At 67.6% G+C, this 55,097-nt stretch carries 54 protein-coding genes (1 of these 54 only partly in view); 17 read left to right on the top strand and 37 right to left on the bottom strand.

What is annotated here, in order from left to right; all coding sequences use genetic code 11:
* Window positions 1-394, top strand: the 3' portion of a protein-coding gene (locus tag J2X20_RS22550; protein ID WP_310269818.1) for a polysaccharide deacetylase family protein. It extends 272 nt beyond the left edge of the window; the window shows 394 of its 666 coding nt (coding positions 273-666); its start codon lies off the left edge, out of view; it ends in the stop codon at window positions 392-394.
* 3 nt (window positions 395-397) lie between these two features.
* Here J2X20_RS22550 and J2X20_RS22555 read toward each other — a convergent pair whose 3' ends face one another.
* The 3 genes from J2X20_RS22555 to J2X20_RS22565 are packed head-to-tail and all read right to left on the bottom strand — an operon-like array spanning window position 398 to window position 3,673.
* Window positions 398-1,438 (bottom strand): glycosyltransferase, encoded by a 1,041-nt coding sequence (locus J2X20_RS22555; RefSeq protein ID WP_310269820.1) that lies wholly within the window; start codon window positions 1,436-1,438, stop codon window positions 398-400.
* A 2-nt stretch (window positions 1,439-1,440) separates the two neighbouring features.
* Window positions 1,441-2,361, bottom strand: coding sequence for a glycosyltransferase family 2 protein (locus J2X20_RS22560; RefSeq protein ID WP_310269822.1), 921 nt, complete (start codon window positions 2,359-2,361; stop codon window positions 1,441-1,443).
* Between the two features lie 40 nt (window positions 2,362-2,401).
* Window positions 2,402-3,673 carry a flippase gene (locus J2X20_RS22565; protein WP_310269827.1) on the bottom strand — a complete coding sequence of 424 codons (1,272 nt, stop codon included), beginning with the start codon at window positions 3,671-3,673 and terminating at the stop codon, window positions 2,402-2,404.
* A 178-nt stretch (window positions 3,674-3,851) separates the two neighbouring features.
* Here J2X20_RS22565 and J2X20_RS22570 point away from each other — a divergent pair, with 178 nt between their 5' ends.
* The 3 genes from J2X20_RS22570 to J2X20_RS22580 are packed head-to-tail and all read left to right on the top strand — an operon-like array spanning window position 3,852 to window position 7,065.
* The gene (locus tag J2X20_RS22570) at window positions 3,852-4,070 is read left to right on the top strand and encodes a hypothetical protein (protein WP_310269830.1); all 219 of its coding nucleotides are present in this window, start codon (window positions 3,852-3,854) and stop codon (window positions 4,068-4,070) included.
* Complete coding sequence (locus tag J2X20_RS22575) at window positions 4,067-6,031, top strand: sulfatase family protein (RefSeq protein ID WP_310269833.1); 1,965 nt, start codon at window positions 4,067-4,069, stop codon at window positions 6,029-6,031. Before J2X20_RS22570 ends, J2X20_RS22575 begins: the two co-directional genes overlap by 4 nt.
* Window positions 6,028-7,065, top strand: a complete 1,038-nt coding sequence (locus J2X20_RS22580) for a sulfotransferase family protein (RefSeq protein ID WP_310269836.1) — start codon at window positions 6,028-6,030, stop codon at window positions 7,063-7,065. Before J2X20_RS22575 ends, J2X20_RS22580 begins: the two co-directional genes overlap by 4 nt.
* On the opposite strand, the gene J2X20_RS22585 is transcribed toward J2X20_RS22580, so the two are convergent.
* From J2X20_RS22585 to J2X20_RS22640, 12 genes are all read right to left on the bottom strand, one after another.
* Window positions 7,066-8,265, bottom strand: coding sequence for a type II secretion system F family protein (locus tag J2X20_RS22585; RefSeq protein WP_310269839.1), 1,200 nt, complete (start codon window positions 8,263-8,265; stop codon window positions 7,066-7,068). It lies immediately after the preceding gene.
* Window positions 8,265-9,959: a GspE/PulE family protein gene (locus J2X20_RS22590; RefSeq protein ID WP_310269841.1), complete on the bottom strand. Its 1,695-nt coding sequence runs from the start codon at window positions 9,957-9,959 to the stop codon at window positions 8,265-8,267. The genes J2X20_RS22585 and J2X20_RS22590 overlap by 1 nt, the downstream gene beginning before the upstream one ends.
* Window positions 9,956-12,061: a secretin N-terminal domain-containing protein gene (locus tag J2X20_RS22595; protein WP_310269844.1), complete on the bottom strand. Its 2,106-nt coding sequence runs from the start codon at window positions 12,059-12,061 to the stop codon at window positions 9,956-9,958. The genes J2X20_RS22590 and J2X20_RS22595 overlap by 4 nt, the downstream gene beginning before the upstream one ends.
* Window positions 12,054-12,473, bottom strand: a complete 420-nt coding sequence (locus J2X20_RS22600; RefSeq protein ID WP_310269847.1) for a hypothetical protein — start codon at window positions 12,471-12,473, stop codon at window positions 12,054-12,056. The genes J2X20_RS22595 and J2X20_RS22600 overlap by 8 nt, the downstream gene beginning before the upstream one ends.
* Window positions 12,474-12,493: 20 nt before the next feature.
* Complete coding sequence (locus J2X20_RS22605; protein ID WP_310269848.1) at window positions 12,494-13,099, bottom strand: GspMb/PilO family protein; 606 nt, start codon at window positions 13,097-13,099, stop codon at window positions 12,494-12,496.
* Window positions 13,099-14,448 carry a hypothetical protein gene (locus J2X20_RS22610; protein ID WP_310269851.1) on the bottom strand — a complete coding sequence of 450 codons (1,350 nt, stop codon included), beginning with the start codon at window positions 14,446-14,448 and terminating at the stop codon, window positions 13,099-13,101. The genes J2X20_RS22605 and J2X20_RS22610 overlap by 1 nt, the downstream gene beginning before the upstream one ends.
* The gene (locus J2X20_RS22615; protein WP_310269853.1) at window positions 14,375-15,367 is read right to left on the bottom strand and encodes a type II secretion system minor pseudopilin; all 993 of its coding nucleotides are present in this window, start codon (window positions 15,365-15,367) and stop codon (window positions 14,375-14,377) included. Before J2X20_RS22615 ends, J2X20_RS22610 begins: the two co-directional genes overlap by 74 nt.
* Window positions 15,364-16,059 carry a PulJ/GspJ family protein gene (locus J2X20_RS22620; RefSeq protein WP_310269855.1) on the bottom strand — a complete coding sequence of 232 codons (696 nt, stop codon included), beginning with the start codon at window positions 16,057-16,059 and terminating at the stop codon, window positions 15,364-15,366. The genes J2X20_RS22615 and J2X20_RS22620 overlap by 4 nt, the downstream gene beginning before the upstream one ends.
* A complete protein-coding gene (locus J2X20_RS22625; RefSeq protein ID WP_310269858.1) occupies window positions 16,056-16,643 on the bottom strand; it encodes a type II secretion system protein in 588 nt (195 codons plus the stop codon). Before J2X20_RS22625 ends, J2X20_RS22620 begins: the two co-directional genes overlap by 4 nt.
* Window positions 16,534-16,962 (bottom strand): prepilin-type N-terminal cleavage/methylation domain-containing protein, encoded by a 429-nt coding sequence (locus J2X20_RS22630; protein ID WP_310269860.1) that lies wholly within the window; start codon window positions 16,960-16,962, stop codon window positions 16,534-16,536. Before J2X20_RS22630 ends, J2X20_RS22625 begins: the two co-directional genes overlap by 110 nt.
* 12 nt (window positions 16,963-16,974) lie before the next feature.
* Window positions 16,975-17,475 carry a type II secretion system major pseudopilin GspG gene (gspG, locus tag J2X20_RS22635; RefSeq protein ID WP_310269862.1) on the bottom strand — a complete coding sequence of 167 codons (501 nt, stop codon included), beginning with the start codon at window positions 17,473-17,475 and terminating at the stop codon, window positions 16,975-16,977.
* A gap of 61 nt (window positions 17,476-17,536) precedes the next feature.
* Complete coding sequence (locus J2X20_RS22640; RefSeq protein WP_310269865.1) at window positions 17,537-18,928, bottom strand: hypothetical protein; 1,392 nt, start codon at window positions 18,926-18,928, stop codon at window positions 17,537-17,539.
* Between the two features lie 475 nt (window positions 18,929-19,403).
* Here J2X20_RS22640 and J2X20_RS22645 point away from each other — a divergent pair, with 475 nt between their 5' ends.
* The 11 genes from J2X20_RS22645 to J2X20_RS22695 are packed head-to-tail and all read left to right on the top strand — an operon-like array spanning window position 19,404 to window position 30,375.
* The gene (locus tag J2X20_RS22645) at window positions 19,404-21,269 is read left to right on the top strand and encodes a hypothetical protein (RefSeq protein WP_310269867.1); all 1,866 of its coding nucleotides are present in this window, start codon (window positions 19,404-19,406) and stop codon (window positions 21,267-21,269) included.
* A gap of 5 nt (window positions 21,270-21,274) precedes the next feature.
* Complete coding sequence (locus J2X20_RS22650) at window positions 21,275-22,390, top strand: DegT/DnrJ/EryC1/StrS family aminotransferase (protein ID WP_310269870.1); 1,116 nt, start codon at window positions 21,275-21,277, stop codon at window positions 22,388-22,390.
* 5 nt (window positions 22,391-22,395) lie between these two features.
* Window positions 22,396-23,094 (top strand): WbqC family protein, encoded by a 699-nt coding sequence (locus J2X20_RS22655; protein WP_310269873.1) that lies wholly within the window; start codon window positions 22,396-22,398, stop codon window positions 23,092-23,094.
* Window positions 23,095-23,128: 34 nt separating this feature from the next.
* Window positions 23,129-23,863: a class I SAM-dependent methyltransferase gene (locus J2X20_RS22660; protein WP_310269876.1), complete on the top strand. Its 735-nt coding sequence runs from the start codon at window positions 23,129-23,131 to the stop codon at window positions 23,861-23,863.
* Window positions 23,860-24,708, top strand: a complete 849-nt coding sequence (locus J2X20_RS22665) for an NAD-dependent epimerase/dehydratase family protein (protein ID WP_310269878.1) — start codon at window positions 23,860-23,862, stop codon at window positions 24,706-24,708. The genes J2X20_RS22660 and J2X20_RS22665 overlap by 4 nt, the downstream gene beginning before the upstream one ends.
* Window positions 24,705-25,682, top strand: a complete 978-nt coding sequence (locus J2X20_RS22670; protein WP_310269881.1) for an ATP-grasp domain-containing protein — start codon at window positions 24,705-24,707, stop codon at window positions 25,680-25,682. The genes J2X20_RS22665 and J2X20_RS22670 overlap by 4 nt, the downstream gene beginning before the upstream one ends.
* A complete protein-coding gene (locus J2X20_RS22675; protein ID WP_310269884.1) occupies window positions 25,660-26,331 on the top strand; it encodes a metallophosphoesterase family protein in 672 nt (223 codons plus the stop codon). The genes J2X20_RS22670 and J2X20_RS22675 overlap by 23 nt, the downstream gene beginning before the upstream one ends.
* Before the next feature lie 5 nt (window positions 26,332-26,336).
* Window positions 26,337-27,311, top strand: coding sequence for a glycoside hydrolase family protein (locus J2X20_RS22680; RefSeq protein WP_310269885.1), 975 nt, complete (start codon window positions 26,337-26,339; stop codon window positions 27,309-27,311).
* Window positions 27,308-28,264, top strand: coding sequence for a glycoside hydrolase family protein (locus tag J2X20_RS22685; RefSeq protein WP_310269888.1), 957 nt, complete (start codon window positions 27,308-27,310; stop codon window positions 28,262-28,264). The genes J2X20_RS22680 and J2X20_RS22685 overlap by 4 nt, the downstream gene beginning before the upstream one ends.
* Entirely contained in the window at window positions 28,261-29,007 is a 747-nt protein-coding gene (locus J2X20_RS22690; RefSeq protein ID WP_310269890.1) for a class I SAM-dependent methyltransferase, read from the top strand. The genes J2X20_RS22685 and J2X20_RS22690 overlap by 4 nt, the downstream gene beginning before the upstream one ends.
* A 15-nt stretch (window positions 29,008-29,022) precedes the next feature.
* Window positions 29,023-30,375, top strand: a complete 1,353-nt coding sequence (locus tag J2X20_RS22695; RefSeq protein WP_310269892.1) for an FAD/NAD(P)-binding protein — start codon at window positions 29,023-29,025, stop codon at window positions 30,373-30,375.
* Here the strand turns inward: J2X20_RS22695 and cysC are convergent.
* The 11 genes from cysC to J2X20_RS22750 are packed head-to-tail and all read right to left on the bottom strand — an operon-like array spanning window position 30,365 to window position 42,000.
* Window positions 30,365-30,910 carry an adenylyl-sulfate kinase gene (cysC, locus tag J2X20_RS22700; RefSeq protein WP_310269894.1) on the bottom strand — a complete coding sequence of 182 codons (546 nt, stop codon included), beginning with the start codon at window positions 30,908-30,910 and terminating at the stop codon, window positions 30,365-30,367. The two genes, J2X20_RS22695 and cysC, sit on opposite strands and share 11 nt — an antisense overlap.
* Window positions 30,910-31,656, bottom strand: a complete 747-nt coding sequence (locus tag J2X20_RS22705) for a hypothetical protein (protein ID WP_310269896.1) — start codon at window positions 31,654-31,656, stop codon at window positions 30,910-30,912. Before J2X20_RS22705 ends, cysC begins: the two co-directional genes overlap by 1 nt.
* On the bottom strand, window positions 31,656-33,509 hold the full coding sequence (locus tag J2X20_RS22710) for a polysaccharide biosynthesis protein (protein ID WP_310269901.1): 1,854 nt from the start codon (window positions 33,507-33,509) through the stop codon (window positions 31,656-31,658). Before J2X20_RS22710 ends, J2X20_RS22705 begins: the two co-directional genes overlap by 1 nt.
* 53 nt (window positions 33,510-33,562) lie before the next feature.
* Entirely contained in the window at window positions 33,563-35,503 is a 1,941-nt protein-coding gene (locus tag J2X20_RS22715) for a glycosyltransferase 61 family protein (protein WP_310269904.1), read from the bottom strand.
* Window positions 35,504-35,512: 9 nt separating this feature from the next.
* Window positions 35,513-36,100: a sugar transferase gene (locus tag J2X20_RS22720; protein ID WP_310269906.1), complete on the bottom strand. Its 588-nt coding sequence runs from the start codon at window positions 36,098-36,100 to the stop codon at window positions 35,513-35,515.
* Window positions 36,097-37,257: a DegT/DnrJ/EryC1/StrS family aminotransferase gene (locus J2X20_RS22725; protein ID WP_310269909.1), complete on the bottom strand. Its 1,161-nt coding sequence runs from the start codon at window positions 37,255-37,257 to the stop codon at window positions 36,097-36,099. Before J2X20_RS22725 ends, J2X20_RS22720 begins: the two co-directional genes overlap by 4 nt.
* A gap of 19 nt (window positions 37,258-37,276) precedes the next feature.
* Window positions 37,277-37,945 (bottom strand): class I SAM-dependent methyltransferase, encoded by a 669-nt coding sequence (locus J2X20_RS22730; protein ID WP_310269910.1) that lies wholly within the window; start codon window positions 37,943-37,945, stop codon window positions 37,277-37,279.
* Window positions 37,942-39,168 (bottom strand): glycosyltransferase family 4 protein, encoded by a 1,227-nt coding sequence (locus J2X20_RS22735; RefSeq protein WP_310269912.1) that lies wholly within the window; start codon window positions 39,166-39,168, stop codon window positions 37,942-37,944. Before J2X20_RS22735 ends, J2X20_RS22730 begins: the two co-directional genes overlap by 4 nt.
* Window positions 39,165-40,241 carry a glycosyltransferase gene (locus J2X20_RS22740; protein ID WP_310269915.1) on the bottom strand — a complete coding sequence of 359 codons (1,077 nt, stop codon included), beginning with the start codon at window positions 40,239-40,241 and terminating at the stop codon, window positions 39,165-39,167. Before J2X20_RS22740 ends, J2X20_RS22735 begins: the two co-directional genes overlap by 4 nt.
* Window positions 40,238-40,804 carry an acyltransferase gene (locus J2X20_RS22745; protein WP_409034191.1) on the bottom strand — a complete coding sequence of 189 codons (567 nt, stop codon included), beginning with the start codon at window positions 40,802-40,804 and terminating at the stop codon, window positions 40,238-40,240. The genes J2X20_RS22740 and J2X20_RS22745 overlap by 4 nt, the downstream gene beginning before the upstream one ends.
* Entirely contained in the window at window positions 40,804-42,000 is a 1,197-nt protein-coding gene (locus tag J2X20_RS22750) for a lipopolysaccharide biosynthesis protein (protein WP_310269921.1), read from the bottom strand. Before J2X20_RS22750 ends, J2X20_RS22745 begins: the two co-directional genes overlap by 1 nt.
* Window positions 42,001-42,044: 44 nt before the next feature.
* Here J2X20_RS22750 and lysS point away from each other — a divergent pair, with 44 nt between their 5' ends.
* Window positions 42,045-43,550, top strand: a complete 1,506-nt coding sequence (gene lysS, locus J2X20_RS22755) for a lysine--tRNA ligase (protein ID WP_310269924.1) — start codon at window positions 42,045-42,047, stop codon at window positions 43,548-43,550.
* Between the two features lie 2 nt (window positions 43,551-43,552).
* Here the strand turns inward: lysS and J2X20_RS22760 are convergent, their stop codons facing one another.
* From J2X20_RS22760 to J2X20_RS22805, 10 genes are all read right to left on the bottom strand, one after another.
* A complete protein-coding gene (locus tag J2X20_RS22760) occupies window positions 43,553-44,302 on the bottom strand; it encodes an ATP-binding cassette domain-containing protein (protein WP_310269928.1) in 750 nt (249 codons plus the stop codon).
* Window positions 44,299-45,441: a sugar ABC transporter permease gene (locus tag J2X20_RS22765; RefSeq protein ID WP_310269930.1), complete on the bottom strand. Its 1,143-nt coding sequence runs from the start codon at window positions 45,439-45,441 to the stop codon at window positions 44,299-44,301. The genes J2X20_RS22760 and J2X20_RS22765 overlap by 4 nt, the downstream gene beginning before the upstream one ends.
* Window positions 45,442-45,449: 8 nt before the next feature.
* Window positions 45,450-46,475 (bottom strand): substrate-binding domain-containing protein, encoded by a 1,026-nt coding sequence (locus J2X20_RS22770; protein WP_310269933.1) that lies wholly within the window; start codon window positions 46,473-46,475, stop codon window positions 45,450-45,452.
* Window positions 46,476-46,592: 117 nt separating this feature from the next.
* Window positions 46,593-46,964: a DUF4148 domain-containing protein gene (locus J2X20_RS22775; protein WP_310269936.1), complete on the bottom strand. Its 372-nt coding sequence runs from the start codon at window positions 46,962-46,964 to the stop codon at window positions 46,593-46,595.
* A gap of 183 nt (window positions 46,965-47,147) precedes the next feature.
* Window positions 47,148-47,936: an enoyl-CoA hydratase gene (locus J2X20_RS22780; protein WP_310269939.1), complete on the bottom strand. Its 789-nt coding sequence runs from the start codon at window positions 47,934-47,936 to the stop codon at window positions 47,148-47,150.
* Window positions 47,933-49,024: a DUF3108 domain-containing protein gene (locus J2X20_RS22785; RefSeq protein WP_310269942.1), complete on the bottom strand. Its 1,092-nt coding sequence runs from the start codon at window positions 49,022-49,024 to the stop codon at window positions 47,933-47,935. Before J2X20_RS22785 ends, J2X20_RS22780 begins: the two co-directional genes overlap by 4 nt.
* A 7-nt stretch (window positions 49,025-49,031) precedes the next feature.
* Window positions 49,032-50,744 carry a M61 family metallopeptidase gene (locus J2X20_RS22790; RefSeq protein WP_310269945.1) on the bottom strand — a complete coding sequence of 571 codons (1,713 nt, stop codon included), beginning with the start codon at window positions 50,742-50,744 and terminating at the stop codon, window positions 49,032-49,034.
* Entirely contained in the window at window positions 50,744-51,181 is a 438-nt protein-coding gene (locus J2X20_RS22795; protein ID WP_310269948.1) for a DUF3429 domain-containing protein, read from the bottom strand. Before J2X20_RS22795 ends, J2X20_RS22790 begins: the two co-directional genes overlap by 1 nt.
* A 4-nt stretch (window positions 51,182-51,185) precedes the next feature.
* A complete protein-coding gene (locus tag J2X20_RS22800) occupies window positions 51,186-51,860 on the bottom strand; it encodes a DsbC family protein (RefSeq protein ID WP_310269951.1) in 675 nt (224 codons plus the stop codon).
* A gap of 81 nt (window positions 51,861-51,941) precedes the next feature.
* The gene (locus J2X20_RS22805; RefSeq protein ID WP_310269954.1) at window positions 51,942-53,063 is read right to left on the bottom strand and encodes an FAD-dependent monooxygenase; all 1,122 of its coding nucleotides are present in this window, start codon (window positions 53,061-53,063) and stop codon (window positions 51,942-51,944) included.
* Window positions 53,064-53,187: 124 nt separating this feature from the next.
* Here J2X20_RS22805 and ychF point away from each other — a divergent pair, with 124 nt between their 5' ends.
* Entirely contained in the window at window positions 53,188-54,282 is a 1,095-nt protein-coding gene (ychF, locus tag J2X20_RS22810) for a redox-regulated ATPase YchF (RefSeq protein ID WP_310269957.1), read from the top strand.
* A 57-nt stretch (window positions 54,283-54,339) separates the two neighbouring features.
* Here ychF and J2X20_RS22815 read toward each other — a convergent pair whose 3' ends face one another.
* Window positions 54,340-54,972 (bottom strand): 2'-5' RNA ligase family protein, encoded by a 633-nt coding sequence (locus J2X20_RS22815; protein WP_310269962.1) that lies wholly within the window; start codon window positions 54,970-54,972, stop codon window positions 54,340-54,342.
* Window positions 54,973-55,097 lie beyond the last annotated feature (125 nt).

The following is a 55,097-nucleotide window of genomic DNA, read 5'->3' on the forward strand; positions in this document are numbered from 1 at the left end:
CCAAAACGCCGGCGCCCGGCTGTTGAGCTGGGACCAGATCGGCCGGCTGCACGAAAAAGGCCATGTACTGGGCCTGCACGGCAACGACCATTCCGACTTCAATGCCATGTCGGCCGCCGAAATGGGGGATCAGCATGAGTCGTCCATCCACCTGCTGCACCAGCGCCTGGGCATCAAGACCGACTCCTTCGCCGTGCCGTTCGGCCGGGTGGACAGCGCGACCTCCAACGTCATCCCCGTGGCGAAGCAGTACTACCGCCGCATCTATCTGTCCGACAACCGGCTGGCGCCCACGCGTCACGCCGATCTCTACAACCGCCGGCACTCCGAGTTTGGCAACACCGTCCTTCCCAGCGTCCTGAAGGGCGTGCTGCAGCACCTCTACCGCAGCTGAACCTCAACGAGGCGGACCGCCGTCGATCTCGCGCAGGAACTCGGCGGCATCCAGGGGTCGCAGCACGGGCTCTGGTTGGCCGAGGAAGCGGCGCACTGCGCGAGCGATGGAGATGGGCGACTCCGGATCGAAAGTCTCGACCGGGGTGCAGATGTCCCGCACGAAATCGCGCTCGCCGGCAATCACCGGCAGGCCGGCCGCGGCGGCTTCGACCAGGGGCAGTCCAAACGACTCCCCCAGCGAAGGGAAGACCAGGGCGCGGGCATCGGCGTAGAGCTGCTGAACCTCGGCATGCTTCATGGGCGGCAGGTTCTGGATGTTGAGGCCCTCCGCCCTCGCGGTGGCCAGGAGGGCTTCACGCAGCACTGCGTCGCGCTCCGTCAAGGTCAGCGCGAGGCTGGGCTTGATGCCCTTTGCCGCCAGAAGGCGCCAGGCATCCACCAACCGCCTGTGGTTCTTGTGGGGCTGGCCGTCCGCCACGTAGACGAAATCCCAGCGCTTCAGCGGGGCCGCCGGCGCGGGTTCGGACGGTCGCGCCGTCAACGGCAACATCCGCTGCGGTGCCTGCGGCCACCAGGCGCGCAAGGCCCGCGCCATGGTGGGACTTTGCACGTAGTAGCAGTCCACCCGCGAACGCCACCAGCGGCTGATCCATTGCTCGACCCGGTTGCGCAGCCTCACCTTCCAGCCGTACTCATGCAAAGGCACGCCGCCAAGATAGTTGCGGTTCTGCAGATAGAGCAAGGTTGCCGCCGGCCGCGCCAGCAGGGGCGGCAGCCCGTGGAAGCACAGCACCCTCCGGTGCCGACCCACCGTTGCGGCCAGGCCGACCTCGGCACGCCAGCGCGACGCCAGCGTGGGCTGCACCCACTGCACGTCGGCCCCCGCGGGCAGACGCAACTGCGCGCGCGCGCGGCCGTCCAGCCAGGCTACCAGCGCGGCCTGCGACGGCCAGGCATCCAGCAGTTCCTGCAGCAGCACCAGCCCCCCGCCGGTGTGGACATTGGGGGCATACAGGATGAGCGGGGCCGGGAGCGTGACCATGTTCAGGTGCGACGCAAAGTCGCGCGGCTGCGGTAATACAGGCGCCGCGTGAAACCCACCAGCATCTGCCGCCACAGGCCCGGTTCCAACACCAGGGCGGGCCGCAGTCCCAACGCCCTGAACAGGCCGCGCAACGCATCCAGGGGCCGGCCCGCCTGGGCATGGTTCCTGGCGGCAATGCTGAAAGCCCGGGCCAACGAGCGGCGCGCATCCGGTGCCCCGTCGTGGTCTCGCCAGAAGCCTTCGACGACGGCGACGATTTCGTTCGCCCGCTCGGGCGACATGATCTGGAAGGAGGCAGACCCCTCATGGATACGGTATTCCGCCAGGCGCTGCGGTACGCGGGCAAAGCCATATCGACGCGAAGCTCGCAACCAGAACTCGAAGTCCGGCACCTGCCGGCGCCGCACGTCCCAGCCCCCGGTCGTCTCAAAAACCTCGCGCCGGAAGAAGGTGGCAGGCCCCGGGTGGCAGACCAGGCCCACCTGCATCGCCTGCACGTCAAAGTCCTCGGCCTGATGCGGCCGGACGCGCCGGCCGTTCGGATCGATCAACCAGCAGTCGCAGTAGGCCACGCCCAGTTCGGGGCGTGCCTGCAGCGTCTCCACCATGGTGCGAACCGCGCCGGGGCACAGCAGGTCATCCGAGCTCAGGTAGGCCAGGATCTCACCCCGCGCCATCGCCCAGCCTTTGTTCAGCGTCGCCGCCTGGCCGGCATTGGGCTGGGTCAGCACCGTCACGCGGCCGGGGTGTTCTGCCGCCACGGCCTGGGCCACCGTCAGGCTGTCATCGCTCGATCCATCGTCGATGACGAGGTATTCCAGCGCCGGATAGTCCTGCGCCAGCACGCTCTCCATGGTCGCCCGCAGGAAATTGCCCTGGTTGTAGGCGGGGGTGACGATGGAGACGACGGGCAGGGGCATGAGGGGCGAGAGAAGCGCGCGGATTGTAGGCAGCGCCCCATCAAACGGATGCGCGCCGCGCCTGCCCGCAGAGCCAGAACAAGGCCGCCGCATCCACGACCATGCGGCCCAGCCAGGCCAGCGCGGCGCCCATCAGCCCCCAGTGCACAGTCAGCAGCCACAGCGCCGCCAGGAACAGCGGCAGCTCCGCGCAATGCAGCAAAGCGGGCGCGCGGAACCGCCCGGCGCCATGCAGCCAGGTCAACGGCACATGAGCCAGGCAGTTGATGAGGATGCCCACGGCGAACACCTGCAGGATGGGCGCACTGTGCCGCGCGAAATCGGCGCCGATCCAGAGCGTCAGCAGCGGCGAAGCGAACAGGCCCAACGCCAGCGTGATGGGGAGCAGCAGCACCAGCAGCCAGCGGACGGCCCGGTCGTAGAGGGCCCATGCCGCGGCGTCCCGGCGCGCCACCTGGGCCGCGAAGGTCGGGAACAGCACGGCCGTCAGCGCGCCCGGCACGATCCACAGCTTGGTGACGAGTTCCTGCGGCGTCGCGTAATACGCCACCGCAGCGGCCGACAGCAGCGCACCGATCAGGAAGCGGTCGACATAGCCCATGAAGGGGCTGACGATGCTGCTGACGGTGAGCCAGCCGCCGGACTTCAGCAGCGGCGACAGCCATTGCACCTGCCAAGCCAGCCGACCGCGCAACTGCGGCAGCGCACGCCAGGCCAGCCAGCCATGGACGACGCAGCCGAGCAGACGGCCCAGCGCCAGCGCGATCGTGATGGCGAGCAGGTCGGGGCCGTGCCAGTGCAGCACTCCCCAGGGCGCGGCGAAGGTCCACAACCCCATGGGTAGGCGCACGGCATTCAATGCCTCGAAGGCATGGCAGGCCTCCAGCATGCCGCGCAAGCCCGCCGTGACGACGATAAAGGGCAATGACAGCCCCATCACGACGCAGGCGCCGATGACCTCGGAGCGGTCGGGCACCGCCTTCAGCAGGTCAACGCCCCAGGGCGCCAGCGCGATCATGGCCAGACCGGCGACAGCACCGAACGCTGCCATCAGCAGCAGCGCCGTAGCGCACAGCGGGCCGACACCCGACTCATCGCGCCGGTCCAGCAGCACCGCCAGCTGCTGCGTGAGCGCCCGGCCCAGGCCAAGGTCGAACAGTCCGAAATAGCTGGTCGCCGCCCAGACCAGGGTCAGCAAGCCGAAGCGCTCGGCGCCCAGGCCCTGAATCAGCGCCGGGATTGAGAACAGCGCCAGCAGCAGCGGCGCACCCAGTCCCAGCAGATTGAGGAGGGTGTGCTTGGCGAGCTTCAAGAAGTGCGGGCAGGAGGTCGCCGAAGTGGCGCGGGATTGTAGGTCGGCCCCCGGTGCTGCCACCCGGCGGCAGGGCGGGCCGGCCGCCCTCGGGCGGCATCCTAAAATCCGCTGCTGGCCTTCCCGCAAGCGGGACGGCGATGGCGCCCGGCCGATCCGGGCCCTTGAAGAACCCGACATGAAGCCGTCCCTCCCTCTGCTCTGCACGGCCCTGTGCCTGGCGCTGATCAGCCTGCCCGCGCATGCCTATATCGATCCCAACGCCGGCGGCATGCTGTTCCAGCTGCTGGCCCCGGTCTTCGCGGGCATCGTCGGCGTCTGGCTGTTCCTGCGCCAGTGGATCAGCGCGGTGGCGCGCCGCATCTGGCGCAAGCTGACCGGGCGCGGCGCTGAATGAAGGCCGGCGTCGACGCCGCACGCTCCGCCCCCGAACTGCCTCCAGCACGCTTCGCGGCGTGCTTCTGCACCGCATTCGCGGCCCTGGGTCTGCTGTGGATGCCCTGGGTGCTGCTGCGCCAGGTGGATGCCTTCCTGGGCTTCCAGACACCGGGGGAACTGGGCCGCGACGTGGCCCTGGCGTTGCTGCTGCTGACGCTGCCCGCCGCCTTGCTCACGCTGCTCGCCCTCGGCGTCCAGGCGCTGGTGGCGCGGCTGAGGTCGGCCGCTGCGGCGCGCACGGTTGCCTGGTCCGTCCTGCTGCTGCCGCTGGCCTGGCTGTGCGTCTGGCAGTTCGGTTCCGCCAGCCGGGCCTGGCTGAGCCAGGTGACGGGATCGGCCCTGACCTTGACCGCCACCGGCCGCCTGCTGGCCCTCGTGGCGCTGCTGGCGATTTCGGTGCTGCTGCTGCGTGGGCAGCGCCTGTCCCGGCTGCTGGCGCGCATGGCGGCGCTGCTGCGCGGCCTGCATGGCCCGGCCCTGCTGCTGCTCGGCGCTGCGGCGGTGTGGCTGCTGCTGCACCCGCCGCGCCTGATGACGCTGACGCCGCCGGCCAGCGGCCCCGTCGGCGCCAAGCGGCCCGACGTCTACCTGATCACCATCGACACCCTCGCGGCAGAGGACGCCGCCGTCTGCGGCGATGGCCCGACGACGATGCCGCGGCTGCGCGCGCTGGCGGCCCGCGCCAGCTGCTTCGACCGCCACTACGCCAGCAGCAATTTCACGACGCCCAGCACCGCAACGATGGAGACCGGCGCCCTGCCCTGGACGCATTGGGGCGTGCAGATCGTCGCCAAGATGGCGCTCGGCATGCATGGCCAGACGCTCGCGAGCCAGCTGCGCGCCCAGGGCTACGAGGCCCATTCGATCAGCGCCAACCTGATGGCCAGCCCCCGCCATCACGGCAGCGACGACGAGTACACGACGCAGACCATCTCGCCCTCGCCGTCGCTGGGCCTGAAGCCGCGCGTGGCGTTGAGCGCCTTCCCGGATACCACCCTGCCCTTCTGGCTGTCCGGCCTGATCCCGCTGCTGGACACGCTGGACGTGCACCTCTTTCCCGAGCGCAGCCCCTTCGCGCCGGAACACACCTACCAGGCGGCGCGCGCGCTGCTCGAGCGGGCCGCGCAAGGCCAGCGCCCGCAGTTCATGTGGCTGCACACCCTGCCGCCGCACGACCCCTATCTGCCGCCGCCCAGCACCAAGTACAAGCTGCTGCCGCAGGGCGAACTCGATCGCTGGTCGCAACTGCTGGGCATGACGCGCTACGTGCCCGACCAGCAGGCCCTGATCGACAAGCACCGGCTGCGCTACCGCGAGGCCATCATGGGTGCCGATCAGGCGCTGGGCAGCTTCCTCGATGAACTGGACCGCCGGGGAAAGCTGGACGGCGCCATGGTCATCATCACGGCCGACCATGGCGAGTCCTTCGAGCGCGGCTATCTCGGCCATGCCGGCGAGTGGCTGCACGAGGCTGTCATCCGCGTGCCCCTGGTCATCAAGCTGCCGGGGCAGAAGGCCGGTCGCGTGGTGCACACGCCGGTCAGCCTGGCCGACGTGGTGCCGACTGTCGCCGACGTGCTCGGCCTGCCGCCGCCGCCCGCAGCCGACGGACGCAGCCTCAAGCCGGCGCTGCAGGGCGATGAATTGGCACAGCAGCCCGTCTTCTCCATGGCCATGGAGCAGCAAAGCCGCTTCCGCCCCTTGCGAGCCGGCCACTACGCCGTCATCGACGGCCCGCACAAGCTGGTGCTGGATCTCGGCGCCAACAAGACCGAGCTCTACGACCTGGCCGCCGACCCGCACGAGCGCCGCGATCTAAGCGCCACCGACGCCGCCACGGCGGCGCGGCTGCGCCAGTTGCTGGAGCAGCGTCTCGCTGCAGCCGAGAAGAAGCGCGCCGCGCAGTTCGACAAGCCATGAGCACGAGCCCCCTGCACAGCTTCGATGCCGAGCTGCTGGCCTGGCTGCGTGCGGGCGCCGGCTGGCCGTCGCTGGGTCTGGGCACGCGTGCACAGCTGCGCTGGCGCAGCGCCTGGGCAACGCTGAACCGGCGCCTGAGCGAGGCCCGCGTTGTCCAGGCCCCACCGCTGGCGCCGCCCCTCTTCATCGTCGGCCCCTGGCGTAGCGGCACGACCGTCATGCACGAACTGCTGACGGCCGCCACCGCCTGGCCGACGCCGTTGACCTGGCAATGCATGAATGCCACCGCCTTCCAGCTGCTGCCAGCGCCGCCGCAGAGCATCGGCGTGGCGCGCCCCATGGATGGCCTGGAGATCAGTGCACTGTCACCGCAGGAAGACGAGTTCGCGCTTCTGACCCTGGGTGTGGACTCGGCCTACCGCGGCTTCCTGATGCCGGAGCGCCTGCCCGAGTTGCTGCACACGCTGGACCCGCGCTACTGGAGCGAGCATGAAGCCGAGTGGCTGCCGCGCTTCGAGCGCTTCATGGCCGGTGTGCTCGCCTCCAGCGGCCAAGCCGGCCGGCGGCTGATCCTCAAGTCGCCCAACCACAGCTTCCGACTGCCGGCGCTGCTGAGACGCTTTCCCGAGGCCCAGGTCGTGTGGATGGTGCGGGATGCCGCGACCGTCTTCCATTCCAATCGCAAGATGTGGCAGGCCATGTTCGCGGAGCACCGGCTGATGGCAGGCAGCGCCGACGGCCTGGACGCCTTCCTGGGTACGGCGCTGCAGGGCTGCGCCCAGGTGCTCAAGCAGTTGCAGGCGGAGCTGCCGCCGCAACGCTGGATCGCCGTCGAGCAGACGACGCTCGCCGCCGATCCGCAGGCCGTCGTCGCACAGGTGATGCAGCAGCTGGGTCTGCAACCCGCCCCCGGGGCAGCACTGGAAGCGGCTCTGGCTCGGACCCGCCAGGGGCGCATCGAGCACTACGAGCAGCCGGTACCGGCGTCGGCCACCGCCGGCGTTGCGGCCCTCGATGCCGCGCAGGGCGGTTGATCAGACCAGCGTGTCGAAGCTCGTGATGGCCATCATGACGGCCACCATGACGACGCCGATGACGCCACCGATGATGATGATGGCGATGGGCTCGATCAGCCCCAGCATGCGCCGCTGCAGCACGGCGGCCGCGTCGCGCTGGCTGTGCCCGAGGGCCAGCAGCATCTTGGGCAGCTCGCCGGAACGCTCGCCGACCCGGATGAGGTTGAGCCGGGTACGCGGGAACCAGGCCTGGCTCTCCAGGCCGGCGCTCAGCGTCTGGCCCTGCTGCAGGCCCTTGGTGGCCCGCTCCAGGCCCGCGCGCAGCACGTTGAGGCGGATGACGTTCTGGGCCAGCTCCATGGCCGTCAGCACCGGGACGCGGTTGGACAGCAGGCTGCCCAGCACCGTGGCCCAACGGCCGATCTCGGCCTGCACCAGCCAGGGGCCGACGACGGGCACGCGCTGCAGCATCTGCAGCAGGGCCTGGCGGGTGGATTCGCGTGACAGACTGGTCACGATGAGGGCCACAAGGGCCGCGAGGATGAGCAGGGCCTCGAAGAGATGGCCGCGCACATAGACGCCCGACTCGATGACCCAGCGCGACAGCTCGGGCACCTGGCGGCTGCCGCGGATGAGGTTGGCGAAGCGCGGCACGACGCCGACGAAGATGAAGAACACAGCCAGCGAGCCGGCACCGACGAGCACGCTCGGGTAGATCAGCGCACTGCGCAGATCCTCGTTGGCTTTGCGCGCCAGCTCCATCTGCTCGGCCGACTCCTGCAGAGCGCGGGCGATATCGCCACTGGCCTCGCCAGCCTGGGCCAGCGCGATGACATAGACCGGCATGCGCAGGGCCTCGATGCGCAGCGCATCCGACAGCCGGCCGCCACCGCGCACCAGGGTTTCCATCTGCGCCAGGGGCAGGCCCAGGGGCTGGCCTTCATAGGCTTCAGCCAGGCTGGGCAGGGCGTCGCCGAGGTTGACGCCGGCCGCCAGCAGGGTGGCCAGTTCGCGCAGCAGCACGACCTGATCTGCCAGCTTGATATTGGCCTTGCGGGCGGCCGCACGCCGCGGCGGCGCCGCCGTGCGCGCCTGCAGGCTGACGGGCGTCATGCCCTGGGCCGCGAGCTTGGACATCGCGTCGGCCTGGTCGGCCGCTTCGAGCTGGCCGCTGTGGGGCTGGCCGGCCGTGTCGCGTGCGGTGTAGTCGAAGCGCATCAGCTCTCGGCCGTGCCGACGGCACGCAGCACTTCATCCAGCGTCGTCGCACCCTGCACCACCTTGAGGGCACCTTCCTGGGCCAGCGAGCGATAACCGGTCTGACGCGCCATGGCGACGAGTTCGGGCAGACCCACCTCGCGGGCAATGGCGTGCTGCATCTCGCTGCCCACATCCAGCATCTCGTAGATACCGACCCGGCCCTTGAAGCCGGTGTTCTGGCAGGCCGGGCAGCCGACGTGGCGGCGCCAGCGCGGCAGGTCGCCGCCACCTTCCTCGCCACGCGCATCGGCAATCGCCAGAGCCAGTTCGGCGTCGCCGAGCGTCGGGGTTTCATCGGTGGGCGCGGCGCAGGCCTCGCAGAGCCGGCGCACCAGGCGCTGGGCCATGACGGCGCGCAGGGATGCGCCAACCAGGAAGGGCTCGACGCCCATGTCGACGAGGCGCGTCACGGCCGACGGCGCGTCGTTGGTGTGCAGGGTCGCGAGCACCAGGTGGCCGGTCAGTGCCGACTGGATGGCGATCTCGGCCGTCTCGCGGTCGCGGATTTCGCCGACCATGATGATGTCCGGGTCGTGGCGCAGGAAGGCCCGCAGCGCGCGCGCGAAGGTATAGCCGATCTCGGGCTGGGCCTGCACCTGGATGACCTGGGGCAGGCGGAACTCGACCGGGTCCTCGACGGTGAGGATCTTGCGCGTCTGGTCGTTGGTGGCGGCCAGGGCCGAATACAACGTCGTACTCTTGCCGGCGCCGGTCGGGCCGGTCACCAGCACCAGGCCGTTGGCCAGGCCCAGCCAGCGCTTGAACTGGCGCAGCTGCGAAGGCCGCAGGCCCAGGCGCTCCAGCGTCAGGTCGGCGCGCTTCTTGGGCAGCAGGCGCATGACGATGGACTCGCCATAGACGGCTGGGATGGACGACACCCGCACGTCCATCTCGGCGCCGGCGGCGCGCGTGGAAATGCGGCCGTCCTGCGGCAGGCGGCGCTCGGCGATGTCGACGCCGGCGATCAGCTTGATACGCGAGGCGACGGCCGGGTAGCGGTCCATGCCCAGGGCCAGGCGCGTGTGCAGCTGGCCGTCGATGCGCAGGCGCACCTCGAACTCGCGTTCGCCGGGCTCCAGGTGGATGTCGGAGGCGCGCGACTCGACGGCCTGGGCGATGAGGTTGTTGACCCAGGCGATGACGGGCGCGTCCTCGGCCATCTCGCGCAGGGCGCGCTCGTCCAGCGCCTGCATCGCCAGGTCGCCCTGTTGCAGGCGCTGCGTCCAGCGCTGGGCATCGTCCGGCGCGACCAGCCACCAGCGCGCGGCGCGGAGTTCGGGCTGGGCCTGCGCAAACTCGCGCACCTCGGCCTCCAGCGGGTCGGCACTCGCGAGCTGCCAGCCCGCCTCGTCGCGCCAGGGCAGCACGCCGAGCCGAAGCAGCTGGGTGGCGCGGCCGCCCAGTTCCTGCAGGGCCGAGCGCATCGCGGCTTCGTCGAGTTCGTCGAAGCGCAGCCAGCCCATGCCCAGCTGCTCGGACAGGGCGGCATACAGGCGCTCGGCCGTGATGGCGCCCATGCGCAGCAGCACCGCGCCGATGCGGCCGCCCTGCTCCGCCTGGAAGCGCAGCGCCGCGTTCAGGTCGTCGGCGCGGATCTGTTCGCGGCTGAGCAGCAGCTCGCCGATCAGGCCCGGGGCGGTGGCAGCGGTCATGGCTTCGGCGTGTCGCTGCCCTTGTCGGCCGCAGGCATGCGGGCCCAGTCACCCAGGGTCTTGCGGAAGCTCTCGGTGATGGCCTCGGCCTCGACGGAATCGTTGGCGATATACGGCGTGATGAGGATGATCATCTCGCGGCGCGACTTCTTGACCACCTGGCTCTTGAACAGGTTGCCCAGCAACGGGATGTCCTTGAGGAAGGGCACGCCGCTGCCAACATCCGAGGCGGTGCCGTCGATCAGGCCCGCCAGCAGCATGGTGGAGCCATTGCGCAGGGTGAGCTTGGTTTCGACCTTGCGGGTGGAAATGGTCGGGGTGGTGCCGCTGCCCGCGGCGCTGGACAGGGGCTGGCTGACCTCCTGCGAGATGTCGAGATCGATCTGGTCACCCGAATGGATGACCGGCTTGATCTTCAGGATGACGCCCGTCGAACGGTACTGGTAGGTGGCCAGCAGCTGGCCGGCGGTGCCGCCCGTACCGGTGTTGGTGCCGATCTGCGAGCTCAACACCGGCACCTCGTCACCGACCTGGATCAGCGCCGTTTCGCCGTTGCGCGCCATCAGCCGCGGGCTGGACAGGATGGTGGCGCGGGTGTCGTTGGCCAGCGCGTCGATGGCGATACGGGCCGCCCCGGCACCATTGAGGATCGAGAAGTTGAAGCCCGTACCGCCCGAACTGGAGCCCGCCGAGACCTTGTAGCCGCCGCCGTTCGCCTGCACGTGGTCGGTCAGCCATTGCACGCCAAGCTGCGCGTTGTTGTCCAACTTCAGCTCGGCCACCGTCACTTCGATGAGGGCGGACTTGGTCGGCTTGTCCAGGCTCTGCAACAGCGCGGAGATCTGCCCGAACTCCTCCGGGTTGACCTGGAAGATCAGCGTGTTGGTGGCCTTGTCGACCACCACGCTGGTCCGGCCGGACGCGCTTGCGGCAGGCGTCGCAGCCGTCGATGCACCGCCCGCTGTCGAGGCGGGCGTGCTGGCGACGGTGCCGCCGCCGCCCAGCACGCGCTCCAGCGTGAAGGCCAACTGCTCGGCGTCCTTGTGCTTGACGGCGTAGGTGAACAGGTTCTTGCCGATGCCGCGCTCGTTGGGCTTGTCCAGCGTCCTGGCCCACTCGGCGACATGGGCTGCGACTTTTTCACCCGCTGCAAACACGAAGACCTGGTTCAGGCTCGAGACCGGCAGCAGGATGATGGGGTTGCGGATGCCCCCATGGGAGACAGGCGAACCGACCGGGTGCACGGCATAGCCCTCCGCGGCCAGCACCTCGGCGAGACGCCGCGCCAGTTCATCGGCAGAGGAGAAGGCCGGCGTCAGCGTCAGGCTGGTGCGCCCCTTGAGCGCGGGCTGGTCGAGCACCGCCAGCGCCTCAACCGCGGCCTTGACGTTGTCGGGATTGCCGCTGATCAGCACCGCGTTGCGGGTCGAATCTTCCTGCACCTTGACGCGATCGCCGAAGAGCGTGCGCAGCCAGTTGCCAACATCGACCTGGCGTACCGATTCGAGAGGGATGAGCTGGAAGATGGGGCGCAGCGACGCCGGCACCTCGGGGAGGGCCGCGCCATAGCGGATCCCGGGCAGGTCACCCAGGTTGGCGTTGTCGGGCACCACACGCACCAGGCCGCCGGCCTCGATCACCGACAGGCCATAACTCTTCAGCAGCAGGCGCACGGCGGTTTCGACCTGGGCCGCCGTCTGACCATTGCCGGTCTTGAAGGTGACGAGGTCGGGCCGCGCAATGACTGCGGGGTCGACGCTGACGTTCTTTTTCAGCACGTCGGCATAGACGACCTGGATGAAAGTGGGCAGGGCGACCTGGGCAAGGTTGACCGCTGCGACGACTTCGTCCTGGGGCTGGCTCACCGGCGCCGTGACCGCCAACTTCGGCGCTTCGATTTCCGGCGCCCTGGGGCCGGTGCTCACGCGCGTGCCGACCCGGTTGCTGCCATCCGCCTGAGGCGCAGCCTCGGTGGTGATGCTGGCCAGCGGCAGCGGCTTGGGCAGTTGAGGCACCAGCGGTGCGCAGCCGCCGAGGGCGAGCAACGCACCGGCTGCCAGGGCAATCGGTCGCGGCGTCAGGAACATTCGGTTTTCATTCACGGTAATCAGCTCCCAGCGGAACCTGCTTGTTGCCGACACGGATCAGCACTTCGCCGTCCTGGATGCGGGTGATGGGCTCACCGCTGGGCACCTTGTCGCCCACGGCCAGGCGCAACGGCACCTTGCCAGCCGCGACAAACATGATCAGCACTTTTCTCTCATTGCCGCGTCCGAAGATGCCGGCCACGCGCCAGCGCTTGTCCTCGGCCTTCGCCGCCGCCGCCGCGGCCAGCGCCGCCGCTTCGGGCTCGAAGATCGGCGACGTCGCCAGCCCGATGGCCTTGGCGGCCTGGTCCGATCTCCGCGGGAGTTCAGGCAGTTGCCAGGCGTCGCGGCGGGCGCTGACCAGGGCCGGCTCCGGCTCTGCGGCGGGCGCCAACAGCCATCCGAGAGCCAGGGCGGCTGCGGCCATCAGCCAGGGCGCGGCTTTGTTCATGACTGCTTGCCCCCGGGACGCGCGAGTACACGCAACTGCATCTCGGCCACGGCGGGCTGCACAGCACCTTTCATCGTGAAGCGCTCGACGACCATGCGACGCTCCTGCGCGGCCATCTCGGCCAGCAAGGTGAACAGGGGGGCGCGCTGCACTTCGACACTGATCCGCGCCTGCAACACCACATAGCCGGGCGGCAATTCATTCACCGGCTTGGCGCCCGGCTCGGCGCGCACCAGCGTGATCTCACGGACCTTGAGGCCCAGGCGTTGGGCGGTATTGCGCAGCCAGTCCTGCAGGCCTGCCTCCGTCAGCGCCAGATCGGGGTCGGCCCAGACGGTGGTCTCGTAGGCGGCCTTGAGACCGGCAACTTCCTGACTGCGACGCGACCAGTCCGCCTCCTTGGACAGGGCCTGCAGACGCGCCACCTCGGTGGCCAGCACGCGGCTGCGCTCCAGTGAGGCATCGGCAGCATCGAAGCCGGCGAGCACGAGGTAGACGCTGAGCAGGGCCAAGCCCAGCCAGGCGCCCAGCCGGACCAGGCGCGACTCGGCCCATTGCTCGCGCAACTGGGTCCAGGAGGAAAGCAGAGCGTCGCGGTTCATCAGCGGTTGGGGATGGCGTCGAACACCGAGGACGGCGGCAGGCCGTTCGCGTCCGGCTTGGCGACGATGGGCTTGGTGGGCTGCGGCGGTCCCTTTGGGGGGGGGGTCGGTACAGCCGCCCGAGGTGCGGCTGCGGGCGCCGGCGCGGGTGCCGGCAAGATCGCCGGTGCCGTCGCCGGGGCAGTGGCAGCAGCCGGCGCGGCCGCGACGCCAGCGGTCGGCAGCGGTGCGGCGGGCTCTGCCGCTGCAACCACCGGCGGTAGCGCACCGCGGATGCGCATGTCCATGACCAGCAGGTTGCTGGCGTTGTCGGCGCGGACTTCGGTCACGTCGGTGAACCAGCCACCCGCCTGCAATTCCTTCACGACGTTGGCGCGCCCGGTGTTGGGGCCGAGCTGGAGCGCGAGCCTGAGCTTGTCGCCCTCGAGCTCGAGCTCCTTGATCTGGACATTCAGACGCGCCAGCGTGTCGTTCAGGTAGCCCAGCACATCCACCGGCTGCGGTGCGGCGAACCAGCTTGCCAGCTTCTCGACTTCAGCCATCTGCGCCATCGTCGCGTCGCGCGCGGCCAAGACGGGGCGTGCGCTGGCCTTCAGGTCAGCAACCTGCTGGGTCAGGCGGCGCTCCTGGCTGTGCGCGTCCCACCACTGGTGGGCCATCACACCGACGCCCAACAAGAGACCCAGCCCGCCCAGCAGCACGAGACGTTGCTCCGGCCCCCGCTCCGCGTCGGCCGAGGGATGCAGGGGAAAGTGCCTGGCCCACGGCGTGACGGCCGCCAGAGGCGTCTGCGGCTCCGGCATCGGCACGGTCACTCCGTCACGGCTGGCGCCGCAGGCACGGACGAACTCCTGCCAATCCGATTCCGACAAGGCCTCGGGCCACCAACGGCTGGCGACCAACTGCCCTTCTTGCCATTGCTGGGCCTCATAGCCCTCGACATTGCGCAGCAATCGTAGACCGTCGGCGCCGCCTGCCTGCGAGAAGCTTTCATACAGCAGCTGACAACGCTCGGGGGGCAAGCCAGCCGCAAGCGCGTCTTGATGAAGGACCGCCTCGTCCCAGGCGATCGCCAAGCCCTGCTCGCCCTGGACGACCAGCCGTGCGGCGGTGTGATCGAAGGGCCGCCACGCCTGGACCTGCAGCCTCAACGCTCCCAGTCGCTCCGGCGCCGGAATGCCCTGCAACCGGAACCAGCGCAGGCGGCAGCGGCTGCGCGGCAGCAACAGCGGCGTACGCGCCCAGGGGTGCGGAGTCGGGGTCGGGTCGAAGCCCTCAAGGCGCCACGCTGCTGGCGGCGCGTTGGGCGTTCGTGGCGAGAGGAAACGCGAGAGCGCGGGGAGCTTCATCAAGGGGATTGAGCCGCTTCGTGCTGTGCTGTTCGGTGATGACCCACGGGCCAAGCTCCCCTGCGGGCGTCAAACGCGCATTGTACTCAAGGGCCATCGGCAGACCCGGCGACCAGAGCGTGATGCGGGCATCGTTGCCCACCGAGAGGATGTAGTCCTCCTCGGCCATTGGCAATCCGAGAACGGCGCTTGCGACCCGCAGGTCGCGCAGCTGGTCCTGGGCGCGCAATTGCAGGATCTGGTCGATCTGGGCCGCAGGGGCCGTCGGGAAAGTGGCGCGCAGCGTGGCCGGCGGCGCCGTGGCCGGGTTGAACAGGTGCCCGGGATCGGAAGACAGCCAGCTGCTCCAGCGTGCCAACCGCGCGGGATCGTCCCGCCACAGGGGCATGACCTGCAGTTCGCGCAGGCTCAGCAGCCAATCATTGCGTGGCCCCGGCAGGCCCAGCGCCTGGTATTCGCCGCGTTCGGCGCCGTTCAGGCGCTTGAGGTTGTCGGTATCGATGTAGTCGTCAAGCACATCGATCATGGCCTGGGCGCGCGTCACCGTCACGCCGTCCTGCACCAGCAGCGCCTGCAGCACCGCGCGTGGGGCGCCGTTGGCCGACAGCAGTCCACGTACATCCTGAAGCTGGACCCAGGCACCGTTGTCGACCTTGTAGGGCCGACCGTCCTCGCGCAGTTGCAGCGCCGCATCGCCCCGACCGGTGGGCTGCAGCGGCCGGGTAGCGTTCCAGTAAAGCGTCGCCGCCAACGCCCCCGACACTGCGGCCTGGCCGTCAGCGTATTGCTGGAAGTCCAGCGCATTGCGACGCAGGTCATCATTGCGTTGGGCGAACCGCTGCACGACGAAGGCCATCACGGCCAGCACGCCGAGCACCATCAACAGCACATAGCCCGATTGGTGCGCCCGACGCTTCATTGGCGCTCCCATTGAGCCAGCCGGGGTCGGCCGGGCATGGTGGTGCTGATCTCCGCCACCAGCGGGCCACCCAGTTCCGGACCGAGGTCGATCCAGACCGCACGCGGCAGCCGCGGCAGCGATGCCTGGAGATCGCGCCGGAAATCCAGATCTGGGTCACCGCTGGATGCCGGTGCGGACTGGGCGATGGGCCACTGGTCCTGCCAGACGCCCGCGCCGTCGAGATAGCGGAAGCGCCCCTCGCGGCCCGTCCAGCTCATCAACTCCACAGGCCGCACTTCCTCGATGGCAATCGTGGCCGCGGCCTTGGCATCGACGATCAACAGCCTCTGCCGCCGGGTCGTGGCATCGGCGATGAACTGAAGCTGGACGATCTGACCGGTTGCCGCTCCCGGCAGCGCCAGCGTCTCGCTGCTCGCCAGGCGCAGCTGCTGCGCATCGCCAACGAACTGGCGAGGTGCGCCGATCTGCTCGACCAACGCCGTCTGCACCAGGCTGCGCAACCATTCACGTCGCACCAGATCGAGCTGGCCGTCCACGCCGGAACGCTGGAGCAGCCGCTCCACGCGCGAAATCTGGCTCATCGCCTGCCAAAGCACGGTGGCAATCATGGCCATCAACGCCAGCGTGACGATCATCTCGACGAGGGTGAAGCCGCGGCTTGCGCGCCGTGACGCCCGCGGCGGCTTCATGGACGACCTCCATTGCCGCCCGGCGAAGCGAACGGCGCGGGGGTGGCAAGACTGACATTCGCTGGCCGCCAGCCGGCAACCAGCTGCTCCCAGCTCACGCGCGGGCCGGTCTCGCCCTGCTTCAGCGTGGCCTGGATGCGGTAGAGCCCGAGCTCCCATCGGGGCACCAGGTTGCCGCCCAGATCGAATTCATTGCGCGACGGCTCCACCAGCGTCGAAGTCCAGCTGAGTTGCAGCTCACCCTGTCGAAGCTCGCCTTGCGGCTGCCGGGCGGGATTCACCAACCTCAGCCAGCTCACGCCTTCGAGCTGCAGCTGCGCGCGCGCTTGGGCGTCCCGCAGGCGGCTTGCGGTCTGCAGGTTCTGGTTGACCCAGGCGAACAGCATCAGGCCCGAGGTCGCCAGGATGACCAAGGCGACGACGACTTCCATGAGAGTGAAACCGCGCGCGCCGCGACGAAGCCTGCGCCGCACCTCAGCCTCCTTCCCTGACCTTGCCCGTGATGGCTTCGATGCGCCAGGTTTCCTTGAGCTTGCCCCGGCTGAGGACCAAGGTACCGCCCGAGGCCACGCCCAGCGCGTCATAGCCCAGCGGCTTGGGCAGGTAGATTTCAGTCTCGTCCGGTGCGCCGGGCACGGCCTGAAGCAGGTCCTTGGCCTCGAGTGTCAGCGCCTCGCCCTTCAGAAAGGTTCGGACCGGCAGCGCCTCGAGATAGCTGCGAAAGTCGTCGCGCCAGCCCCGCTCCCGCGCTGCGTCGAGCCAGCCGACGGCGCGCGGGGCCGCGATCCCCGCAGCCAACGCCATCAGTGCGAGCACGACGAGCAGTTCGAGCAGGGTAAAGCCACCGTGGCGGGGGCGAGCCGCCCCCTCTTCGTGGCGGCCGGCGAATGCCAATGCCGACAATGAGATCCTGCTTCAGTTGGCCGGCAGCACGCCGATGTCCGCCCCGTCGCCCTCGCCGCCCGGCTGGCCATCAGCGCCAAGGGAGTAAAGCGCGAAGGGCTGGCCATCCCGGCCCGGAAGCGTGTACTGGAAGGGATGGGACCAGGGATCCAGCGGCACCGCCTCGTCGAGATAGGGGCCGCGCCAGCGGGGCGCCAATGCCGGATCAGTGGGGGCCTTGTTCAGAAGGGACAACCCCTCCTGGGCGGTCGGATAGCGACCGATATCGAGCCGCAGATTCTCGACGGCACCGCGCAGCAATTTGATCTGGGTGGTAGCCGTGGTCACCCGCCCCTGATCCACCTTCTTGAAAAGCCGCGGCCCGACCAAGCCGGCGATCAAGCCGATGATGGTCAGAACCACCAACATTTCCAGAAGGGTGAAGCCGCTCGGCCGTCCCCGAGAAGCCAGAGAAATTCGATTCATGGTTTTGCCGTGTCGCAGTGAGCTGCAGTTTAAGAGATGACAGCCCATGAAAAAGGGCGCCCGAAGGCGCCCTTGCTCTCTATTGCAAACCGCCGAAGCGGTATGGCAATTACAGAGTCGGGTTGGCGTTGTTGTACGGACGCTCCAGGGGGATGTAGCCAGCAGCGGCGCCGTTGATGGCTTGCTGGTAGACACCCTTGACCTTGGCAGCCGACGAGTTGATCGTGAAGGTGATCGAACCACGCTTGCCGGTGCTGAACGTGCAGATGTCCTTGGCGGTGATGGCCGTCGTGCCGGACACCAGCGTGCCGTTGCGAGCGCCACCGTAGGTCACCGTCACGCCTGCTTCAGCCTGGCAGGTTGCGCTGTAGGTTGCAGCGGTACCGACGTTCTGGAAGAAGAAGCGGGTCAGGTTGCCGTTGGTGTCGTCGTTGTTGAAGAACGCCGAGCGCAGCTCGATGGCGTTCGCCGTCCAGACCCACCAGTTGGCGTTGCCAGCCAAGGACTGGTCAGCCACGCCGGTCAGCTGGGGATCAACCACTGCCGAGACGCCGAAGGTGCGCGAGGTGCCCAGGGACTTCGTCGCTGCGGTCTTCAGGTTCACCTGGACGACCGTGTTGCCCGTCGAGTTGAAAGCCGTGCCGACAGCGTTGAACACCATGGTGGCCGTAGCGCCGTTACCGGCAGCAACAACGGTCGGGTTCACAACCGTACCGCCCAGGTTGACGTTCACAACAGCGTTGGCCACGTCGAGGCCGTCTTGGTCGCCGGTCACCGTGAAGGTGATCTTGGAAACGTCGACCTTGGCGTCGAAGGCGGTGCCGCCAGCGTTGGTCAGCGAGCCGTTGACGTTGACGACGAAGTTGGCTTCGGCGACGGTCGTGGAGTCACCGTTCTGGGCGATGAAGCCGAACAGCGGGCTGTTGCCGGCGTTGAACAGCACGTCAGCGGAAGTGCCGGTGTCCTGGTTGGCAACCAGCGTCACGGCGCGGTAGCTCTGAGCCACCACGTTCGTCAGGTCGTTGGAGTTGTCGATGCGGGCGTTCTCGCTCAGCTCGAACACGCCGACGGACACGCTCTCGGTGGTGCCTTCGGTAGCCAGCGAGTGGTTCGAGAACACGAGGCCATTGAACGTCAGCACGGCTGCGTTGGCAGCGAAGGCGGTCGTCACGTCAACTTCGTATGCGCACTCGGTCGCGCCGGAGCGCTTCAGGCTCACGGTCACAGCACCGCCGCCGCCGACCACGTTCGTGGGCAGAGGGCAGGTACCGTTGAACTTCGTGGTCGCCGAAACGGGCTTCACCACCACAGTGAAGTCCTGAGCAGCCGTACGAGCCACACCGATGGTCAGAGCCAGGTCGGGAAGCGTGACGGCCGTCGTGTTGGTGATGGCTTCCAAGGCGAAATTGCGCTTGGTGACCGCCAGGGAGCCCGCGAAAGCGGACGTACCGCAAGCTGCGGCGGCCGCCACAGCGAGGGCCTTGCAAGTGAAGCTCTTCATATTGATCAATTCTCCGGATCGTTGTTGCAACAATGGATCAAAACGTTGGTAGTAGTGATTGGGACACCCACCAGCACGCCGCACTGGATGATTGCTCTGCCCTGTTGCCCGGGCCGCAACAGCCACCAATACGGCAACCACTGCGTCGACTATGAGGGTCCTTCTCACCTCCCCCACATGGATGCGCCTTATGAAGATAGACGTTACCAAGCAGGTTGGCGGGCAGCATAGCAGACGAATTTGCTGCGCCTACACACGGCAGTGAACGAAAAGTCGGGGTTTTCCCGTCGATGTTGCGTCTCCGCCTCAACAAATGCCGATTACAGCAAACGCACTGGAAGCGTTACTTTGTTACGGTGTCTCACCATGCCGGCACCCGCGTCGGCAGGTAGGGCTCAGGGTCAATGCGCAGCGTCCAACGGCTAGACTTCGCCCCTTTCGCCCGCACGAGGCGCGGTGTCGCGCGCTCCTTCCCATGGAAACACAAAAAGATAACGTCATCGACGATTTGTTGGATCGCCTCGAGCGCGCGGTCTTCCAAAGGCAGACCAAGCAGGGCGTGCAGTTGTTGCTTGAGCTGCTGAACACCATGAGCACGCAACGCTCGCCCTTCGGCATCCTGCCGCCGACGTCCCCTCCAGAGGAACGCCGGGCTGCATACACGCGGATCGCCGCCATGATTTCGGCGCTGATCTGCAGCCCGGACTTCCTGATCGATCTCGCCCAAATCGAATTCCTCGCTGGCCGCAAGCCCATGCTGGAAGCGATCTTCGAGCTGAGCGGCTACGAAGGACCTTTCCACCTGCTGCGCTACAACGGCCAGCGCAACGCCGATGGTAGCGTGATGTTGCGCGCCAACCAGGTCTTCGTCCTCTCTCTCTTCTATTCGCTCGACGCGCTGCCGCCGGAATTGATCCAGGGCGTTCTCAAGCTGCCACCGGACCAATTGCTGCCGTTGATGGTCGGCTGGTTCACCGCGCCTTTCGTCCACCACGCGCGCGGGGAGGAAAATCGCAGCATCCTGATTGAGCATTGCTCGCGAATCGAAACCGCCAATCCGACCCAAGGCATCGTCCAGGCGATGACTTCGGCCTGGATGCACTGCAGCTACGCAGATCACCCTCGCAAGCATGACATCAAGCGCAGCCTCAACGAGGTCTGGCGCCGCCTGAACAAGCTGGGAGGCCTCAAGAGCCGCCCGAGCGAGCGACGCCTGGTCGACAAGCCCACCTTGTTGATATGCGCGGAACGCATGAATGCCGGGCACGCGATGCACCGCAGCTACGCGGCGGGCCTCAAGCAGTTGAAGGAACGATTCCGCACGATCTGCATGGCAACCGCCGGTTTCATCACCCCGGACACGCACGAGCTCTTCGACGAAGTGTCTATCCTTGAGAGCGGCATACCGCTGAAGGAGATCGGCGCGCGCATCGTCCGCTTGGAGCCGGACATCATCTACTACCCCAGTCTGGGCATGTCGGAATGGACGCAGATGACGTCAAACCAGCGTTTTGCGCCTATCCAGTTGATGACGCTCGGCCACCCTGCGCCTGCCATGATGGACACCATGGACTATGCCCTCGTTCAGGCGGGACATGGCGAGGCGTCCGGGGAGTTCGGCAAGAAGGTCATCGAACGGCAGGCGTGGGGCCAGTTTGCTCCGTACAGCGAGTCAATCAACTTCGCCATTGAAGCGAAGCCTTTCGAGGACGGCCGGCTGCACATCGCCGTCAACAGCTCGCTGATGAAGCTGTCGCCGCGCTTCCTGGCCATGTGCGAACGCATGGAAACCGAGGCGAAGCGCCCGTTGCATTTCCATTTCTTTGCCAGCGCGGCGGGTGTCATGTATGACCGCATCCGCCAGGTGTTCGAACGACGATTCCGCTACTTCACCCTGGAACCTTCTCGCCAGTACCAAGCTTTCCTGAATGTCTTGGCGCGTTGCGACCTGGCCTTGGCCGCGTTCCCGTTCGGCAACACCAACAGCACGGTCGATACCTGCTTGCTGGGGATCCCGACGGTCGCCTACTACGCCAACGAAGTGCTGAGCATCGGCGACCGCGATGTGATGCGGCTGGTCGGTCTGCCCTCCTGGCTGGTCGCCGACAGCGACGAGAGCTACTTCGAGACCGCCATGAAGCTGATCCACGACGACGAAGCCCGCAAGAGCATCGTCGACCAGTTGAAGGCAACCGACGTCAAGGCCAAGCTCTTCCAGGCACCTCGACCGGAAGACGAACACGAGTTCGTCGACGCCATGGACTGGATCTATCGCAACCACGAGGCCCTTCAGGCCAGCTCCCAGCATCTGCTGAAGGTCGGCGAACCCATCCCCGCCTGAATCCCATGAGCCAGAAACCCATCTACGTCACCCAGCCCCATCTGCCGCCGCTGGAGGAATTCCTGCCCTATCTGAAGGAGGTGTGGGACAGCAAGTTCCTCACCAACGGCGGCCCGATGCACCAGAAGTTCGAGCGGGCGCTGTGCGAATACCTGGGCGTGCCCGAGATCGCCCTGTTCTCCAACGGCACTTTGGCCCTGCTGACGGCGCTGCAGTCGCTGCGCATCACCGGCGAAGTCATCACGACGCCCTATTCCTTTGTCGCGACGGCCCACTCGCTGCTGTGGAATGGCATCAAGCCCGTCTTCGTCGACGTGGATCCGGTCAACCTGAATCTGGATCCGGCCAAGATCGAGGCCGCCATCACGCCGCAGACCACGGCCATCATGCCGGTGCACTGCTATGGCCACCCCTGCGACGTGGCGGCCATCGAGCGCATCGCCGACACCTACAACCTCAAGGTCATCTACGACGCGGCCCACTCCTTCGGCGTCGAGTCCGACGGCCAGAGCGTGCTGAATGCCGGCGACCTGTCGGTGCTGAGCTTCCACGCCACCAAGGTCTTCAACACCTTCGAGGGCGGCGCCATCGTCTGCAAGGACGCCAAGACCAAGTTGCGAATCGACCAGCTGAAGAACTTTGGCTTCTACGATGAAACCACCGTCGTCGCGCCTGGCATCAATGGCAAGATGAGTGAGTTCAATGCAGCGCTTGGCCTGCTGCAGCTCAACCATGTGGACGAAGCGCTGCGCCAGCGTAGCGAGGTCGACCAGCGCTACCGCAGCATGCTGGCGGACATCCCCGGCATCGAATGCCTGCCTCCCAGCCCCGGCAGCAAGCACAACTATTCCTATTTCCCGATTCTCGTGAAGCCGGACTACGGCGTCGCTCGCGACGGCCTTTACACGGCCATGCGCGACAAGAACATCTACGCTCGCCGCTATTTCTATCCGCTGATCAGCAGCTTCCCCATGTACCGCGCCCTGGCCTCTGCCGCGCCGGCCAACCTGCCGATTGCCACGCGCGCGGCTGACCAGGTGCTGTGCCTGCCGATCTACCCGGGGCTGACGCCGGATCAACAAGACCAGGTCGTCAACGTGATCCGCGCACTGCGCACGTAAGTCCCATGCGGCTGGCCATCATGCAGCCCTACTTTCTGCCCTACATCGGCTACTGGCAGCTGATGGGGGCGGTGGATGCCTTCGTCGTCTACGACCGCATCAAGTACACCAAGAAGGGCTGGATCAACCGCAATCGCATGCTGCTCAACGGCGATGCAGCCACCTTTTCGCTACCGCTGGCTCAAGGCTCGGATCAGCTCTTGGTCAGCGAACGCGAACTGGCCCCCAGCTTCGACCGCCGCAAGCTGATCGCACAGTTTGAGGGCACCTACCGCAAGGCGCCGCAATTCGACGCGCTGCGCCCCTGGCTGCAGGACATCGTCCTCGACCCCGCCAACAACCTGTTCGACTACCTCTGGCAATCCATCGTCAAGGTGCGCGACCGGCTGGGTTTGACGACACGCCTCATCGTGTCGTCCGAAGTGCCGCATGACGAAAGCCTCCGGGCCCAGGACAAGGTGCTGGCAATCTGCAAGGCCCTGGGCGCCACGACCTATGTCAACGCCATCGGCGGCATGGAGCTTTACGAGCGCGAGGCCTTTGCGGCCCGGGGCGTGGAACTGCTCTTCCACAAGGCCCGGCCGTTCGAGTACGCGCAGTTCGGCGCCCCCTTCGTGCCCTGGCTTTCCATTGTCGACGTGCTGATGTTCAACTCGGCCGAACAGACGCACGGCTTCCTGACCAAGAATTACGAGCTTTCCTGAAGGATGCGCGCCCTGCGCGGCCTCGGTATCTGAGATGACCAACACCCTAGACGCCCACGTTGAAGCCTACAGCGGCAAGAACCTGTACGACTTCGACAACGAGATCCTGCTGAACTGGTATCCGCAGCGCATCGCGTTGCACAGCGCCGGCGCCCGGTCGCTGCTGGAACTCGGTCTGGGCCATGGCTTCTCCACTGACAACTTCTCTCGCCTGTTCGATCGCCATCTGGTGCTCGAAGGGTCGGGCGCGGTGATCGAGAACTTCCAGCGCCGCTTCCCGGCCTGCCGGGCGGAAGTCGTCGAGACCTATTTCGAGAACTTCGACACCGACGAGCGCTTCGACGTGATCGTGATGGGCTTCATCCTCGAACACGTGGATGACCCGCGGCTGATCATCGAGCGCTACAAGCACCTCCTCGCCCCCGGCGGACGGATGTTCATCGCCGTACCGAACGCCGCGGTGATGAACCGCCGGCTCGGTCATCTGGCCGGGCTGCTGCCGGACATGGAGGCGCTCTCGGAGAATGACCTGCTGCTCGGTCACAAGCGCTACTACACGGTGGAAACGCTGAGCGCCGACGTCGAACAGGTGGGCTGCCAGGTCGATCGGCTGGAGGGCATCTACCTGAAGCCGCTGACGACGCGCCAGATGGTGTCGCTGAATCTGTCGCCGGATCTCATCCAGTCGCTTTGCCGGCTCGGTGTCGACTATCCGGAGTTGAGCTGCGGCATCCTGGCCGAGATCAGCGCCGGCAAGGCGGCGGCATGAAAGTTCTGATCGTCGGCGGCACCTCGTCGCTGGCCACCGCACTGCGGCCCGCGCTTGAGCGCTTCGCGCAGGTGCACACCGCTGGCCGGCAGGGCTGCGACCACGAACTTGACCTGGCGGCGAGCGCTGAAGGCATGGTGCTGCCCCAAGGGTTCGACGTCGTCGTCAACACCGCCAGCCATTTCGGCGGCACCACTGCCGCGGCGATGGACCAGGCCGTGGCCATCAATGTGCAGGGCACGCTGCGGCTGGCCGAAGCCTGCGCGCGCGCCGGGGTTGCCCACTTCCTGCAAGTCTCGAGCATCTTTGCGCTGCTGCCGAGCAGTTCGCCCTTCTTCAGCGCCTATGCGGCAACCAAGCGCCAGACCGACGAACTGCTGCAGCTCTGGTCTCGCTCGCAAACCACGAAGCTGACTGTGCTGCGCCCCTCGCAGTTCTACGGCGCCGGGGAAGCAACGCGGCGGCACCAGCCTTTCCTGTGCACCTTGATCGACAAGGCCGCCAAGGGCGAGGACATCACGCTGTTCGGCGGTCACGATGCCCAGCGCAACTTCATCCACATCGACGACGTGGCCGCGGCCGTCGCTGCCTGCATCGAGCAGGGCCTTGCGGGGACGTTTGCCTGCCAGTACCCGAAAGACCACGGTTTCGGAGAGATTGCGCGGGCTGCCGTGCAGGCCTTCGGCAGCGCCAGCCGTGTCGACTTTGACCCGTCGCGCCCCGACGTTCTGGACAACGTGCTGCCCATCGACCCGACGCTGTTCGACACGCTCGGCATCCAGCCCCGCATCACTTTGGCCGAGGGCATGCGGATGGAAGCGCGCCGCCAGGGAGTGCGGGCATGAGGACGGTGCTGGTCTCCGGCGCCAGCGGCATCGTCGGCTACGGCTCGTTGAAGGCGCTGCGCCAGCACCCTGCGGGCCTGCGCCTGATCGGCACGACGATCTACGAGGACTCGGTCGCCCCCGCCTTTTGCGATCTGTTCGAGCGCGCGCCCCTGACCTCCGACCCCGGCTACCTGGATTGGCTGACGGCCGTCATCCGCAGGCACGAGGTCGAGTTGCTGATCCCCGGCATCGAAGCGGACCTCTACTTCTGGGCCGATCACGCCGCCGAGATCCGCGCCGCCGGCGCTCAGCCGGTGCTCAACGAGCCGCAATTGATCGAGCTGTGCCGCGACAAGTGGCGCTTCTACGAGCGCCTGCGCGACGCGGGCGTGGCCTGCGCCATTCCCAGCGCGCTGGAGGGCACGTTCGATTCGCTGTCCGCTGCCTTCGGCCTGCCCTTCCTGCTCAAGCCGCGCCGCGGCTTTGCCTCCAAAGGCATTGTCAGGGTCGGGGATAGCGCACAGTTCGAGCCGCATGCCGCGGAACTGGGCCGCGGCCTCATGGCCCAGCCCATCGTCGGTCAGGACGACGCCGAGTACACGACCTCGGCCTTCTGCGACGGCCAGGGCGGGCTCAGTGCGCTGATGACGCTGAAGCGCCGGCTGTCGCGCGACGGCTTCACCGAGAAGGCTGAGGTGGTCGCCAATGACGATTTCCTGGAAACGACGCGGGCCTTGTGCCGGTTGTTCAAGCCTCTCGGCCCGACCAACTTCCAATACCGGCTGTGCGAAGGCGGTCCCAAGCTGCTGGAGATCAATCCGCGGGTCTCTTCGTCTACTTCCATCCGCACGGCTTTCGGCTACAACGAATGCGCGATGGCGGTCGACTTCTACCTGGAAGGTCGCCTGCCGCAGCAGCCCGCGATCCGCGCCGGCCGCGCCGTGCGCTATACCGAAGATTGCATTTTTTATGAAGCTGGCGTTCATCTCTGATATCCACGGCAACTACGAGGCGCTGAAGCAGGTGCTGGCCGCCATCGACGGCATGGGCGTCGATCAGATCTATTGCGCCGGTGACGTGGTCGGCTACTACGCGCAGATCAATGAATGCTGCGCCGAACTGCAGGCGCGCAAGATTCCGACCGTGATGGGCAATCACGACTGGTACATGGCCGGGGGCGGCTTCTGCCCGCGCTCACGCAGCGTCAACGACTGCCTGGTCTACCAACGGCGCATCATCGAACCGCGCCATGTGGAATGGTTGCAATCGCTGCCGACACAGCAGCGCGTTGGCGATCTGCGCGTCGTGCACGGCGGCTGGGCCGATCCCATCGACGAATATCTCAAGCCCAGTGACGAATACTTCGACAAAGTGGACGGCCGCTATTTCGTGTCCGGCCACACCCACATCCAGCTGATTCACAAATCGCCCACCAAAACCTATTGCAACCCAGGCTCGGTCGGCCAGCCGCGTGACGGCGACCCCCGTGCGGCCTTCGCAACCTTTGATGGCGCGGAGTTCACGCTGCACCGCGTGGAGTACGACATGCAGCCGGTGTTCGATCTGATGCACGCAGCCGGCTTTGACGACTACTACTACGGCGGACTCAAGACGGGTGCGCGCAATCTGCGGAAGCTGTAAACGACATGTTCAAGTGGAAGAAACTGGGGCGGCTGTTCACACCGGCCGATCTGCCCGGCGACAGCTGGATGAAGGAATACGCCCAGTCGCCGTCGGCCGTGGTGTTCGACGATTTCGTGCGCGTCTATTTCTGCACCCGCCCGGCGCCCAGCGCCGATGGCCAGTACATGAGCTACTTGGCCTACCTAGATGTGGCGCGAGACGACCCGACGCGGGTGCTCCGGGTGGGCGATGCGCCGGCGATGCCGCTGGGCGGCTTCGGCGCCTTCGATGAATTCGGCAGCAACCCGATCTCGGTGATCCGCAACGGCGACGAAATGCGGGTCTATTACGCCGGCTGGACGCGTTGCGAATCCGTCCCCTTCAACGCCGCCATCGGCATGGCCGTCAGCCGCGACGAAGGCCACAGCTTCGCCCGCATTGGCGCCGGTCCGGTGCTGTCTTACAGCCCCGATGAGCCCTACCTGCTGGGCAGCCCACGCATCCGCAAGTTCGGCGACACCTGGACCCTCTGGTACGTCGCGGGCAAGGCCTGGCTGAAGACCGCCGTCCGCCCCGAGCCCATCTACCGGCTGCGCATGGCCACTTCGCAGAACGGTGTGGACTGGGTCAAGCACGGGCAGGATCTGCTGCCGGCCAAGCTCGGCGACGAGGAATGCCAGGCCTGCGCCGACGTCATCGAGCAGGGTGGGCGCTTTCACATGTTCTATTCCTACCGCCAGGCCCAGAACTACAAGACCGGTGAAGGCGGCTACCGCATCGGCTACGCCTGGTCGGAAGACCTGCGCCACTGGACGCGCGACGACGACGCGGCCGGCATGTCCCTGTCCGCCGAAGGCTGGGACGCCGAGATGGTCTGCTACCCGCATGTGTTCGAACTGGACGGTGCCTTCTACATGCTTTACCAGGGCAACCAGATGGGCCGCACCGGCATCGGCCTGGCGCTTCTCGAGAACCCGCAGCGCTGGAGCCAGCGATGAAATGGAACAAGCTCGGCCCGGTGTTCGACCCGGCCGCCCATGGACTGCTGCCGGATTGCATCGGCTACGCCCAGTCGCCGCAAACCCTGGTGCTGCCGGACCGCGTGCGGGTGTTTTTCTCCACCCGGGCCCGTGACGCCGTGGGCAAATTCCTGAGCCATGTCGGCTTCGTGGACTTCGACCGGTCGATGCAGCGCATCCTGGACGTGTCGCCGCGCGCCGTGATCGAACTGGGCGGGCTGGGCTGCTTTGACGAACACGGCATCTTCCCCATGCATGTGTTCGACGATGGCGACCGCGTGCTGGCCTACACGACCGGCTGGAATCGCAAGGTCTCGGTCTCCGCCGACGCGTCCATCGGCCTGGCCATCAGCACCGACGGCGGCCTGAGCTTCGTCAAGCATGGCACCGGGCCGGTCATGGCCGCCTCGCTGCACGAGCCCTTCCTGGTGGCCGACTCCTTCGTGCTCAAGCGCGATGGGCTGTATCACATGTGGTACATCTACGGTACCCAGTGGAAGCGCTTCAGCCCGACCGAGGCGCCGGACCGCATCTACAAGATCGCCTACGCCAGCTCGCGCGACGGTATCGAATGGCAGCGCGACGGGCGATTGATCGTCGCCGACCGCCTCAACGAGGACGAGTGCCAGGCACTGCCGACGGTGATTGAGATCGACGGGCGCTTTCACATGTATTTCTGCTATCGCGAGGCCTATGGCTTTCGCACCGACAGCCGGCGCGCCTACCGGATCGGCTATGCCTGGTCCGACGACATGCGCAACTGGACGCGCGACGATGCGCAGGCCGGCATCGACGTCTCGCCCGAGGGCTGGGACTCGCAGATGCAGTGCTACCCCCATGTGTTCCGCGTCGATGACAAGGTCTACATGCTCTACAACGGCAATGAATTTGGCCGCGGCGGATTCGGCCTGGCTCAACTGGAATCGACATGAGCAATCGCGACTACAACAAAGAGCTGAACGACACCGGCAACATCGCCAGCGAGAAGTACGCCTACGGCTTCGACTTCGACGTGATGCACCCGCTCATGGTGCGTTCCTTCCAGCCCTTCTTCCGCCCCGGCAGCATGCTGGAGCTCGGCAGCTACAAGGGCAACTTCACGCGACGCTTGGCTGAGCATTTCTCTGACATCAGTTGCGTGGAGGCCTCGGACGAAGCGATCGCGGAAGCTCGCGCACTGAAGCCGGATTTCGCCTACTTCAACTCGATGTTCGAGACCGTCCAGCTGCCGCGCCGCTACGACAACATCGTCATGACGCATGTGCTGGAGCATCTGGACGATCCCATCGCCGTGCTCGCGCGCATCAACCGCGAATGGCTGGCGCCGGGCGGCCGCTTCTTCCTGGCCTGCCCCAACGCCAATGCGCCGTCGCGCCAGATTGCCGTCAAGATGGGCCTCATCGACCACAACGCCGCCGTCACGCCGGCCGAGGCTGAGCACGGCCACCGCATCACCTATGCGCTGGACACGCTGGAGCGCGACGCCACCCGCGCCGGCCTCAAGGTCATCCATCGCTCGGGCATCTTCTTCAAGGCCTTGGCCAACTTCCAGTGGGACCGCCTGCTGAAGACGGACATCATCACGCCGGCCTATCTGGAAGGCTGCTTCCAGCTCGGCCAGCAATACCCCGACCTCTGCTCGTCCATCTACCTGGTCTGCGAAGCCGGGGCTTGAGAGGCTGAGCCCGGCATGCACGTCGCCGTCGTCGGCTCCGGCTTCAGCGGCGTCGCCGTCGCCTGGCAGCTGCTGGGCCGCCTGCCGGCCGGCAGCTCGATCACGATGATCAACGGCTCGGGCCGCTTCGCGCGCGGCCTGGCCTATGGCACCCACTCGGCCGACCACCTGCTCAATGTGCCGGCGGCACGCATGAGCCTGGATCCGGCCCAGCCAGGTCACTTCGTCGATTGGCTGCGCCGTGAAGACGACGCCGTCGACGGCCACGAGTTCGTCTCGCGCCAGCGCTATGGCGACTATCTGCAGTCGGCGCTGGAACAGCGCGCCGCCGCATGCGCCGGCGTGGCGCTGCGCCAGCGAGTCGCTCTGGTGGACAATTGCCAGCCCTTTCCCGGTGGCTGGCAGTTGAGCTTTGCCGACGGCACTGCGGCGAAATTCGACGCCGTCATCCTCGCCATCGGCCATCTGGCGCCCCGCCCCCCCCATCCAGCGCTGGCCGGCCTTGCGGACTATGTCGCCGATCCATGGGCCGCCGCTGCGCTGGAAGAGCTGGCGCCCGACGCGCCGGTTGCCCTGATCGGCAGCGGCCTGACCATGCTGGACGTGCTGATCACACTGCGCGCCCGCGGCCACCGCGGCCCGGTGCTGGCCCTGTCTCGCCGCGGCCTGCTGCCGCAGGGCCATCGCCGCAACGAGGGGCCACCCAAGCCCTGGGCCATCGATCCCGCCATCGCCAGCAGCCAGCCGCTGCGTCGGCAGTTGCGCCTCTTTCGCGCCGAGCTGGCACGCGCCCATGCGGCGGGCGTGGACTGGCGCGACGTCTGGGCCGCCTTCCGCGCCGAAACGCCCAAGGCCTGGCAGGCCCTCGATGCGCGTGGCCGCGGCCAGTTCCTGCGCCATCTGCTGCCCTACTGGGACGTGCACCGCCACCGCGCAGCGCCCCAGGCCCGGGCGGTGCTCGAAGGAGACCTCGCCAGCGGACGCTTGCGCCAGGCAGCCGGCCGGGTCGTGTCCGTCCAGGCCCTCGACAAGCGACTGCAGCTGGGCTGGAGAGGCCGTGGCAAGGCCGGCGTCGAGACCTTTGACGCCAGCTGCATCGTCAACTGCTCGGGTCCGAGCTCGGCCATCGATGCTGGTTCGTCACCCTTGCTGTGGCGCCTGCAGCAGGCCGGCCGGCTCACGCCCTGCGCCCATGGCCTGGGCTTGCTGGTGGACGAGGGCTATCGCATCCGCGCTGCATCCGGCGAAGGTCAGTCCGGCCTCCACTACATCGGACCGCATCTGCGCGCCCAGCTTTGGGAAGCGACGGCCGTGCCCGAACTGCGTGAACACGCCGCAGCCCTCGCGGCGCAACTGATCAAGCCCTGAGCAGGGCCTCCAGCGCCGCCACGGCCTCGCTCGCGTCGTCGCGGCTGGCGTCGATGCGCAGGTCGGGCGCCTGCGGTTCCTCGTAGGGCGCCGACACGCCGGTGAACTGGGCCAGCGCATGGGCCCGCGCATTGCGGTACAGGCCCTTGGGGTCGCGCCGCTCGCAGACCTCCAGCGGCGTCGCCACATGCACTTCGCGAAAGTGGGCCGCACCGATGATGTCGCGGGCCATCGCGCGGTCCTCGCGCAGCGGCGAGATCAGCGCGCAGATGACCACCAGACCGGCTTCGCGCATCAGCTTGGCCACCTCGGCGACGCGGCGGATGTTCTCGCGCCTGTCCTCCGGGCTGAAACCCAGGCCGCGGCACAGGCCGGCGCGCACGGCGTCGCCATCCAGCACGGCGGCACCGACACCCGCATTGACCAGGCGCTGGTGCAGAGCGACGGCCAGCGTGGACTTGCCTGCGCCGGAAAGACCAGTCAGCCACAACACCCGGGCTTGGTGAGCGCGAGCGCTCGTCACGGCCGCTCCCATCAACGCGCGGCCGCGCCGCTGTGTTGGGCAATCGCTTCGTCCAAGGCTTCAATCAGCAGATCGCGCCTTGGCAGCACTTCGAGCAGCTGAAAACGCAGCGCAAGCAATTGCATGACGAAACCGAGGCTGGCCTTGTTCTGCGCCAGCGTGACGGAGGCGTCCATCTTGCTGACGACGAATTGTCGAACGCCCTCGGCCGTCATGATCCCCAACTGCTGGCGCAGCGCACGGATGGCGGGCTCCACGTCGGCCCACGGCATCGCAAGCACCTGGTCGCGCAGATGCTGCCTGAGCCAGGCAGCATCGCCACCCTTGAGCGCCTGGCGCGCCAGAACTTCGTTCAGCAGCCCGGCAGTCTGACGACCCGCTTCGCTGCCCTGCAGCTGGCGGGTCTTCTGCACCGCTTCCAGCACCTCGGGCCAGGCCTGCTGTGCCTGCAACAGCACGGTGCGCTGAATATGCAGGCCCATCAGCGCGCTCTTGTCCGCCGCAGGAGTTTCGTCCAATGCCTTGCCGGCCTGGGCCAGCACCGGCTTCCAGCGCTCCTGCGGCGCGCTCAGCATCTCGCTGGGCCGGGCCGGCAGTTCGAACGCCGCCATAGCGTCGACCGCTGACGCAGCGGCTGCCGCAGTGGGCACGGAGAACGCTGCCATGAGCAGCATCCAGGCCAGCAACACCGCCAACCCATGCGCTATCAGCGCTGCGCGCCGTGCGCGGGAAGTTGGGTAGGACACAGAGAACATCATCAAGGCTCCGAATGGGAAGCGTGGAATTCAGACCTCAGCCAGGCACCGAGCAGAGCCCGAGGCCGGGAGGTATCGAGACAGGCAAGGTCGCTCAGCACCCGTTCCCCGGCACCGTCGTCGACGAGACGGGCAACACGTACGCCGGTACAGGTGGTCGGCAGGCTGGTTTCGTGGTCGGCGAGGAGTTCCTCGAAAAGTTTCTCGCCGGGGCGAAGACCGGTGTATTCGATAGGAACGTCGTCGGTCGAGTGCCCGCTCATGCGGATCATCTGCCGCGCCAGGTCGGCGATGCGTACCGGCTCGCCCATGTCCAGCACCAGCACCTGGCCGCTTTCGCCGATCGCGGCTGCCTGGATGACGAGGCGGGCTGCCTCGGGAATGGTCATGAAGTATCGAATGATATCGGGATGCGTGACCGTGACGGGTCCGCCACGGGCGATCTGTTCCTTGAACTTCGGAATCACGCTGCCGCTGGAGCCCAGCACATTGCCGAAGCGCACGGCCATGAAGCGCGTGCCCGGATGCCGCTGGGCCAGGGCCGCCAGGGCCATCTCGGCGGCGCGCTTGGTGGCGCCCATCACATTGGTCGGATTGACGGCCTTGTCGGTGCTGATCAGGACGAAACGCTCGACACCGACCTCGGCAGCCGCCAGGGCGGCGTTGTAGGTACCCAGCGTGTTGTTGCGGATGCAGGCAGCCGGGTTGTCGTTCTCCTCCATCAGCGGCACATGCTTGAAGGCCGCAGCGTGGAAGACGAGCTGCGGCCGATGACGCGCGAAGCAGGCGCGCAGATGCGCCAGGTCCTTCACGTCGCCGATGACACGCACCAGCGGCAGATGCGGGAAGGCTTCAGCCAGCGCCTGCTCGATCGCGTAGAGGGCGTATTCGCTCAACTCGTAAAGCACGATGGCCCGCGGGCCATAGCGGGCGATCTGGCGGCACAACTCGCTGCCAATACTCCCCCCGGCGCCGGTCACCATGACGGTGCGCAAACTGATGGTTTCGGAGATGCCCGCCTCGTCGAGCTGGACCGGCGGCCGACCCAGCAGGTCCTCGGGCTCGATGTCGCGCACCTCGTTCAGGCGCCGGCCGGCCAGCAACTCGGCGCTGCTGGGAACCGTGAGCAAAGGCAGGCCCGTCGCGCCAGCCAGGTCGAGGGCACGGCGGCGTTGAGCGGCCGAGGCGGCAGGCATGGCAACGATCAGGTGGGTCGCGCCATGAGCCGCGGCGAAGCGCCGGACCTGGGTCAGGTCGCCCAGTACCGGCAGGCCCGCCACGCGGCCGCCCGCTTTGGTCGCATCGTCATCCAGGAAGCCGACAACCACCCAGCCCTGGCTGTGCTGGATACCTGCCACCAGCAGTCGTCCGGCATCGCCGGCGCCCAGCACGAGAGCGCGCCGCTGCTCCTGCCCACTACCGCTGGTGCGGCTGCGCCGATGCTCGTGCAGCATGCGATACCCCATGCGCATCATGGCCAGCAACATCAGCGCGAAAACCGGGTGCAGGGCGAGCACGGCGCGCGGCACCTCGCGCAGGTGGGCCATCAGCACGGCCGTGGCACCCACCAGTCCCGCGAGCAGGCAAGCCAGGGCCAGCCGCTTGATCTCGCCGAAGCCGGAAAAGCGCCACATGCCCTTGGGCACCCGCAGCAGCCCAAGCGTCGCGGCGTAAATGCCCAGCAGCCCCATCAGCACCCAACCGTCATAGTCGGGCCGCGCCGTGAACCAGCGCTCGAAGCCGAGACGGAACAGATAGGTGGCCTGCCAGGCGATCGCGACGACCGTCAGGTCAAGCAGCAGGATCGACAGCTCCCGATAGGGGCGCCGCCTCAGGATTGAATCAACGATATGCAAGCTGTGTGCGTCCTGAAGAGATTGATGCAGTCACGGCGGCACTTGTCGCCGCGTCACTGCACAGGGGGCACGCCCAACTGGCCCAGGGCTTGGAGCAACTGGCTCGGATCGACATGGATATCCCGTTGAATGAGCAGCGGATGGGAGTCTGCTACGGCCTCTCCCACCACGAAACAGTGGCCGACGCCGAGTTGCTCCAGCGCGTGGGCCCACGAGGGGAAGTTGGCCGCAAACGTGGAGCACAGCGACACGACGCGCGCACCCGGCGTGCAGAAGACACAGTTCGACATGGCGGATCCCTGCGCGCCGACAACGACGTCCGCATCACGGAAGCGCCGCACCTGCTCGGCAAAGCTCAATGTCTCCGGGTGAAGTTCCTCGAACCCCCATTCCCCGACCAGCATTTCGCTCAGCAGATCTTCGTTCACGACCCGCCGCGTCGAGCTGCGGCGCCGGACCAGGAGCCGGCTGCCGCGCGGCGCGCGACTGCCACCGACCGCGGCATGCATGCGCCCGCGCAGGTAGATCAGCCCCCCCACGGCAGACGGCGCCACCGAGGGCAGCGACGGTGCGCCATAGCGGAGCACGTGCGGAAAGAAGACCTCCGGACCGGCCAGCAGCAATCGCTCGGCCGACGCGCAGCGTCCCTTCGCCACACGATGAATGGCGCGGCCCGGCCCGAGCAACAGCTGGAGCGCCTCGATGTGGGTCTCCGGCATGTCGTCCTCGACCAGCAAGGACGCGGTGGCGGCAGCGGGATGCTGCTCGAGCGAGCGGAAACGGATGAGCGTGTCGAGCAGCCAGTGCCCATAGAACCTGACCGCGGCGCCGAGGAGGGAAATCACCGTCCCTGGCACGCTGTCCGTGGGCAACTCGCGGAGCACGAGCTGCGAGACGGATCCCATCACGATCCACGCATCGAAGTGGTAGTTGACAAGCTCGCCCAGGGGGTGGGTCAGGTTGTCGCCGAGCACCCTGCCGTTGGGGAGCAGCACGATGTCACTGCCGGCACACACCGTGGCGCCCGCCGCGTCCGCGACGTACCGGGCGCACAGCAGGGCCGGTCCGATGGCCCCCGTCAGGTCCAGCGGCCGGGCACCAACGCTGCGCGGCGCCGGTATCTCCACGATGCTCGCGGGCTCGATGCGACGGAACTCGACCATGCCTTGCAAGCTCTCGTCGAATACCGGCGTGAGTGGAAAGGGCCCGATCAAGGCACTTTGCACCTGCGCGCTGATATGCGCCACGTCGGCGTCCTCGATGGCTTCGCCCTCTTCGAAGCGCGTGCGGATCAGCAACTCCCTGGCATGCGCGTTTTCAGGCGAGCGCGCGATTGCGATGCCGATCTGTTGCATCACGCGCTGGCGCGCGGCGGACATCGCCCTGCGCATCTGCCGCCGCACCACGCCCTCCGCCTGCGCGGCGGGCTCGGCTGCCGAGGGAATGCAAAGGCTTTGCGCCGTCAGCATGCGCCCGCTGCTCATGAACAGGCAAGAGGCCAGCAGCGTCTGGCCGAAATGCCAGCGCGGGTAGTCCCGCAGCAAGGCAGGCAGCCGCCTTTCCAAGGTCTCGAAATCGCCCTCCTCATGAAGGCTCAGCAGCGTCTCCTGCACGGTGGCGGCCGGTCGCAATCCCGCGACCGATACCTGCAGTTCCTCGAGGCGGGTCTGCAACGCACGCTGGCTGCGCACGCTCTCCGGCAGGGTCGCGGCGAAGCTCAGGGCCTGCTCCTCACGACCCAGGTGACGCAGCGATTCCAGCAGGGCCAGGCTCAGCTCATACTGGGCCGGAAAGCGCTTGAGCGCCTCCTGCAGCACGTCCACCGCCTGCGCGAAATTCCTTGCCCGCCACAGCGACAGCCCCAGGAAAGCCACGCCCTGGGGATCACCCGGCCTCTGCTGCAACGCCGCGACGCACAGCGCGAGCGCTTGCCGGTGATCCTCCCGAAGGCTGGATGCACGCGCGGCCAGAAGCAGTTCGTCAGGCGTCTGCAAATCGTCCCCTCAGTCGCGAAGCACGCGCATCAACGTGGCCAGAATAAGCTTCAGGTCGGTGCTGAAACGCGCACCGGCCGCATACTCGGCCGACAACCTCAGCTTGGCCGGCAGGACGACCTCGCGATATTCACGCTCGGGGTCGGCCGCCGCGGCCAGCAGCTCGGCCTCGTGGCTGAAAGCCAGCGACGCCGGATCGGTGATGCCGGGGCGCACGGCCAGCACGCGCTGGCGCAGGTCGGCCGGGTAGAGATCGACATAGTGCGGCAGCTCCGGCCGCGGGCCGACCAGACTCATGGCGCCGCGCAGCACATCCCAGAGCTGGGGCAGCTCATCCAGCTTGGTCCGGCGCAGGAAGTGGCCCGGGCGGGTGATGCGAGGGTCGGCGCCGACGGTGATGGCCGCACCCGGCTCGACGCGCATGGTGCGGAACTTGTGGATGGTGAAGGGCGCGCCGAAGCGGCCGACGCGGGTCTGGCGGAACAGCGCCGGGCCCGGCGAATCGAGCTTGATCCAGACGGCGGCCAGCAGCAGCAGCGGTGCGAGCGCCAGCAGCCCCAGCGCCGAGCAGACCATGTCGAACAGGCGTTTGATCAAACCAACAGGCCTCGCACGGCGGCGATGACCCGCTCCACGTCCGCGTCGCTCATGGCCGTGTACAGCGGCAGGCTGACGGTGCGCTCGTAGGCCTTCTGCGAATGCGGGAACTGCTGGGGCGTCAAGCCATAGCGGTCGCGCCAATAGGGATGCTGATGCAGGGGCACGTAATGCACGCTGCAGCCGATGCCGGCGGCGAACATGCCTTCGATGAAGGCGTCCCGCGTGATGCCGGCCGTGTCGGCCAGGCGGATGACGTAAAGGTGCCAGGAGTGCGTGTCGCCCTCGGGCGCATCCGGCGGCAGGATGAGGGGCAGGTCGGCAAAGGCCTCGTGATAGCGCATCGCGATCTGCTCGCGGCGCACCTGGAAGGCCGGCAGGCGCTTCAACTGGTGCAGGCCCAGAGCGGCAGCGATGTCGGTCAGGTTGTACTTGAAGCCGGGCGCGACGATCTCGTAGTACCAGCTCGGCACCTTGGCCGTGAAGCGGTCGAAGGCGTCGCGGCTCATGCCGTGCAGGCGCATCACGCGGGCGCGCTTGGCCAGCTCGGCATTGCGCGTCACCAGCATGCCGCCCTCGCCCGTCGTCATGGTCTTGTTGGCGTAGAAGCTGAAGACAGCGGCGTCGCTGCCCAGGGTACCGATCAGCTCCTTTTCCAGCGTCGTCGGCAGCGCATGAGCGGCGTCCTCGATGACGCGCAGGCCATGACGGCGCGCGATGTCCAGGATGGCCAGCATGTCCACGGCCAGGCCGGCGTAATGCACGGGCAGGATGGCGCGGGTCTTGGGCGTGATTGCGGCCTCAATGGCGGCGATGTCGATGTTCAGCGTCGCCGGGTCGATGTCGACCAGCTTAACGTCGGCGCCCAGATAGCGCACGACCTCGGCCGTGGCCGTGAAGGTGTGGGTCGTCGTGATGACCTCGTCGCCCGGGCCCAGTCCGATGGCCTCCAGGGCCAGGTGCAGACCGGCGGTCGCCGAGTTGACGGCGATGCATTCGATCTGCGGGTCACCGAGGAACTCGGCAAAGGCCTGCTCGAAACGCTTGGCCTTGGGACCGGTCGTGATCCAGCCGGACTTCAGCGTGTCGACGACTTCGGCAATCTCGTCGTCGCCGAGCTCGGGAAGGGCAAAGGGGAGGAAGGGCTGGGCGCTCATGGGGCGGGATTTTCGACGATCAAGGTTTCTCGATCAGGACCAGGCGATGCGTGCGCAGCCAGGGGACGAGGTTGAGCAGGCCATAGGCTGCGGGAAGGGCGCGCGCCAGCGGCGGCGCCAGAGTCACGCGGCGGGCGGTGAAGCGGCCCTGTGGAAACAGCTGGCGCACGCGCGCGAGCGGCACGCCGCGCACGTCGGGGTTGCGCGGGTTGTTGACGGTGAAGTCGTACCAGACGATGGCGCCGCCGGGCTTGAGCCAGCGCCACATGGCGTCAGCCACGCGCTGCTGAAGGGAGTCGTCGAGGATGGAGGAGAAGACGGTGGACTGCAGCACCAGGTCCTGGCTGGCCGGCGCCACCTCGGCCTGGGCCGCATCGCCCGCCAGCAGACGCACGCCCTCGGGCAGGGCTGCGCGGGCAGCGGCGAGGCGCTCGGGCAGCAGTTCGATGCCGGTCAGATGGGCGGGCGGCAGCCCCAGGCGCAGCAGGTCCAGCAGATTGCCGCCGGCACCGCAGCCCACCTCGGCGGCGTGCCAGTCGGCCGGCCGGCCGGGGCGAGTGGCAAGCAGCTTGAGGAGCTCGCGCTGGCGCTCCTGCCACATCTGCCAGACTTCGGGGCGCAGCAGGCTGTAGCGGTCACCCGTCTCGCGGCGCGCATAGCGCTGAGCGATCTGGTCGAGCTCGCTCACGACAAGGCCTCGATGAAGCGGGCCGCCAGCACCGGATAGGCGTGATGGGCCATGGCGAAGGCGCGGCCGCGCTCGCCCATGGCCGCGCGCTCGGCGGACGACAGCGCCGCCAGCTTCAGCAAACCCTGAGCCACGGCCTCGGCATCCTCGGGCGCCACGGTCAGCCCGGCACCGGCCTCGGCCACCGGATCATTGCCGGCCTCGACCGAATGCAGCACGGCGCGGCCGGCCATCAGATAGTCGATGAGCTTGTTGGGCGCGATGCCGAAGCGGTAGATGGGCGTGCGCTGCCAGCCGATATAGGCGATGTCGAAATGATTCAGCAGCGTCGGGATCTGGGCCTTGGGGATGGGGGCGAAGAAGCGCACGTTCTTCAACCCCTCGGCTTCCACGCGCTGGGCCAGCCGCGTCGCCTCGTGGCCGCTGCCCACCAGCACGAAGCTGATCGGTGGCCCGCGCAGCTTGGCGGCGGCATCGAGCAGCACGTCCAACGCATTGGGCAGGCCCATGGAGCCGGCATAGCCCACGATGACGCGGCCGGCGGCGCGCTCGGCATCGAGATGCGCCTTCAGCGTCTCGCCCAGAGGCGCACTCGCTCCCTGCCACTCCTCGGGCGCAAAGCCATTGGGCACGATGCGCAGCCGCTTCAGGTCCAGGCCCCGGGAAGCCATGTGCTCATGCACGCAAGGCAACATGGAAACGACGACATCGGCATCGCGGTAGGCGTCGGCCTCGGCCTTGCCACACATCAGCACGAAGGGATGATGCGGCGACATGCCGGACAGCTCGATCAGCGACAGCGGCCAGAGGTCGTGCACCTCGTAGACCAGTTTGGCCTTCGCGAGTTTGGCCAGCTTCTTCGCCACCCAGACATCCATCGGATAGGTGCTGGACGCGATGACGGCATCGGGCCGGAACTCGCGCGTCAGCCGCCAGGCATCGGCGCGCAGCTGGCGCAGGAAGGACAGGATGTTGCGCAAGCGGCCCACGCCATTGCCCTGGTAGCTGGGCACGGGCAGCCAGCGGTAGCGGATGCCGTCGATGATCTCCTCGCGCGGCAGCCCGGCCATTTCGGGCTGCACGGCCCGCACATGCGAATAGCTGGCCGCGACGATGGTGACCTCATGCCCGGCCCTGATCCATTCGCGGGCCAGGTAATAGGGCCGGAACTCCATGCCATGGGCGGGCGAGCCGGCGTAGTGGTTGACGAGGAGGATCCTCATGCCGGGGTCAGCTCTTTCAGTCGGGTCAGGAAGCGCTGCACATGGGGCTCGAACAGCCCGTTGACCGCGACCCAGTCGCGATTGACGACGGCGAGCTGGGCCGTGTCCAGTGTGGCCATGCGAGCCGGCAGATCGTCCAGTGATCCGACGATGAGCCCGCGCGCCGAGTCACCGATCAGCTCGCGGTTGGCGGGCAACTCGGACAGCAGCGGCACGCAGCCATGGGCCATGGCCTCCAGCACCGAGACGGAGACCGAATCGCTCTCCGGCAAGCTGAGGAACCAGGTCGAGCGGGCGTAGTGGCCGGCCTGGGCCTGGGCGTCGAGGCGGCCGACGAAGCTGACCTTGTCGGCCAGGCCGCGGGCGGCGACATCAGCCTCCAGCGCGGTGCGCAGCGAGCCGTCATTGGCAACAACGAGGCGCGCCTCGGGCTGGGCTGCGGCGATGCGCGCGAACGCCTCGATGACGAGCTGTGGGCGGTAGATGGGCTCGAGGCCGCGGTTGGCAAAGCACAGCCAGGGCTGCTTCTGCGCGTTCTGCCTGGGCAGCGCTTCCAATCCGAAGGGAAAGGTCATGATCTCCTTGGCGCCGAGCTCGCGCATGCGTTCGGCCATGTGCAGGGAGTCCGACGTCGTCACGGCGCATTCGCGCAGCACCTTCTTGGTCATCCAGCGCCAGGCGCCGCCGCGGTTGGGCGTGACGAGGATGTCGCTGCCCCAGGCCGAGCCGGCGATCTGCGCCCGCAGTCGCCAGCCCATGCGGGCTGCCCAGGCCAGGCTGCCATGGGAGGTCAGGTAGTGGGCGTGCAGCCAGTCTGCATCGGTCTCGGCCAGCCAGGCGCCGACCTTGGGCAGTTGCTTGATCAGCGCGACATTGCCGCCGCCATGGTCGGGCGCCGTGTTCAGCGCCAGGCGCTGGGCGTCGGGCAGCAACTGGTGGAACTCGGGCAGAAAGCCGCGCGAGGAGATGGCATGCAACTGCACCCGGGGCTTCAGCGCCCGGGCCCACTTCAGCAGATGGGGGCTTTCGCCGTCGCCGATCAGGACGAGCTTGAGGCCGCCGCCAAGACTCACAGCCTCACCCCCGACCAGGCAGCATAGGCCTCGCGCAATTCCGGATGCCTGGCCAGCAAGGCCGCATCACGCTCGCGTGTGTCGCCCACCTGGCGGGCGGGCTGGCCGGCCATGATGGCGAAGTCGGGCGCCTCGCCGCGCAACTGCGAATAGGCGCACAGCATGGCGCCCTTGCCGAGCACCGCTCCGGGTTCGATGAGGCTGTGCGGGCCGACAAAGCTGTAGGCGCCCAGGCGGATGGCGGCCTTGCGATAACCCGGCAGTTCGCCGCCCAACGTCGCGCTGCGGCGGCCGTTCACGCGCAGCGCGTTGTGGGTGCTGTGGGTCACGATGGAACAGAAATTGGCGATCTGCACACCTTCCTCGATGACGAGGCCGGCGCCGGCGTCGATGAAATTGAACTGGCCGATGAAGACATGGTCGCCCAGTTGCAGGCCGGCCTCGCCCTCGATGCAGGTGCTGGGTGCGATGCGCGAATGCGGCGCGCCGGCCTCGCCGAACAGCATGCGAAAGCCCAGCAGCCGCACCAGGCGGCGACGCAGGCGGTTGATGAAGACACGCATCATTCCCAGGTCCACAGTGCCCAAAAGAAGTAGCCGAAGTAGAGCAGCATCGCCGCGGACACGCCCCAGCCCGCGCCGGCAAGGCCACCAAGCCAGAGCCCAGCGGCCAGTCCGGCGATGAAGAGGACCTGGCCGACCAGGGCCAGCTTGAGTCCCCAGCCCTGGGCGCCCCAGGCCATCAGCACGACGGACAGCGGCGAGGCGATGAAATGCAGGGCCACATAGGGCGCCAGCGACCGCGCCAGCTCGCCGGCGCCGCGCCACTCGGGGCCAAAGATGGTGGCGAACAGCCAGGGTCCGAAGGCCAGCAGGGCCAGCATCAGCGGCAGGGCCAGTGCCGCCAGCAGCAGCAGGTTCTGGCGCACCAGCGCGCGGCCCTCGGCGAGGCTGGCGGCCTGGGTCAGCCGCGGATAGAGGGCCTGCGACAGCGAGCCTCCGACCAGAGAGGCGGGCGCCTTCAGATAGCGCAGTGCCAGGGCCCAGGCGCCGGCCTCGGGCGAGCCCAGCCAGGCTGTCAGCAGGGCGATGGCCAGAGTGTCCTGCAAGGCGCCGGCAAAGGCATGGGGCGTGTTCAGCAGTGGGAAGTCGCGGTGCTTGGCGGCCATCTCGCGCAGGGGTTGCGGCTCCAGCAGGCCACGCCAGCCGCCGGCGGGTGTTGGGCGGGCTTGCAGCGCCGCAGCCGCGACGGTGGCCAGCGCGGCGCCGCCGATCAGGCCCCAGGGCCCCGCCTGCAGCAACCCGAAACCGACCTGGGCCAGGGCGCCACCGCCCCATTGCACGACGCGAGCCCAGGCCAGCGCGGCGAACTGGCCCGCCCGGGCCGCCCACTGGGCCAGGGCCTGGCTGGCCGAAGCCGCCAGCACGATCAGCGGCAGGGCCGCGGCGGCGGGCAGGTCGGCCCAGATCATCCAGGCCCCACCCACGACGACGGCCGTGGCGGTCATCGCCAGCAGCATGCGCAGGCACAGAGCCAGCAAGGCCGCGGCGCCGGTTTCGTCCTTCTCCAGGGCCAGCGCGAACTCGTAGCGCGCGCAGCCGACGACCGCTAGATTGCTGGCCACGGTCCAGACCAGCGAGAACTGCCCGTATTCGGCCGGCGTGTAGAGCCGGGCGATCCACGGGCCCAGCAAAAGCGGGATGGCCTGGGCCAGCGCGCTGCCGGCTAGCAAGGTGAGAGTGGCGCGCTTCAAGCTCATGGGGCGCGAGATTCTAGAATCCAAGGTTCGACTGAAGGCCCGCAATGACCACGACCCCTCCGACTCCCGCTGCCGACGACAACCAACTGATCGCCGAGCGCCGCGCCAAATTGGCCGCGCTGCGGGCCGCCACGGCGGTGCCCTTCCCCAACGATTTCAAGCCCCAGCACCGTGCCCAGCCCCTGCAGGCCCAGTACGGCGAGGTACCCAACGAGGAGCTGGAACCCCAGGCCATCAAGGTCAGCGTGGCCGGGCGCATGATGCTCAAGCGCATGATGGGCAAGGCCAGCTTCTGCACGCTGCAGGACGCCACCGGCCGCATCCAGCTGCGCGTGACCATCGACAACGTCGGCCCCGAGGTCTATGACGCCTTCAAGCACTGGGACCTGGGCGACATCCTGGGCGCCGAAGGTACGCTGATGCGCACCAAGACTGGCGAGTTGTCGGTCGCCGTGACGACGCTGCGCCTCTTGACCAAGAGCCTGCGTCCGCTGCCGGACAAGTTCCACGGCATGACCGACCAGGAGCAGAAGTACCGCCAGCGCTATGTCGACCTGATCACCGACGAGGACGCCCGCAAGCGCTTCACGGCGCGCTCCAAGGCCGTGTCGGCCATCCGCAGCTTCATGGTGGACCACGGCTTCCTGGAGGTCGAGACGCCCATGCTCCACCCCATCCCGGGTGGCGCGAACGCCAAGCCCTTCAAGACCCATCACAACGCGCTGGACCAGGAGATGTTCCTGCGCATCGCGCCCGAGCTTTACCTGAAGCGCCTGGTGGTGGGCGGCTTCGAGCGCGTGTTCGAGATCAACCGCAACTTCCGCAACGAAGGCATCTCGGTCCGGCACAACCCCGAGTTCACGATGATGGAGTTCTATGCGGCCTACTGGACGCATCACGACCAGATGGACTTCACCGAGGCTGTGTTGCGCCATGCGGCCGTCGCCGCCACCGGCAGCGCCGCCCTGACCTATGCTGGCAAGCCGGTGGCTCTGGACAAGCCCTTCGCCCGCGTGTCCGTGCGTGATTCGCTGATCCAGTTCGCCGGGCTGACCGGCGAAGAGGCCGACAACCCTGACGTGCTGCGCGCCAAGATCATTGCCGCCGGTGAAGAAGCGCCGGCGCGCTGGAGCCTGGCCGAGTTGCAGTTCGGCCTGTTCGAGGCCGTCGTCGAAGAGAAGCTGTGGGAGCCCACCTTCATCATCGACTACCCCGTCGAGGTCTCGCCGCTGGCCCGCGCCTCAGACGCCAACCCCAAGATCACCGAGCGCTTCGAGCTCTTCATCACCGGCCGCGAGTACGCCAACGGCTTCTCGGAGCTGAACGACGCCGAAGACCAGGCCGCGCGCTTCCACGCCCAGGTCGCCAACAAGGACGCCGGCGACGAGGAGGCGATGTTCTTCGACGCCGACTTCATCCGCGCGCTCGAATACGGCATGCCCCCGACCGGCGGCTGCGGCATCGGCATCGACCGGCTGATGATGCTGATCACGGATTCGCCGTCGATCCGCGACGTCATCCTGTTCCCGGCCTTGCGCCGGGAAGCCTGACGTCAGGCGGCGAGCGATGCGGGCGCCTTGCCCGCAATGATCATCGCCAGCACCTCGTCCTCGTTCACCGCGGCCGTCTGGGTCACGCCGACCAGGCGGCCGTTCTTCATGACGGCCAGGCGGTTGGACAGCGCGAAGACGTCTGGCATGTCGTGAGTGACCAGCAGGATGCCCACGCCCTCGGCACTGAGGCGCCGGATCAGCTCGTGCACCATGGCCGTCTCGGCCGGGCCCAGGGCCGCACAGGGCTCGTCCATGATCAGCACGCGAGCCTTGAACTGCAGGGCGCGTGCAATGGCCACCACCTGACGCTGGCCACCCGACAGGGACATCACCGGATCGGCGATGTTCTTGAAGTTGGGATTCAGCCGCGCGAACAGCGGCACGGCCGCGGCCCGCATGGCGGCGTCGTCGAGCAGCCCCAGGCGGGTGCGCATCTCGCGGCCGAGGAAGAGGTTGGCGACCGAGTCGAGGTTGTCGGCCAGGGCCAGCTTCTGGTGGATGGTCTCGATGCCGGCGGCTCGCGAGTCGGCCGGGCTCGCGAACCTCACCGCCCCGCCATTCAGCAGCAGCTCGCCGCCATCGAAGGGCAGCGCCCCGGCGATCATCTGCATCAGCGTGGATTTGCCGGCACCGTTGTGGCCCAGCACCGCCAGCACCTCGCCGGGCGCCAGGCTCAAGGAGACGCCATCCACCGCATGCACGCCGCCAAAGGATTTGCGCGCTCCGCGCACTTCAAGCAAAGCGCTCATTTCTGCACCACACGGTCGAAGACAACAGCTGCCACCAGCACCTGGCCGAGCACGACCATGCGCCAGCCGATGGCCACATCGGTCAGCAGCAGGCCGCTGTCGATGCTCTGGATGATGAGGGCGCCCAGCACGGTGCCGCCGACGCTGCCGCTGCCACCGGCCAGGCTCACGCCACCGATGACGGCCGCCGCGATGACGGTCAGCTCCATGCCCGTACCCATGGAGTTGGTGCCCGCGTTCAGGCGCGCCATCGCGACAATGGCAGCCAGCGCCACGAGGGCCGCCAGCAGCAGGTTCAGCTGGATCATCACGCGTCGCACCGGAATGCCGGCCAGGCGCGCCGCGTCCGGGTTGCCGCCGATAGCGTAGACATAGCGGCCGAAGCGCGTGTGCTTGGCAATAAAGCCCAGCAGCAACACGACGGCCACCCAGATCACGAGCGGCAGCGGCAGGCCCTGGCCCTGCTCCTGGCCTTCGAGGCGATAAGCGTTGAAGACGGCCACGGTGCCAAAGACCGCCAGCGCCGCGAGACCGGCCTTCAGCAGTTCATGCTTCACGTCGGCCGGCACGCCGCCGGCCCGGAGCTGCGCGCGGCGCTGCACGAGCTGCCAGCCCACAAGCAGGGCGACCAGCACAACGCCGAGCATCCAGCTGCCTCGCTCGCCAAGAGACCCGTCGAGACCGCCACCCAGAGCCAGCAGCCAGGGCTCGGTGATGGGCTGGGTCTTGCCGTCGGCGATCAGGAAAGCCACGCCGCGCAGCGACACCAGGCCGCCCAACGTCACGACAAAGGACGGGATGCCGATGACGGCCGACAGCCAGCCCTGGAACAGGCCGACCAGCAATGCCAAGCCCAGGCCTGCGAACAACGAGGCGACGACCGACCAACCCTGGGTGTACTGCAGCCAGGCCATCAGCACGCCGACGGCGCCAAGCAGCGAGCCCACGGCGAGGTCGATCTGGCGCGCCACGATGATCAGCGCCATGCCGCTGGCGACGATGCCGACGACGGCCGTCTGCTGGGCGATGTTGTAGAGGTTCTCCGCCGTCAGGAAGCTGCCGGTGAGGACGTGAAAGCCGATGGCAATGGCCACCAGCACGGCCACCATGACGGCGAGCCGCTGGGTCTGGGCGCTCATCGCCTCTCCTATTTGCAGGCCGCCGGGGCCTTGGCGGCATCCACGCCCTTGCAGACGACGGCCTTGGACACCCAGCCGGCGCTGATGACCTGGTCGAGATTGGCTTGCGTGACGGCCACCGGCGCGAGGAATTTGGCCTGCAGCGAGACCTTGCGCTCGCCGCCGGCCCAGGGCGCGGCACCGTCGACCTTCTGGCCCGCCGCCAGTTGCACGGCGGCCGCTGCGGCCTCCTTGCCAAGCGCGCGCGAGTCCTTCCAGACCGAGACCGTCTGCGTGCCCAGCGCAATGCGGTTCAGCGCGGCATGGTCGGCGTCCTGGCCGCTGACCGGCACGCCCTTGATGCCACGGCCCCCCAGCGCGGCGATGGCGCCACCGGCCGTGCCGTCATTGCTGGCCACGACCGCGTCGACGCCGCCCTTCAGCCGGGTCAGGATCTGTTCCATGTTCTTCTGCGCCACCTCGGGCTTCCAGCCGTCGGTGTATTCCTCGGCGACGATCTTCACGTCACCCTTCTTCACTGCATCCGCGAGCGCGTCCTGCTGACCGGCGCGCAGGAAGTCGGCATTCGGGTCGCTGGGCGAGCCCTTGATCATCACGTAACGGCCCTGCGGCTTGGCGGCCAGCACGGCCTTGGCCTGCAGGCGACCGACCTCGCGGTTGTCGAAGGTCAGGTAGAAGACCTCGGGGGCCTCGATGAGGCGGTCATAGGCCACCACCGGCACCTTGCGCGCCTTGGCCTTGTTCAGGGCCGGGATGATGGCGTCCTTGTCCATGGCCAGGATGATGAGAACCTTGGCGCCCTTGGCCAGCAGCGATTCGACGTCGCCGATCTGCTTCTCGGGAGAGCCACCGGCGTCGGCTGACACATAGCTCGCGCCCTGGCGGGCGAGTTCGGCCTTGATCGCCGCCTCATCGGTCTTCCAGCGTTCTTCCTGGAAATTGGACCAGCTCACGCCGACCACCGGGCCGGCAGCCAACGCTGTCATCGAGGCCGTCAACAGCGTCGCCGCTGCCCACATCTGCTGCATTCGCATCTTGTCTCCAACGCCCTTGTCGTGCGGGCCGCGGATTCTAGGAACGCAGGCAACAAAAAAGCGACCCTCTCGGGTCGCCTTTCATCGGTTTGAAACCGCTTTGTTTCAGCGCTCGGCTTAACGCGAAGCCAGGCCGGTGGCGGGGCGCACGATGCGGGCCGGGAAGTCGCCCAGTTCGCGGGCGGCGTTCTCGCCATGATCGGCAGCCAGGGCGGCGGCCGTCTTCTCGTCAGCGCGCACTTCGGTGGGCTTGACGCTCAGAATGGCTTGGCGCGGCAGCTTGGCAGTGGCAACGGCGGCCTTGGCACTGGCGGGGGTCGTCACTTCGACGCCCTTTTCGCCTTGGATGGCGGCCAGTTCACCGCTGTTGCGGGCGGCGACCAGGTCGGCAACGACTTGCTCGCGGGTCAGCGGGGTGGCGGTTTGGGCGGATGCGGCACCCGCGGCGACGAGGGCGATGGCGGCGATGACGGTGGACAGCTTGCTCATGACGGGCTCCTTCAACTACTGGCAGGAACGTCCTGCTTGGGGTCATTCGGACATCGCGACCGCGGTGTCCATGGCCCGAACTGTAGGGAGCCGGCCTCAGTAGAAATACTAGGCTGGCGGGAACTGACTATTCATTTGACGCAAACAGTCATCCCTAGATCGTCATCGCTTCGCCACATCCAATCAACGGTGTTCGAAGTTCGGCGCGCGCTTGGCCAGGAAGGCCTCCATGCCTTCGCGCTGGTCATGGCTGCCGAACAGCGCATGGAAATAGCGGCGCTCCACGGCCACGCCATCGGTCAGCGGGCCCTGGTAGGCGAGGTTGACGAGTTCCTTGATCAGCATGACCGAGGGGCCGCTGAAGCCATTGATGGTTTCGGCCGCGGCCAGCGCCTCTTCCAGCAGCTTGTCGGCCGGCACGACGCGCGACACCAGGCCGGCGCTCTCGGCCTCGGCTGCAGCCATCATGCGGGCGGTCAGCAGCATGTCCATGGCCTTGCTCTTGCCGACGGCGCGCGGCAAGCGCTGGGTGCCGCCGGCGCCGGGCACGATGCCGAGCTTGATCTCGGGCTGGCCAAACTTGGCCGAGTCGGCGGCGATGATGAAGTCGCACATCATGGCCAGCTCGCAGCCGCCGCCGAGGGCAAAGCCGGCCACCGCGGCGATGACGGGCTTGCGCACCTGCAGGATGGTTTCCCAGTTCTTGGAGATCAGGCCGCTCTTGAAGGCCGTCGCGAAGGTGTGGGGCAGCATGGTCGGGATATCGGCGCCGGCCGCAAAGGCGCGCTCCGAGCCGGTCAGCACGATGCAGCCGATGCTGTCGTCGGCGTCGAAGGCGAGCAGGGCCTCGCCCATCTCGTCCATCAGTTGGTCGTTCAACGCGTTCAGCGCCTTGGGGCGGTTCAGCGTGATCAGCGCGGTCTTGCGCGGGCCTTCGCCGTGGACGGCGGTGATGATGCATTCATAGGTCATTGGGACAGTCTCCTGGGGATGCCGTTGGTTGATTCTGGCGCGGCTTGCAGCGGCGCGCTCCTGAGCATGAGGTCGATATAGGTGTCGGCGTCCTGGCGGATGAGCAGGCGCACGGGCAGGAATTGCAGCGACGGCGCCAGCCAGACCTCGGCGGCCAGGTCGCCACCGGCAGGCGCCCGGGTCGGCCTGAGGTGCCAGCTGGCCAAGGGGCCCATCGGCGTGTCCAGCATCTCCTCGCCCACCACTTCGTATTGCCAGGCGTATTGCCGGCGTGGCAGCACCAGCGGGAACTGCACGGTGCGTCCGGCCTGCAGCGGCTCGCGGCCGGTCAGGAAGAGCCAGGTCAACTGGACGAACTGGCTGGCGGAGTCCTGCGCGCCACGCTGCGACGGCTCGCGCGCGCCGCTGGCGAGCTGGACTTGGGTTCCGAGGAAGAACACGCTGGCGCGCCGGGCATCGCTGAGAACGACCTTGGTCTCCTCGTCATAGCGCTGCGGCGCAATGCCCTCGGGCGTCAGCAAGCCCTGGCTGCTCATGCGGCGCGAGATCAGCGGCGCGAAGCCAGGGCCGACGCCGACGTCCAGGTGGACCTGATAGTCGCGCCCCTGGCGCAGCCACTCGACCTGGGCCTGACCGCTGACCGGGCCGCGATAGTTGCCCGTCAGCACATAGCTCAGGCGCGTGGACAGCGGCCACTCGGGACCGGGCTCGCCATCGGCCGGCGCCGATGCAGCCATGGCGACGGATGCGGCTTCGGCGGGCGCCGATGCAGCCTGCACGACAGGCTCGCCAGGCGGCACTGGGGTGGCCTCAGGCACATGAGCCGAGGCCGCGCTTGCCGGCAGCGCAGGGGCGGCCAGGGGCACTGGCGTCTGCCGCGGCTTCGATCGCCGTGGCGGCTGTGCGCGCATGGCGGGCGGCTCCTGCAGCTGCATCTCCCGCACCAGGGCCACCTGCATGCGCGGCGGCATGGGTGGCGGGCCGTCGCTGACCCAGCCCTCCTGGATGCGCTGCACCTCCCGGCCCAGCAGCAGATGCAGCATCAGCACGGCCAGCACCAGCAGGCCCGGTGGCCGCGGTGTTCTCATCGTGGGCTCAGGCGCCGAGCCAGCGGCGGCGTGTGGCGTGAGGACCGTCGGCCAGCGTCAGCGCGACGGCCGCAGAGCGCGAGGCCGGCAGGTCGACGTCGAGCTCAACGAGGCGCTGATCGCGGCTGACGAGCAGGCGCAGCCGGGTCCCGCCACTGCCCAGCAGGCTCAGCACATCGTCGAGCCGGCGCAGCCGCCAGCCATTGCAGCCGAGGATCTCGTCGCGCGCATTGAGGCCGCCCGCCTCGGCGGCGCCACCGGTCAGCACATGGGTGACGCCAATACCCGTCAGCGCCGCCTCGCGCACACGCAACCCCAGGCGTTGGGCAACGCTCGCGCGCCCTTCATCGCGCCAGGTGACACCCTGCCCTTCGAGCAGCTCGCGCAGCGGCAGCTCGTCGGTGCCATGCACCCACGCCTGCAACTGCGCCGCGATGTCTGCGCCGCCCAGGGCCGTCACGGCCGCCAGGATGTCGGCCTCGCTGATGGGGCCGCCGGCGCTGCGCTTCCACAGCCGCGTCATCAGAGCGTCCAGGCTGGACTTGCGCCCGCGCAGGCTCAGGTCCAGACAGAGGGCCACGAGAGCACCCTGGGCGTAGTAGTTGCTCGCCGCATTGACGCTGTTCTCGTCGGGCCGGTAGTACTTGGTCCAGGCCTCGAAGCTCGCCGACGCCAGCGGCTGCACTTGCCGGCCAGGGCCGGCCAGCACGCCATTGACAGAAGCGGCCAGCAGCTTCAGATAGCGCGGTCCATCGACCAGACCTGCACGCCGCAGCATCAGCTCGTCGTAATAGCTCGTGAAGCCCTCGAAGAACCACAGCAGCTCGGTGTAGTTCTCGCGCTGGTAGTCGAAGCTGGCGAACTCCGCCGGGCGCAGCCGCTTCACATTCCAGGCATGGAAGTATTCGTGGCTGAACAGGCCCAGCAGGCGGGCGTAGTTGTCGCTCGGCGTTGCGGCTTCGGCGGCCGTGGGCAACTCGCGTCGCGCGCAGATCAGGGCCGTGCTGGCACGGTGCTCCAGCCCGCCATGGCCATCGTCCACCGCCCAGAGCAGGAAGCTGTAGCGTTCGAAGGGCGCTGCGCCCCAAAAGCCGATCTGGGTCTCGCAGATGCGCTGGACGTCGGCCAGCAGGCGCTCGCCGTCAAAGCTGGGCCAGGCGCCGGCCACGACGATGCGATGCGGCACACCGGCCGCGACGAACTCGCCCTGCCAGTGCGGGCCGATCTCGAAGGGATGGTCGAGCAGTTCGTCGTAGTCGGCGGCCTGCCAGCCGCCGTCATCCGCGGCACGCATCTCGGTCGCGACACGCCAGCCCTTGGGCAGGCCCGCGAGCTCGATGCGATGCGCCTGAGCTTCACGGCCGTGGGCGCGCAGGCACAAGCTGCTGGCATTGAAGAAGGCGCGCTGGCTGTCCAGCCACGCCGTTCGCACCGAGGCGTCGAAGGCATAGACCTCGTAGCTCAGCACCAGGGCCGCACGGCCGCTGCAACGCACGCGCCAGCTGGCCTTGTCGAGCTGCTCGACCGTCAGCTCATTGCTGCCCTGCCGGGCCGTCAAGCGGCTTAGCTGCTTGGCGAATTCGCGCACCAGATAGCTGCCCGGAATCCATACCGGCAGGCTGAAGACCTGCTCGGCCGCTGGATGGGTGAGAGTCAGCGTGACGCGATAGCGGTGGGCCGCTGTGTCGGCCAGCTCGACGCGGTAGCTCGGCCCGCGCATCAGCTGCCCGCGGCGGCGAGGAAGCAGCTCAGCGCCGCAACGGCCGTGAGCCGGAAGCGCAGCGTCAACCAATCGGCCGCGCCCAGCTGAGGATAGACGCGCCGGTCGACGAGATAGCAGGCGACCAGCACGCCGCCGTGCAGGGCCAGCCCTGCATAGGGCGGCATCACGACGCCCAGCCAGCCCAGCAGCATGGCGCAGACGCCCCAGACCAGGGGCTGACGCGCCGGCAGGCCACCGGCGAAGGACAGGCCCCAATGGATGCCGCCGAGAAAGGCGATGGTCAGGCCGGCATAGGCCGACATGGCCAGGCTGACAAAGGTGTGCTGGTCGAGGTCCCGGTCGCCGATCAGCCAGATCAGCGCGCAACCGAGCAGAAAGGGCATCAGGCCGGCATAGCCCAGGCGATGCGCGAGCTCGCGGCGATCGGCGCTCATCGTCTCAGGACTTGCTGGCCGCCGCGGCCAGGGCTTGCAGGCGCTTCTCCAGTTCCACCGGGCCAACGGCGCCAGGGATGCGGTTGCCGTCTTCCAGCAGGATGGCTGGCGTGCCGTTCACATGGATCTTGCGCGACAGCGCGAGATTGCGCTCGATGGCGGCGTCATCGCAGGAGGCCGGCGGCTTGCCGGGCTGCTCGCCCTTCAGCATCCAGCCCAGCCAGGCGTTGGCGTTGTCCTTGGCGCACCAGATCGCGCGCGTCTTCTCGGGGGAGTCCCCGCCCAGGATGGGGATGAGGAAGGTGTAGACGGTGACGTCCTTGAGCTCCTGCAGGCCCTTCTCGAAGCGCTTGCAATAGCCGCAATTGGGATCGGCGAAGACGGCAATGCGGCGCTTGCCGTTGCCGTTCTTCCACATGACCGCATCCTTGAAGGGCAGGCTGGCGAAGTCGATCCGGTTGAGTTGGGTGACGCGCTCCTCGGTCAGGTTCTTCTTGGCCTTCAGATCGAAGAGCTCGCCTTCGATGAGGAAATTGGCCCCTGCGTCGGTGTAGCGGATCTCATTGCCGATGCGCACCTCCCACAGCCCCGGCATGGCCGCGGGCCGGACCTCGTCGATCTTGGGCGCATTGGGCATGCGCTCGGCGAAGGCCTTGCGGATGGCAGCTTCATTGGCCAAGGCAGGCAGGCTGAGGGTGGCAAGAACGACGGCCAGAAGGCGGAGGACGATGAAGCGCACGGTGATGAGGCCGGTTGGAGGTCAGAGCCCGAGAGCACGCTGGGTCAGCCAGCGCTTGACGGGGGTGAGTTGATTGAGGGCATCCAGGCCGCGGTTGCGCAGGCCCTGGACGGCGGGAGAGGAATGGGCGAAGAGGCGCTGCAGCACATCGGTCAGCTCGCCCATGGCAAGCGTCGGTGCGAGGCGCTCGCGCGCGTAGCGGCGCAGCAGGCGTTCGTCGCCAAGCGGCCGCCAGGCTTCGCGCTGGGCCAGCACGCGGGCGAGCGCGGCGACATCGCCCAGGCCGAGGTTCAATCCCTGGCCGGCCAAGGGATGGACGATGTGGGCGGCGTCGCCCAGCAGCACCCAGCCCGCGCCGCTGACTGCATCTGCCCTGGCCAAGGCCAGAGGCCAGCTCGAGCGTTCGCTGCCGAGCTTCAGCTCTCCGGCCGCAGCGCCAGTGGCGGCGTTGAGTTCGCGTTCGAAGTCCGCGTCCGGCATGGCCTGCAACTGTTCGGCCCGCGCCTCGGCGCAGGACCAGACCAGGCCATAGGACGCCCCGGGCACCGGCTTCTCGAAAGGCAGCAGGGCCAGCACTTCGCCGCCCGGTTGGAACCACTGGCGGGCGACACCCTGGTGAGGCTGGTCTGCGCTCAGTCTTGCGGCCAGGGCACGGTGGCCATAGGGCTTGGGCTTGAACGCCACGCCCAGCGCAGCGCGCGCGGCCGATTCGCGCCCCTCGCAAAGGGCCGTCAGCGCAGTCGGCGTGCCGTCGGCGACGTTATGGACATGGGGAGAAAAGCGCAGCGCGGTGGCCAGCTGGGCGTCCAGTGCAGCGGCGTCGACGATGACCGCCAGTTCGCGCAGGCCCTGCTGCCAAGCCGAAAAACTCAGCCGGCCGGCAGCCTGATCTGCACCCGTGTCGCCGCTGACGACCATGTCGTAGACCGGGCTGATGGCGTCGGCGGGCAGGCTGTCCCAGATCTTCAACTCGGTCAACAGCGCCACCGAGGCCGCGTTGAGCGCGTAGGTCCGCACATCGTCCGCCCGGGGCGTTTCGGACGCGCCGGTCATGCCAACACTCAGCCCCTGCGCCGCCAGGCTCAACGCCAGGCTGCTGCCAACCGCGCCTCGACCTCTGACCAATACATCCACGCTTTGCATCCGCCGATTGTAGGCAGGGGGTATGACCGCGCTGGGGCTCGGGGCAGGCGGGCGCCGGCCGACTAAAATCACCAGCTTCGGCACTGACCCTCCGCCAGTTGCCGCCCCACCAGAAAGACCCGTCATGAGCCTCAAATGCGGCATCGTGGGCCTGCCCAACGTCGGCAAGTCCACGCTTTTCAACGCCCTGACCAAAGCCGGCATCGCCGCCGAGAACTACCCCTTCTGCACCATCGAGCCCAATGTCGGCATCGTTGAACTGCCCGACCCACGCCTCGCGGCTCTGGCCGAGATCGTCAAGCCCGAGCGCGTCATGCCGGCCGTCGTGGAGTTTGTCGACATCGCTGGCCTCGTCGCCGGGGCCAGCAAGGGCGAAGGTCTGGGCAACCAATTCCTGTCGCATATCCGCGAGACGGATGCCATCGTCAACGTCGTGCGTTGCTTCGAGGACCCCAACGTCATTCACGTGAATGGCCGCGTCGATCCGATCGCCGACATCGAAGTCATCCAGACGGAACTCTGCCTGGCTGACCTCGGCACGGTCGAGAAGAGTCTGGTGCGCTACAGCAAGGTCGCCAAGGCCGGCGGTGACAAGGAAGCGGCGCGCCTCGTCGAGGTGCTGAAGAAGTGCCAAGCCGCACTGGACGAAGCCAAGCCGGTACGCTCCATCGAGTTCAGCAAGGAAGAACTCGTTGTGCTGAAGCCGCTGTGCCTCATCACCGCCAAGCCGGCCATGTTCGTCGGCAACGTCTCCGAGGACGGCTTTGAGAACAACCCCTTCCTGGATCGCCTGCGCGAATACGCCGCCGGCCAGAACGCTCCCGTCGTCGCCATCTGCGCCAAGACCGAAGCCGAACTTGCCGACATGAGCGACGAGGACCGCACCCTGTTCCTGGCCGAGATGGGCCAGGACGAGCCGGGCCTGAACCGTCTGATCCGCGCTGCTTTCAAGCTGCTGGGCCTGCAGACCTACTTCACCGCAGGCGTGAAGGAGGTGCGAGCCTGGACCATCCATGTCGGAGACACCGGCCCGCAGGCCGCCGGAGTCATCCACACCGATTTCGAACGCGGCTATATCCGCGCCCAGACCATCGCCTACGACGATTTCATCCAGTACCGGGGCGAACAAGGCGCCAAGGACGCCGGGAAGATGCGCGCTGAAGGCAAGGAATACGTCGTCAAGGATGGCGACGTGCTGCACTTCCTTTTCAACGTCTGATCGCCAAACGCTCAGCAAGCAAGGCCAGCTTGATGCTGGCCTTTTTGTTGCCGGAATTCAGGGCTTGGCAGGCCAGTATCGAACCGGCTCGTGATAACCCAGGCCCTTGTGGCTGCAGAGCAGCGCGAAGCCATCGGCGATCCAGCTCAGCGGCTGATCCAGCGGCGTCATCGGCAGGTGGTGCTCGCTGTCGTAGAAGAGCGTCATATGGGCCCCGGACGATGGCTTGCACTTGATCCTGCGGCTTCGGAATGCCGCCGCAAGGTCTTGCTGCAACTGAGTGACGGCCTGCGTTGTGGTCGCTGAGCAGGTCAAGACGCAGGCATTGCTGGGCTTGAAGCTGACCAGCCCTTCGTGCGCAACGGGGATGCGACGGCTCACGACGCTGTCGCAAGCCGCCTCGATCGCGTTCAGGGCCGCCCGCGGGTAGTTGCCCTTGAACTTGCCAAGTTCCAGCAAGGTGATGTGCCAAAGCGATGGCTTGCGCAGCTTGGATGCCAGCGTCCGATAGCGCTGCTGAAGGAGCTCGACATCGGCACGCAGCGCCCCATATTGACCAACCACATCAGGCCGAAGCGCCAGAAACAGTTCGTACTCGCTTGCCGGCTTGCGACCTGCTGGTGTTGTGGGCGCCCAGGGCGGGTCCAAGTCAGCAAAACCGAGTAGATCAAGTTGGTCGTCGGCGGACATGCTGGGGTTCCGTTCTTAATATTTGGAGCGCCCAAAGCACAAACGCCCCAGCATCTTTCGATACTGGGGCGTTGGGCTTAATAAATAGCCTGACGATGACCTACTTTCACACGGGAATCCGCACT

The sequence above is a fragment of the Roseateles saccharophilus genome, from assembly GCF_031458095.1.
Lineage (GTDB): Bacteria > Pseudomonadota > Gammaproteobacteria > Burkholderiales > Burkholderiaceae_C > Pelomonas > Pelomonas saccharophila_A.

Coding starts and splice junctions, on each gene's coding strand:
- J2X20_RS22555 (WP_310269820.1), bottom strand. CDS start 1,438: ATGGTCACGCTCCCGGCCCCGCTCATCCTGTATGCCCCCAATGTCCAC.
- J2X20_RS22560 (WP_310269822.1), bottom strand. CDS start 2,361: ATGCCCCTGCCCGTCGTCTCCATCGTCACCCCCGCCTACAACCAGGGC.
- J2X20_RS22570 (WP_310269830.1), top strand. CDS start 3,852: ATGAAGCCGTCCCTCCCTCTGCTCTGCACGGCCCTGTGCCTGGCGCTG.
- J2X20_RS22575 (WP_310269833.1), top strand. CDS start 4,067: ATGAAGGCCGGCGTCGACGCCGCACGCTCCGCCCCCGAACTGCCTCCA.
- J2X20_RS22580 (WP_310269836.1), top strand. CDS start 6,028: ATGAGCACGAGCCCCCTGCACAGCTTCGATGCCGAGCTGCTGGCCTGG.
- J2X20_RS22585 (WP_310269839.1), bottom strand. CDS start 8,265: ATGCGCTTCGACTACACCGCACGCGACACGGCCGGCCAGCCCCACAGC.
- J2X20_RS22590 (WP_310269841.1), bottom strand. CDS start 9,959: ATGACCGCTGCCACCGCCCCGGGCCTGATCGGCGAGCTGCTGCTCAGC.
- J2X20_RS22600 (WP_310269847.1), bottom strand. CDS start 12,473: ATGGCCGCAGCCGCCCTGGCTCTCGGATGGCTGTTGGCGCCCGCCGCA.
- J2X20_RS22605 (WP_310269848.1), bottom strand. CDS start 13,099: ATGAACCGCGACGCTCTGCTTTCCTCCTGGACCCAGTTGCGCGAGCAA.
- J2X20_RS22610 (WP_310269851.1), bottom strand. CDS start 14,448: ATGAAGCTCCCCGCGCTCTCGCGTTTCCTCTCGCCACGAACGCCCAAC.
- J2X20_RS22615 (WP_310269853.1), bottom strand. CDS start 15,367: ATGAAGCGTCGGGCGCACCAATCGGGCTATGTGCTGTTGATGGTGCTC.
- J2X20_RS22620 (WP_310269855.1), bottom strand. CDS start 16,059: ATGAAGCCGCCGCGGGCGTCACGGCGCGCAAGCCGCGGCTTCACCCTC.
- J2X20_RS22625 (WP_310269858.1), bottom strand. CDS start 16,643: ATGACGCGCTGGGCGTGGCCTCGGGCGGTACCTTGGTCCTCAGCCGGG.
- gspG (WP_310269862.1), bottom strand. CDS start 17,475: ATGGGCTGTCATCTCTTAAACTGCAGCTCACTGCGACACGGCAAAACC.
- J2X20_RS22640 (WP_310269865.1), bottom strand. CDS start 18,928: ATGAAGAGCTTCACTTGCAAGGCCCTCGCTGTGGCGGCCGCCGCAGCT.
- J2X20_RS22645 (WP_310269867.1), top strand. CDS start 19,404: ATGGAAACACAAAAAGATAACGTCATCGACGATTTGTTGGATCGCCTC.
- J2X20_RS22650 (WP_310269870.1), top strand. CDS start 21,275: ATGAGCCAGAAACCCATCTACGTCACCCAGCCCCATCTGCCGCCGCTG.
- J2X20_RS22655 (WP_310269873.1), top strand. CDS start 22,396: ATGCGGCTGGCCATCATGCAGCCCTACTTTCTGCCCTACATCGGCTAC.
- J2X20_RS22660 (WP_310269876.1), top strand. CDS start 23,129: ATGACCAACACCCTAGACGCCCACGTTGAAGCCTACAGCGGCAAGAAC.
- J2X20_RS22665 (WP_310269878.1), top strand. CDS start 23,860: ATGAAAGTTCTGATCGTCGGCGGCACCTCGTCGCTGGCCACCGCACTG.
- J2X20_RS22670 (WP_310269881.1), top strand. CDS start 24,705: ATGAGGACGGTGCTGGTCTCCGGCGCCAGCGGCATCGTCGGCTACGGC.
- J2X20_RS22675 (WP_310269884.1), top strand. CDS start 25,660: ATGAAGCTGGCGTTCATCTCTGATATCCACGGCAACTACGAGGCGCTG.
- J2X20_RS22680 (WP_310269885.1), top strand. CDS start 26,337: ATGTTCAAGTGGAAGAAACTGGGGCGGCTGTTCACACCGGCCGATCTG.
- J2X20_RS22685 (WP_310269888.1), top strand. CDS start 27,308: ATGAAATGGAACAAGCTCGGCCCGGTGTTCGACCCGGCCGCCCATGGA.
- J2X20_RS22690 (WP_310269890.1), top strand. CDS start 28,261: ATGAGCAATCGCGACTACAACAAAGAGCTGAACGACACCGGCAACATC.
- J2X20_RS22695 (WP_310269892.1), top strand. CDS start 29,023: ATGCACGTCGCCGTCGTCGGCTCCGGCTTCAGCGGCGTCGCCGTCGCC.
- cysC (WP_310269894.1), bottom strand. CDS start 30,910: ATGGGAGCGGCCGTGACGAGCGCTCGCGCTCACCAAGCCCGGGTGTTG.
- J2X20_RS22705 (WP_310269896.1), bottom strand. CDS start 31,656: ATGATGTTCTCTGTGTCCTACCCAACTTCCCGCGCACGGCGCGCAGCG.
- J2X20_RS22725 (WP_310269909.1), bottom strand. CDS start 37,257: ATGAGCGCCCAGCCCTTCCTCCCCTTTGCCCTTCCCGAGCTCGGCGAC.
- J2X20_RS22735 (WP_310269912.1), bottom strand. CDS start 39,168: ATGAGGATCCTCCTCGTCAACCACTACGCCGGCTCGCCCGCCCATGGC.
- J2X20_RS22745 (WP_409034191.1), bottom strand. CDS start 40,804: ATGCGTGTCTTCATCAACCGCCTGCGTCGCCGCCTGGTGCGGCTGCTG.
- J2X20_RS22750 (WP_310269921.1), bottom strand. CDS start 42,000: ATGAGCTTGAAGCGCGCCACTCTCACCTTGCTAGCCGGCAGCGCGCTG.
- lysS (WP_310269924.1), top strand. CDS start 42,045: ATGACCACGACCCCTCCGACTCCCGCTGCCGACGACAACCAACTGATC.
- J2X20_RS22760 (WP_310269928.1), bottom strand. CDS start 44,302: ATGAGCGCTTTGCTTGAAGTGCGCGGAGCGCGCAAATCCTTTGGCGGC.
- J2X20_RS22765 (WP_310269930.1), bottom strand. CDS start 45,441: ATGAGCGCCCAGACCCAGCGGCTCGCCGTCATGGTGGCCGTGCTGGTG.
- J2X20_RS22770 (WP_310269933.1), bottom strand. CDS start 46,475: ATGCGAATGCAGCAGATGTGGGCAGCGGCGACGCTGTTGACGGCCTCG.
- J2X20_RS22775 (WP_310269936.1), bottom strand. CDS start 46,964: ATGAGCAAGCTGTCCACCGTCATCGCCGCCATCGCCCTCGTCGCCGCG.
- J2X20_RS22780 (WP_310269939.1), bottom strand. CDS start 47,936: ATGACCTATGAATGCATCATCACCGCCGTCCACGGCGAAGGCCCGCGC.
- J2X20_RS22785 (WP_310269942.1), bottom strand. CDS start 49,024: ATGAGAACACCGCGGCCACCGGGCCTGCTGGTGCTGGCCGTGCTGATG.
- J2X20_RS22790 (WP_310269945.1), bottom strand. CDS start 50,744: ATGCGCGGGCCGAGCTACCGCGTCGAGCTGGCCGACACAGCGGCCCAC.
- J2X20_RS22795 (WP_310269948.1), bottom strand. CDS start 51,181: ATGAGCGCCGATCGCCGCGAGCTCGCGCATCGCCTGGGCTATGCCGGC.
- J2X20_RS22805 (WP_310269954.1), bottom strand. CDS start 53,063: ATGCAAAGCGTGGATGTATTGGTCAGAGGTCGAGGCGCGGTTGGCAGC.
- ychF (WP_310269957.1), top strand. CDS start 53,188: ATGAGCCTCAAATGCGGCATCGTGGGCCTGCCCAACGTCGGCAAGTCC.
- J2X20_RS22815 (WP_310269962.1), bottom strand. CDS start 54,972: ATGTCCGCCGACGACCAACTTGATCTACTCGGTTTTGCTGACTTGGAC.